The 55,504-nt window shown below is 57.9% G+C and carries 48 protein-coding genes, 4 tRNA genes, 4 pseudogenes and 1 riboswitch; of the genes and pseudogenes, 22 read left to right on the top strand and 34 right to left on the bottom strand.

Annotated elements, in window-relative coordinates; translation table 11 throughout:
* The 5 genes and pseudogenes from GHN86_RS17515 to GHN86_RS17495 all read left to right on the top strand — a co-directional run.
* Positions 1-1,758, top strand: a pseudogene (locus GHN86_RS17515) (RHS repeat domain-containing protein); the annotation flags it as partial.
* Positions 1,758-2,069 (top strand): hypothetical protein, encoded by a 312-nt coding sequence (locus GHN86_RS17510; RefSeq protein WP_153383243.1) that lies wholly within the window; start codon positions 1,758-1,760, stop codon positions 2,067-2,069. The pseudogene GHN86_RS17515 and the gene GHN86_RS17510, both read left to right, overlap by 1 nt.
* Before the next feature lie 205 nt (positions 2,070-2,274).
* On the top strand, positions 2,275-2,469 hold the full coding sequence (locus GHN86_RS17505) for a hypothetical protein (protein ID WP_153383245.1): 195 nt from the start codon (positions 2,275-2,277) through the stop codon (positions 2,467-2,469).
* Positions 2,462-2,701, top strand: coding sequence for a DUF2247 family protein (locus GHN86_RS24105; RefSeq protein WP_397462672.1), 240 nt, complete (start codon positions 2,462-2,464; stop codon positions 2,699-2,701). Before GHN86_RS17505 ends, GHN86_RS24105 begins: the two co-directional genes overlap by 8 nt.
* A gap of 325 nt (positions 2,702-3,026) precedes the next feature.
* Positions 3,027-4,105, top strand: a pseudogene (locus GHN86_RS17495) (hypothetical protein); the annotation flags it as partial.
* A gap of 125 nt (positions 4,106-4,230) precedes the next feature.
* Here GHN86_RS17495 and GHN86_RS17490 read toward each other — a convergent pair.
* Both GHN86_RS17490 and GHN86_RS17485 read right to left on the bottom strand, forming a co-directional pair.
* A complete protein-coding gene (locus GHN86_RS17490; RefSeq protein WP_153387021.1) occupies positions 4,231-5,574 on the bottom strand; it encodes an MFS transporter in 1,344 nt (447 codons plus the stop codon).
* 21 nt (positions 5,575-5,595) lie between these two features.
* Positions 5,596-6,837, bottom strand: coding sequence for a glutamine synthetase family protein (locus tag GHN86_RS17485; protein ID WP_194286297.1), 1,242 nt, complete (start codon positions 6,835-6,837; stop codon positions 5,596-5,598).
* A 328-nt stretch (positions 6,838-7,165) separates the two neighbouring features.
* On the opposite strand from GHN86_RS17485, the gene GHN86_RS17480 reads away from it, so the two are divergent.
* Complete coding sequence (locus tag GHN86_RS17480) at positions 7,166-8,464, top strand: histidine-type phosphatase (protein ID WP_153382923.1); 1,299 nt, start codon at positions 7,166-7,168, stop codon at positions 8,462-8,464.
* Positions 8,465-8,549: 85 nt separating this feature from the next.
* Complete coding sequence (locus GHN86_RS17475; RefSeq protein WP_323369591.1) at positions 8,550-8,801, top strand: hypothetical protein; 252 nt, start codon at positions 8,550-8,552, stop codon at positions 8,799-8,801.
* Positions 8,802-8,866: 65 nt separating this feature from the next.
* Here the strand turns inward: GHN86_RS17475 and GHN86_RS17470 are convergent, their stop codons facing one another.
* The 3 genes from GHN86_RS17470 to GHN86_RS17460 form a co-directional block, all read right to left on the bottom strand.
* On the bottom strand, positions 8,867-9,442 hold the full coding sequence (locus tag GHN86_RS17470; RefSeq protein ID WP_153382921.1) for a histidine phosphatase family protein: 576 nt from the start codon (positions 9,440-9,442) through the stop codon (positions 8,867-8,869).
* Between the two features lie 53 nt (positions 9,443-9,495).
* Positions 9,496-10,767, bottom strand: coding sequence for an MFS transporter (locus tag GHN86_RS17465; protein WP_153382919.1), 1,272 nt, complete (start codon positions 10,765-10,767; stop codon positions 9,496-9,498).
* A 100-nt stretch (positions 10,768-10,867) separates the two neighbouring features.
* Positions 10,868-11,824, bottom strand: a complete 957-nt coding sequence (locus GHN86_RS17460) for a LysR family transcriptional regulator (protein WP_153382917.1) — start codon at positions 11,822-11,824, stop codon at positions 10,868-10,870.
* Between the two features lie 104 nt (positions 11,825-11,928).
* Here GHN86_RS17460 and GHN86_RS17455 point away from each other — a divergent pair, with 104 nt between their 5' ends.
* From GHN86_RS17455 to GHN86_RS17425, 7 genes are all read left to right on the top strand, one after another.
* Positions 11,929-12,669: an SDR family oxidoreductase gene (locus GHN86_RS17455; RefSeq protein ID WP_153387019.1), complete on the top strand. Its 741-nt coding sequence runs from the start codon at positions 11,929-11,931 to the stop codon at positions 12,667-12,669.
* Between the two features lie 15 nt (positions 12,670-12,684).
* A complete protein-coding gene (locus GHN86_RS17450) occupies positions 12,685-13,533 on the top strand; it encodes an ureidoglycolate lyase (protein ID WP_153382913.1) in 849 nt (282 codons plus the stop codon).
* A gap of 43 nt (positions 13,534-13,576) precedes the next feature.
* A complete protein-coding gene (gene denD, locus GHN86_RS17445; RefSeq protein WP_153382911.1) occupies positions 13,577-14,560 on the top strand; it encodes a D-erythronate dehydrogenase in 984 nt (327 codons plus the stop codon).
* Positions 14,561-14,748: 188 nt separating this feature from the next.
* Positions 14,749-16,122 (top strand): MFS transporter, encoded by a 1,374-nt coding sequence (locus GHN86_RS17440; protein WP_153382909.1) that lies wholly within the window; start codon positions 14,749-14,751, stop codon positions 16,120-16,122.
* Positions 16,119-17,003: an NAD(P)-dependent oxidoreductase gene (locus GHN86_RS17435; RefSeq protein ID WP_153387017.1), complete on the top strand. Its 885-nt coding sequence runs from the start codon at positions 16,119-16,121 to the stop codon at positions 17,001-17,003. The genes GHN86_RS17440 and GHN86_RS17435 overlap by 4 nt, the downstream gene beginning before the upstream one ends.
* A gap of 16 nt (positions 17,004-17,019) precedes the next feature.
* A complete protein-coding gene (locus GHN86_RS17430) occupies positions 17,020-18,804 on the top strand; it encodes an IlvD/Edd family dehydratase (protein ID WP_153383257.1) in 1,785 nt (594 codons plus the stop codon).
* A 95-nt stretch (positions 18,805-18,899) separates the two neighbouring features.
* Complete coding sequence (locus GHN86_RS17425) at positions 18,900-20,081, top strand: fumarylacetoacetate hydrolase family protein (protein ID WP_153387015.1); 1,182 nt, start codon at positions 18,900-18,902, stop codon at positions 20,079-20,081.
* A gap of 180 nt (positions 20,082-20,261) precedes the next feature.
* On the opposite strand, the gene GHN86_RS17420 is transcribed toward GHN86_RS17425, so the two are convergent.
* The 12 genes and pseudogenes from GHN86_RS17420 to GHN86_RS24100 all read right to left on the bottom strand — a co-directional run bounded on the left by GHN86_RS17420 (position 20,262) and on the right by GHN86_RS24100 (position 31,605).
* A complete protein-coding gene (locus tag GHN86_RS17420; RefSeq protein WP_153383231.1) occupies positions 20,262-20,564 on the bottom strand; it encodes a hypothetical protein in 303 nt (100 codons plus the stop codon).
* 207 nt (positions 20,565-20,771) lie between these two features.
* On the bottom strand, positions 20,772-22,421 hold the full coding sequence (locus GHN86_RS17415; RefSeq protein ID WP_153387013.1) for a dipeptide ABC transporter ATP-binding protein: 1,650 nt from the start codon (positions 22,419-22,421) through the stop codon (positions 20,772-20,774).
* Positions 22,418-23,311, bottom strand: a complete 894-nt coding sequence (locus tag GHN86_RS17410; RefSeq protein ID WP_153387011.1) for an ABC transporter permease — start codon at positions 23,309-23,311, stop codon at positions 22,418-22,420. The genes GHN86_RS17415 and GHN86_RS17410 overlap by 4 nt, the downstream gene beginning before the upstream one ends.
* A gap of 24 nt (positions 23,312-23,335) precedes the next feature.
* Positions 23,336-24,577, bottom strand: a complete 1,242-nt coding sequence (locus GHN86_RS17405; RefSeq protein ID WP_153387009.1) for an acyl-CoA dehydrogenase family protein — start codon at positions 24,575-24,577, stop codon at positions 23,336-23,338.
* Between the two features lie 25 nt (positions 24,578-24,602).
* Positions 24,603-25,535, bottom strand: a complete 933-nt coding sequence (locus GHN86_RS17400; protein ID WP_153382855.1) for an ABC transporter permease — start codon at positions 25,533-25,535, stop codon at positions 24,603-24,605.
* Positions 25,532-27,229 (bottom strand): ABC transporter substrate-binding protein, encoded by a 1,698-nt coding sequence (locus GHN86_RS17395; protein WP_153387007.1) that lies wholly within the window; start codon positions 27,227-27,229, stop codon positions 25,532-25,534. The genes GHN86_RS17400 and GHN86_RS17395 overlap by 4 nt, the downstream gene beginning before the upstream one ends.
* 48 nt (positions 27,230-27,277) lie before the next feature.
* Positions 27,278-29,416 (bottom strand): TonB-dependent receptor family protein, encoded by a 2,139-nt coding sequence (locus GHN86_RS17390; protein ID WP_228385461.1) that lies wholly within the window; start codon positions 29,414-29,416, stop codon positions 27,278-27,280.
* A gap of 230 nt (positions 29,417-29,646) precedes the next feature.
* Positions 29,647-29,847: pseudogene (locus GHN86_RS17385) on the bottom strand (hypothetical protein); the annotation flags it as partial.
* 5 nt (positions 29,848-29,852) lie between these two features.
* A complete protein-coding gene (locus GHN86_RS17380; protein WP_153382851.1) occupies positions 29,853-30,641 on the bottom strand; it encodes a carboxymuconolactone decarboxylase family protein in 789 nt (262 codons plus the stop codon).
* Positions 30,638-31,117 carry a cupin domain-containing protein gene (locus tag GHN86_RS17375; protein WP_153382849.1) on the bottom strand — a complete coding sequence of 160 codons (480 nt, stop codon included), beginning with the start codon at positions 31,115-31,117 and terminating at the stop codon, positions 30,638-30,640. The genes GHN86_RS17380 and GHN86_RS17375 overlap by 4 nt, the downstream gene beginning before the upstream one ends.
* A 24-nt stretch (positions 31,118-31,141) precedes the next feature.
* Positions 31,142-31,423 (bottom strand): annotated as a pseudogene (locus tag GHN86_RS17370) (aldo/keto reductase); the annotation flags it as partial.
* Positions 31,387-31,605, bottom strand: coding sequence for an aldo/keto reductase (locus GHN86_RS24100; protein ID WP_397462656.1), 219 nt, complete (start codon positions 31,603-31,605; stop codon positions 31,387-31,389). The gene GHN86_RS24100 and the pseudogene GHN86_RS17370, both read right to left, overlap by 37 nt.
* 224 nt (positions 31,606-31,829) lie before the next feature.
* On the opposite strand from GHN86_RS24100, the gene GHN86_RS17365 reads away from it, so the two are divergent.
* The 3 genes from GHN86_RS17365 (at position 31,830) to GHN86_RS17355 (ending at position 35,016) form a co-directional block, all read left to right on the top strand.
* Complete coding sequence (locus GHN86_RS17365) at positions 31,830-32,732, top strand: LysR family transcriptional regulator (RefSeq protein WP_153382847.1); 903 nt, start codon at positions 31,830-31,832, stop codon at positions 32,730-32,732.
* A gap of 104 nt (positions 32,733-32,836) precedes the next feature.
* Complete coding sequence (locus tag GHN86_RS17360) at positions 32,837-33,826, top strand: zinc-dependent alcohol dehydrogenase family protein (protein WP_153387005.1); 990 nt, start codon at positions 32,837-32,839, stop codon at positions 33,824-33,826.
* Positions 33,827-34,020: 194 nt separating this feature from the next.
* Positions 34,021-35,016: an aldo/keto reductase gene (locus GHN86_RS17355; protein ID WP_153382843.1), complete on the top strand. Its 996-nt coding sequence runs from the start codon at positions 34,021-34,023 to the stop codon at positions 35,014-35,016.
* Positions 35,017-35,307: 291 nt separating this feature from the next.
* Here GHN86_RS17355 and GHN86_RS17350 read toward each other — a convergent pair.
* Positions 35,308-35,384: transfer RNA gene (locus tag GHN86_RS17350), tRNA-Arg, on the bottom strand.
* A 321-nt stretch (positions 35,385-35,705) separates the two neighbouring features.
* On the opposite strand from GHN86_RS17350, the gene GHN86_RS17345 reads away from it, so the two are divergent.
* Together GHN86_RS17345 and GHN86_RS23435 are read left to right on the top strand one after the other, a co-directional pair.
* The gene (locus tag GHN86_RS17345) at positions 35,706-35,945 is read left to right on the top strand and encodes a hypothetical protein (protein WP_153387003.1); all 240 of its coding nucleotides are present in this window, start codon (positions 35,706-35,708) and stop codon (positions 35,943-35,945) included.
* A 17-nt stretch (positions 35,946-35,962) separates the two neighbouring features.
* Positions 35,963-36,139 (top strand): PA3371 family protein, encoded by a 177-nt coding sequence (locus GHN86_RS23435; RefSeq protein ID WP_194286291.1) that lies wholly within the window; start codon positions 35,963-35,965, stop codon positions 36,137-36,139.
* On the opposite strand, the gene phnN is transcribed toward GHN86_RS23435, so the two are convergent.
* Positions 36,131-36,703: a phosphonate metabolism protein/1,5-bisphosphokinase (PRPP-forming) PhnN gene (phnN, locus tag GHN86_RS17340; RefSeq protein ID WP_153382839.1), complete on the bottom strand. Its 573-nt coding sequence runs from the start codon at positions 36,701-36,703 to the stop codon at positions 36,131-36,133. The genes GHN86_RS23435 and phnN overlap by 9 nt on opposite strands.
* Positions 36,704-37,069: 366 nt before the next feature.
* Here phnN and GHN86_RS17335 point away from each other — a divergent pair, with 366 nt between their 5' ends.
* The gene (locus GHN86_RS17335) at positions 37,070-37,396 is read left to right on the top strand and encodes an Arc family DNA-binding protein (protein WP_153387001.1); all 327 of its coding nucleotides are present in this window, start codon (positions 37,070-37,072) and stop codon (positions 37,394-37,396) included.
* 68 nt (positions 37,397-37,464) lie between these two features.
* Here GHN86_RS17335 and mgtE read toward each other — a convergent pair whose 3' ends face one another.
* From mgtE to ltaE, 8 genes are all read right to left on the bottom strand, one after another.
* Complete coding sequence (mgtE, locus tag GHN86_RS17330; RefSeq protein ID WP_153382835.1) at positions 37,465-38,907, bottom strand: magnesium transporter; 1,443 nt, start codon at positions 38,905-38,907, stop codon at positions 37,465-37,467.
* 405 nt (positions 38,908-39,312) lie between these two features.
* Positions 39,313-39,389, bottom strand: a tRNA-Arg gene (locus GHN86_RS17325).
* 70 nt (positions 39,390-39,459) lie between these two features.
* Positions 39,460-39,536 (bottom strand) — tRNA-Arg (locus tag GHN86_RS17320).
* Positions 39,537-39,644: 108 nt separating this feature from the next.
* A tRNA-Ser gene (locus GHN86_RS17315) sits at positions 39,645-39,735 on the bottom strand.
* 61 nt (positions 39,736-39,796) lie between these two features.
* Positions 39,797-39,985: a carbon storage regulator CsrA gene (csrA, locus tag GHN86_RS17310; protein WP_003175645.1), complete on the bottom strand. Its 189-nt coding sequence runs from the start codon at positions 39,983-39,985 to the stop codon at positions 39,797-39,799.
* A 174-nt stretch (positions 39,986-40,159) separates the two neighbouring features.
* The gene (locus tag GHN86_RS17305) at positions 40,160-41,395 is read right to left on the bottom strand and encodes an aspartate kinase (RefSeq protein WP_153378451.1); all 1,236 of its coding nucleotides are present in this window, start codon (positions 41,393-41,395) and stop codon (positions 40,160-40,162) included.
* A gap of 83 nt (positions 41,396-41,478) precedes the next feature.
* Positions 41,479-44,097: an alanine--tRNA ligase gene (gene alaS / locus GHN86_RS17300; RefSeq protein WP_153378450.1), complete on the bottom strand. Its 2,619-nt coding sequence runs from the start codon at positions 44,095-44,097 to the stop codon at positions 41,479-41,481.
* A 146-nt stretch (positions 44,098-44,243) separates the two neighbouring features.
* Positions 44,244-45,248 (bottom strand): low-specificity L-threonine aldolase, encoded by a 1,005-nt coding sequence (gene ltaE, locus GHN86_RS17295; protein ID WP_153386999.1) that lies wholly within the window; start codon positions 45,246-45,248, stop codon positions 44,244-44,246.
* A 216-nt stretch (positions 45,249-45,464) separates the two neighbouring features.
* Positions 45,465-45,635, top strand: a riboswitch (FMN riboswitch).
* 129 nt (positions 45,636-45,764) lie between these two features.
* Here ltaE and GHN86_RS17290 point away from each other — a divergent pair.
* Positions 45,765-46,259, top strand: coding sequence for a 6,7-dimethyl-8-ribityllumazine synthase (locus tag GHN86_RS17290; protein ID WP_153378448.1), 495 nt, complete (start codon positions 45,765-45,767; stop codon positions 46,257-46,259).
* Positions 46,260-46,310: 51 nt separating this feature from the next.
* Here GHN86_RS17290 and astE read toward each other — a convergent pair whose 3' ends face one another.
* From astE to GHN86_RS17255, 7 genes are all read right to left on the bottom strand, one after another.
* Positions 46,311-47,315: a succinylglutamate desuccinylase gene (astE, locus tag GHN86_RS17285; RefSeq protein ID WP_153378447.1), complete on the bottom strand. Its 1,005-nt coding sequence runs from the start codon at positions 47,313-47,315 to the stop codon at positions 46,311-46,313.
* A 13-nt stretch (positions 47,316-47,328) separates the two neighbouring features.
* Positions 47,329-47,616, bottom strand: coding sequence for a topoisomerase II (locus GHN86_RS17280; RefSeq protein WP_153378446.1), 288 nt, complete (start codon positions 47,614-47,616; stop codon positions 47,329-47,331).
* Positions 47,617-47,679: 63 nt separating this feature from the next.
* Complete coding sequence (gene astB / locus GHN86_RS17275; protein ID WP_153378445.1) at positions 47,680-49,026, bottom strand: N-succinylarginine dihydrolase; 1,347 nt, start codon at positions 49,024-49,026, stop codon at positions 47,680-47,682.
* 152 nt (positions 49,027-49,178) lie between these two features.
* Positions 49,179-50,648 carry a succinylglutamate-semialdehyde dehydrogenase gene (gene astD / locus GHN86_RS17270; RefSeq protein ID WP_323369256.1) on the bottom strand — a complete coding sequence of 490 codons (1,470 nt, stop codon included), beginning with the start codon at positions 50,646-50,648 and terminating at the stop codon, positions 49,179-49,181.
* Positions 50,645-51,682: an arginine N-succinyltransferase gene (gene astA, locus GHN86_RS17265; protein ID WP_153378443.1), complete on the bottom strand. Its 1,038-nt coding sequence runs from the start codon at positions 51,680-51,682 to the stop codon at positions 50,645-50,647. The genes astD and astA overlap by 4 nt, the downstream gene beginning before the upstream one ends.
* Positions 51,683-51,737: 55 nt before the next feature.
* Positions 51,738-52,757 (bottom strand): arginine/ornithine succinyltransferase subunit alpha, encoded by a 1,020-nt coding sequence (gene aruF, locus GHN86_RS17260; protein ID WP_153378442.1) that lies wholly within the window; start codon positions 52,755-52,757, stop codon positions 51,738-51,740.
* Between the two features lie 121 nt (positions 52,758-52,878).
* A complete protein-coding gene (locus tag GHN86_RS17255) occupies positions 52,879-54,099 on the bottom strand; it encodes an aspartate aminotransferase family protein (protein WP_153378441.1) in 1,221 nt (406 codons plus the stop codon).
* Between the two features lie 468 nt (positions 54,100-54,567).
* On the opposite strand from GHN86_RS17255, the gene GHN86_RS17250 reads away from it, so the two are divergent.
* Positions 54,568-55,458, top strand: a complete 891-nt coding sequence (locus GHN86_RS17250) for a dermonecrotic toxin domain-containing protein (protein WP_153386997.1) — start codon at positions 54,568-54,570, stop codon at positions 55,456-55,458.
* The last annotated feature ends 46 nt before the right edge of the window (positions 55,459-55,504 follow it).

Raw genomic sequence — 55,504 nt, 5'->3', positions numbered from 1 at the left:
TACGAATACGACCTGCAAGACCGCCTCATCACCGAGCATCAGGGCTGGGCCACCCTGCGCTACCGCTACGACGCCCTCGGCCAGCTCAGCCACTGCAAACTGCCCGACGGCAACCGCCTGCACTACCTCTACCACCCCGGCGGCGTGCTCAAAGCCATCCACCTCAACGGCCAGCGCCTCACCGGCCACCGCTTTGAACACGGGCGCGAAATCATGCGTCAGCAAGGCGCGGTGCTCAGCGAATACCACTACGACGAACAACACCGCCTCAAGGAACACCGCGTCCACCCGCTCGACCACAACGGCGAAGTCACCGGCCACTACCACTACCGGCGCAGCTACCAATACGACGCCAACAGCAACCTGCGCTTGCTCACCGACAGCCGCAAAGGTCAAAACAGCTACGCCTACGACCCCCTCGACCGCCTCACCGAAGTCATCGGCTTCATCAACCACGTCGAACACTTCGCCCACGACCCGGCGGGCAACCTGCTCAGCCAAAGCTACAACGGCCAGGGCCGCAGCCACGGCAAAATCAAAGGCAACCGCCTGCTGATGCAAGGTGATTGCCACTTCGACTAAGACGCCTACGGCAACCTCATCCGCGAACGACGCGGCGCCGGCCAACGACTGGTGCGCCATTACCGCTACGACAGCCAACACCGCCTGATCGGCATCACCCTGCCCGACGGCAGCGACGTCGCCTACCGCTACGACGCCTTTGGCCGACGCATCGCCAAAGACATGGACGGCAAAACCACCCAATTTCTCTGGCAAGGCGACCGGCTGATTGCCGAGAACATCTACCAAAAAGGCGTCTACGGCTGGCCGCTGTACCGCAGCTACGTGTACGAACCCGGCACCTTCAAACCGATGGCTTTACTCAAAGGCCACGGCACAACCCACGAGGTCTACTACTACCAGCTCGACCATTTGGGCACCCCGCAAGAACTGACCGACCCAGGCGGCAAAATCGTCTGGTCGGCGCATTACCGGGCCTACGGCAACGTCATCAAATTCGACATCAATGAAATCAGCAACCCTCTGCGTTTTCAGGGCCAGTATTACGACGAAGAAAGCGGACTACACTACAACCGCCATCGCTACTACAATCCCAACACCGGCCGCTACCTGACCCCCGACCCGATCAAACTGGCGGGCGGACTCAACAGCTACCAGTACGTGCCCAACCCCACGGGGTGGGTGGATCCGTTGGGGTTGATGAGTGTTGAGGGGGATTGTCCGGGAACAGAGTCTAAAACTTCTTCTATTGAACCCGGGATACCCCAAGCCAGCCCGGATTTTTATGTGGGACCGTCAGGGCCTGATTCGACATTGCCCGGGACTGGCTATAGATATATGAGATACCTGAATGACGATGGAACCATTAATGAGTATGCGGAAAAGGTTCTAACCAAGTATAAAGCTCCAGTGACCTATGCAGGATTTGAAGAGTTTTTCTCCGGAAAAAAAGCTCGCGATGCGTTCCAAATTAAAGGCCCTGAAGTGGGTCCAGATATGAACGGCCCCAAATCATGGAGCGACTCAAGGATTCGTGCACGATTTGATACATTACAGTTATATAAAAAAGGAACACCCGAAGTACGGATACCATTCAGTAAGGGAGACACCGAAAAAACAACTTTAGAACCATTCACAAATGCCTACCCACAATACGGGACCGGTGGAGCACAACAAATACATTTGGATGGGCGCAACGTAGAATTTACAAAAATAGATATCCTTCCGGAGGAATAATGGACAGTTTTTATACAGTAGCAAAAGTAGATTTGGAGCCTGAGTATCCACACAGTACAGACTGGCCAAAAGTTATTGCCTATTCTTATAAAAAAAACTCATTTCTATTAACTGAGGGGAAAGGGTATGGGTTTAAGGGGGTGGTAATCACAGAATTAGAGGCGAGAGACCCCACTTGGAATCATTTATTTTCTGAATTGAACGCACATTGGATCTTAGATAGGCTCAGTAGCTCCCCTTTCATCAATGAAGATGACTGCGTGCAATCTATAACGTCTAAACATGGTAGCTTAGATATTTTAAAATCTTAGGCGCGTAATGACTTTTAATAAATATCATAAGCTCAGACTGACGAGATTTTTATCCCCTGCTAAATATCGACTGGGCCAACCAACGCTTACTGACTCTAAAGCATGAGAAGCGCTTAAAAAATAATTCACAGTCATACATATATAAATGATTGTGAATTCGAATAGCTTGAAAAACTGCTCAATTATTTTAAAAAGGATTAATGTAATGCTTCCTTTACTTGACGGAATATATACTCACCACAAAGCGCAAAACTTAAGCTGGAAAGAGCTTCAATACGGACTAAGCAAACTCCATACAAATGAAAGCGGGGTTTCACAGTACGCATCAGAAGCATTGGCATTAGACCCATGTAACAAGCAAGTAGAGCTAGCATCATTAAGCACTCAAGAGCATATTTAATGCGCACGAATTACTTCGCTCTCTCACCCAGAACACTAATACTGAAAAAGACCCCTCAAAAGTCTGGATCTACACATTGCTATCTTGGCTTTTCGAGAATAAACACCACTACAACGACCCTTTTGAAACAATCGATGAGATTTACGCTGATTTTGGATATCCAGAAGAAGTATCAACTCTTATTAGATATATACCCACCCAGAGGACTCAGCAACTTCAGAAGACCAGTTAGTACACAACTGGGCAGATTTTCTTAGTAGTTACGAACAAAAACTAAGAAATACCGTTTAGGGAGATCTCCGTAAGCTCATTGCACCTGCAGGCTCACACCTCGTATATAAATGCTCTTTAAAACATTCAATATAGACATATTAGCAATCTGGCATTCGGCTTCGCTATTTCCAATGCAGAGCCAACATGGGTGGGAAACTCACCCACTACAAATGGGACGCCGCAGGACGCCTGAGCCAAATATCCCTGCACTGCGGCTTTACAACTTTTACGGCTAAGACACCGCCGAACGTAAGCGCATCACCCGCTACGAATAAGCCTACCACCTGCTGGAAAAAACCGAATACTCCGACACCCAACCGCTGAAAAACGCCTACCAGCGCGACAGTGCCGGACGCCTGCTGATCAAAACCCTGCCCGACGGCAGTGAAATCACCTACACCTACGACAGCCTCGGCCGCCTCACCGCCGTCGACGACGGCCAATGGCCGCTGGCCTACGAATACGACCTGCAAGACCGCCTCATCACCGAGCATCAGGGCTGGGCCACCCTGCGCTACCGCTACGACGCCCTTGGCCAGCTCAGCCACTGCAAACTGCCCGACGGCAACCGCCTGCACTACCTCTACCACCCCGGCGGCGTGCTCAAAGCCATCCACCTCAACGGCCAGCGCCTCACCGGCCACCGCTTTGAACACGGGCGCGAAATCATGCGCCAACAAGGCGCGGTGCTCAGCGAATACCACTACGACGAACAACACCGCCTCAAGGAACACCGCGTCCACCCGCTCGACCACAACGGCGAAGTCACCGGCCACTACCACTACCGGCGCAGCTACCAATACGACGCCAACAGCAACCTGCGCCTGCTCACCGACAGCCGCAAAGGTCAAAACAGCTACGCCTACGACCCCCTCGACCGCCTCACCGAAGTCGTCGGCTTCATCAACCACGTCGAACACTTCGCCCACGACCCGGCGGGCAACCTGCTCAGCCAAAGCTACAACGGCCAGGGCCGCAGCCACGGCAAAATCAAAGGCAACCGCCTGCTGATGCAAGGCGACTGCCACTTCGACTACGACGCCTACGGCAACCTCATCCGCGAACGACGCGGCGCCGGCCAACGACTGGTGCGCCACTACCGCTACGACAGCCAACACCGCCTCATCGGCATTACCCTGCCCGACGGCAGCGACGTCGCCTACCGCTACGACACCTTTGGCCGACGCATCGCCAAAGACATGGACGTCAAGATCACTCAATTTCTCTGGGAACGCGACGGTCTAACCCCGAAAAAATCTACCAAGAAGGTGTCCAAGTCTGGACTCTTTAAAGCAGCGATGTGTACGAACCCGGCACCTTCAAACCCATGGCCTTGCTCAAAGGTCATGGCACTATAAAGGCGAAGAATATCTCCACCGAAATCAAACTCCAGACGGACTCAACAGTTACCACTGTGCACCCATGCCATGTCAGACGCCCTTCCCCAGCAGTCCAAAGCGCCTTAAAGGTGCTTCAAACCCATGACTGTCACTCCTTACGCTCAGTCTCTTGGGTAACGTCTTGCGGGTGAACTTCAGGCTGTGGCTCCGATTCACCTTGCGGCTCCACGTTATCCACCATCTGATCCTGCACCACTTGCTCATCGACCCGCGGGTCAAGCGCAGCCACCAGAGGAGAGCTGGACATGCTGTCCGGCATGGCGACGTGTTGCAGCGGGGCGTCGTCGACCTGGTGCAGGTTGGTCACGTCATTCGGGCGGATGCGCCACACCAGCAGCAATCCCGCCACGCTGAAGAAGGCGTAGAGCATTTGGCTGCCCATGATTTTCATCAGTACACCCGCCAGCAGCGGGCCGATGCTGGCACCGATGCCGTAGGTCACCAGCAGCATGGCGGTCAAGGACACGCGCCGCTCCGGTTCGATGTGGTCATTGGCAAAGGCAACGGCCAGCGGGTAGATGCAGAACTGCAACAACGCGCTGAGAAAGCCTGCGGCAAACAGGACTTCAACGGGTACCGACGGCAAGAGCGCCAGTGGCAATGAGGCCAGGGCCAGCAAGAACGCGAGGATGCGGATCAGCAACGGTCGGTCATAGCGATCCGACAACCAGCCCAACGGCCATTGCACCAGCAGGCCTGCGAAGATGCAGCAGCCCATGTACAAACCGACCAGTTCGGTGGACAGCCCTTGTTGGGAGGCGTACAGCGGCGCCAAGCCGTAGAACGAACCCACCAGTGAGCCCGCGCCCAGTACGGCGATCAAGGATTGAGGTACCCGCTGTATAAAGAATTTCGGGTCCATCGGTGCCGGGTGCAAGGGCGCCGGGTGAATTCGTCGGGTCATGGCCACAGGCACCAGGCACAGGGCAAAACACATGGCCACAAGCATCAGCAACTCAAGGCCCAGTTGCGGGTGGATGACGAGTATCAGTTGCCCCAGTACCAGCCCCAGGTAGGAGGCGATCATGTACAGGCTAAAGACCACGCCCCGCTGTTTGGCGTCGGCCTGCTCGTTGAGCCAGCTTTCGATGACCATGTATTGGCACATCATGCCCAAACCGACAATCACCCGTAGCAGCAGCCACATCGGCAGCCAGTCGGTCAGACCGTGACAGAGCACCGCCGCGCCGACGATGCCGGCACAGGTGGCGTAGGCGCGGATATGCCCCACTCGGGCAATCAACCGGTGGCCAATTTTGCCCCCCAGTACCAGACCAAAATAGTTGGCGGCCATCAAGGCGCCGATCCATAAACCGTCGACATTGTCGGCGGCCAGACGCAGCGCCAGGTAGGTGCTTAACAGGCCCGAGCCAATCAACATCATCAGCGAAGCAAAATACAACGCGCGAAAGGATTTCCAGATTTGATGCATGGCGTTCCGTGCGACTCCTGCTTAAGCCTGAGCCGCCAATACACGGCGCTCCCAGGGAGTGATTTCATCGTAGAAGCTGGTGAGCTCCAGAGTCTTGGACGCGATGTAGCCTTCGATGAACTCAGTGCCGAACAGTTCAATCGCTAAACGGCTGCGCTTAAGTCGCTCTAGCGCGGCATGCAAGGTACAGGGCAGTAACAAGGCATCCGGGACCTCGAATTGGCCCTGAATGGCAGGCGTCGGTTCCAGCTTTTGTTCGATGCCATGCAAGCCGGCGGCCAAACTGGCGGCAATGGCCAGATAAGGGTTGGCGTCTGCACCCGGCAAGCGGTTTTCGACGCGCCGGGCTACCGCTGCGCTGGCCGGAATGCGCAACCCGGCGGAGCGGTTATCCAGTGACCAGCAGGCGTTGTTTGGCGATGCGTACGGGTGGCACAAGCGCTGGTATGAGTTGACGTTTGGCGCAAACAGCGCGGTGAAGTCGGCCATGCACGCTTGCTGCCCACCGATAAAGTGGCGAAACATCGCGGTGGGTTGCCCCGCCTCATCGCTGAATACATTCTGCCCGCTGCCCTGCGCCACCACGCTTTGGTGAATATGCATCGAACTGCCTGCCGTGTGCGCCAGCGGCTTGGCCATGCACACCACGGTCAGGCCGTGTTTAAGCGCGACTTCCTTGAGCAGGTGCTTGAATAAAAAAGTCTGATCGGCCAGCAGCAACGCGTCACCGTGCAGCAGGTTGATCTCAAACTGACTGACGCCCATTTCATGCATAACGGTGTCACGGGGCAGACCCAGCGCCGCCATGCTCGCATACACCTCGCTGAAGAATGGCCGCAGGCCGTTGTTGGAACTGATGCTGAACGCAGCACTGCCGTCTTCGCGTCGACCGTCCAGGCCAACGGGCGGGCGAAAGGCTTGAGTCGGGTCGGGATTGGGCGCAAAGACAAAAAACTCCAGCTCGGTCGCCACCACCGGCGCCAGCCCATGCGCAGCGTAACGGGCAATCACAGCCTTGAGCTGGCCACGGGTCGAGAGGGCTGAGGGACCACCCGAGAGTTCATTGGCATCACAAATGGCCAATGCCCGTGGCGGTGTACTCCAGGGCAGACGATGAATGTGGGTCGGGTCTGGCACCAGCGCCAGATCACCGTCTTCACCGCCATAAAAACAGGCTTCAGGGTAGCCGCCCATGATGCATTGCAGCAGGACGCCACGGGCCATTTGCAGGCGCCGTCCTTCAAGGAAACCCGCCCCCGTCATCACTTTGCCGCGCGGCACGCCGTTAAGGTCGGGGGTCACGCATTCAATTTCGTCAATGCCAGCCAATGCCTGCATGAGTGGAGCCTGACACGGGGTGGTCATGACGCTTTCCTTGTTGAGCACGCCGCGAGGGGCAATTCACACAAAATACGCAGCACTGACTGGGGATTTCAAGCAATCGCCGCAGGATTCTGGCAATTGGCCCTTGCGCCCTCGTGGACTGATCGAAAACGAAGGTTCAAAGGCTGCACAGGTTTTGCGGTACGTGGTCGGTTTGCCGTCTAGACTCTGCGCGCAATGGTGTCCTGGATGACCAAAAGGAAAATCGATGAAAACGTGGCTCCCTCTCTGCACAGGCCTGTTGCTGGCCAGTACCATCAGCCCCGCAGCCTTTGCTCAGACCCCGACCAGTGATGGCTATGTGCTGGATAAAGTCGTCCAAGTCAGCCGTCACGGCGTTCGCCCGCCCACCGCCTCCAATGAAAAATTGCTGACCAAGGTCACAGAGCGCCACTGGCCCGTGTGGCTGGTGCCTTTTGGCAATCTGACCGGCCACGGCTATACCGGCGCGGTTGAAATGGGCCGCTACCGTGGCGAGGTGTTGCGCAGTGCCGGACTAATCCCCAAGGGCTGTCCGCAGGCCAATCAATTGCTGGTGCACGCAAGCCCCTTGCAACGCACCAAAGCCACTGCACAAGCCCTGCTCGACGGGATGTTTCCCGGCTGCGGTTTTCAACCCACCTACGTCAGCGGCAATCTGGACCCGTTGTTTCAGGCCAATCAAATGCCTTTTGCTGCCCTCGACCCCGAGAAAGCCCGGGCGCAGATCCTGCAAGCGCTGGGCGGCAGTGTTGAAGCCGCGCAAGCCCGCTACGCACCTTACGAAGAACAGCTCAAGGAAGTCGCCTGCCTGCCCGGTGCCGACTGCCCCTACGGCAAGGAAAAGTGGACACTGGTACAAAACGCCAAAGGCCGCTTCTCGATCAAGGGCCTGAGTGCCGGGGCCAACATGGGTGAAGTATTCCGCCTGGAATACAGCCAGGGACTGCCGCTGGATAAAGTAGCTTTTGGCCATGCCCGCACCGCCGCTGAAGTCTCCAGCCTGATGGTGCTGACCAAAGCCAAATATGATTTTCTCAATGACATTCCGTACATCGCCAGTCGCGGCGCCTCCGAGCTGATGAACCAGATTTCTCTGGAACTCAAGCAAGGCACCTCACTGGCCGGCAAAGCCGACCCAAGCACGCCGCCTGACGTTCCGCTGATGCTGCTGGTGGCCCACGACACGAATATTTCCTACCTGCGCACCATGCTCGGCTTTGGCTGGAAGCTCGGTGACTACATTGAAAACAACATCCCGCCCGTGGGCACGTTGCAGTTTGAACGCTACAAGGAAGCCAAAACCGGCGAGTACTTTCTGCGTATAGCCTTTGAAGCGCAGTCAATGGATCAAATTCGCAGACTGGCTCCATTGTCCGGAACCGAAAAACCCCTCAAGGCCGATTTCGAAAGCGCCAAAGACTGCCGCAAAACCAGTGTCGGCCTGCTTTGCCCGCTCAAGGAAGCCATGAGTAAAGTCGACCAGAACATCGACCCGACGGCGCTGACGCCTTATACCTTTCAATAAAGCCCTGTTCACTGTGTGTTGGCGGCTCCCGATGAACGTGCGCTACATTGGGGGCCACCACCAATAACAACACACAGGGTGAACCGTGAATTCACATCAAAAACACAGAACCTTCGACCGTATCCGCACTGCCGTGTTACCCGAATATCGTGAGCGCGTGGCTGAATACCTGGTGCTTTACGAAGAAGTTCTGAATGACGACAACGCCAGCCCGGAGGGCATCCGGGCCACCGCCAATCAGCTCAGGGGCTACCTGCGCGGCCTGAACACTACGCGGGTCGTGGGCATGGCGGACCTCGAAGATCTGGACAACCACATCATTGAAACGTGGCTTTAGGTGTTCCGAGCTACCCTCACCCCAACCCTCTCCCAGAGGGAAAGGGGGCTGGATTGGGTTTGCTCTTAATCCCCTCTCCCTCCGGGAGAGGGTTGGGGTGAGGGCGCTACCCGCATCCGCCATTTCCCGTTGCAGCGCAAATCGATCATCGACAAGGGTTCAATATCAATCGAATGAAACGCCGACGGCGGGCATTGCAATACGTTCATCAGTGCCGCACGCATGACCAACGGATGAGTCACCGCCACAATATGGCCAGTCCCCGTCAGCGCTGCCATCCACTCCCGCACGCGCTGACACAGTTGCTCCACAGACTCGCCCCCGTGCGGGTTCGCCTGCCAGTCAGCCATCCATAGCCCCAACTGCTCAGGCTCAATATCATCCAGCAAACATCCTTTCCAGCGCCCAAAATCACAATCGCGCAGACTCTGCTCTATCCGGACATCCGCTGAAAACAACGCCGCTGTTTCCCTCGCCCGCGCTTCCGGGCCACACAGGTAACGCGTCGTCCGGGATGAAAATTGAGAGCGCGAATTGGCCTGTGCCTGCCAGTCCATTTCCACGGATTCCTCGGCCGCAAAACGCGCTTTTTTCTGTGCACGCGTTCGGGCATGAGCGACCAACGTCAAACGTAAAGCCATTAAGTGATTCCTGATCCTGGCGGGCTGACTGGCTATGTTACAAGGGAAACCACCTAGACCACCGCAGGCACCGCCTCCAGTCGCATTACCGGGGCTGCCGGTTCTTTGAGCAGCGCAAAATAAGCAAACGCCGAGCACGCAGCCACCACCGCACTGATCACAAACGCCGAGGAGAACGAGCCGCTCTGCTGAACGCTGAAGCCAGTCAGGATCGGCGCAATGGAACCCGCCAGATAGCCGCCAAAATTCTGGATCGAGCCAAACGAGGCGACCCGCTCCGACGGCACGATGGTGTTGACGATCATCCACGCCGTGGCGCTGGAGATGTTGATAAAGAACATGGTCAGGCACAGCAGCACCACACACGCCACGACGTTGGTGGTAAAGGCCACGATCAAGGTAAACAGCGCCCCGCCGAGCAGCCCCAGAATGACCATCAACTTGCGGCTGGCCAGTACCCGCATACCCCGCGCCACCAGTCGGTCGCAGCACTTACCGGCGACGATGGTGCCCAGAGCGCCAAACAGATACGCCAGTGACACCACCCACGCCGTGCGATACAGATCAAGGCCGTGCTCGCGCTCAAAGTAGCCGGGCAGCCAGGTGAGGTTGAGCCAGATCATGTAGATCACGCCCATAAACCCGAGAAACGCGCCCCAGGTGTTGCGGTCTTTGAACAGCGAGGTCCAGCGAACCTTCGGCGCTTTCGCCTGCTGCACCGGCACCGGTTCAGCGCGGCCGGTTTCGGCCATGTATTGCGCTTTGCTTTTGTAGAACTTGAACCAGCACACCGCCAGCAACAGCCCTAAAACGCCGGTCAGGATAAACATCCCGCGCCAGCCCAAATGCACCATGAAGACGGTCAATAACGGTGGGGCCAAGCACGGGCCGATACAGGTCGATGACCACACCCAGCCGGTGGCGGTGCCACGCTCCTGGGTGTCGAACCACTCCGACAAGGCCTTGGCCGCCGAGGGGAATACCGGCGCTTCGCCAATTCCCAGCAGTACTCGCAAACCCACCAGATGACCGTAGCTGCTGAACAGTCCGAAGGCGGCTTGCGCCACCGACCACACCACCAACGAACCGCCCAGTGCCAGTTTGCTGCCCAGTTTGTCGATCAAGGCGCCGAGGGGAAGTTGCGAGAAGGCATAAGCAATGGAAAAGGCCGACAGCATCACGCCCATTTGCATCGGGCTGATGGCCAGGTCTGCTTGAATCGTGGTGTTGGCGATGGACAGCGCACTGCGGTCCAGGTAGTTGACCACGCCAATCAGGAACAGAAAGAAGATGGTCAGCGTTTTGTAGTTTTTTATTGTTTTCATGCGCGCCTCTGGTGAGCGGTTTTTTTAATCCTCTTCTTTATAGTTGCCCCCGTACCCAGTGCCCAATCACAAGATTCCATCGGTTGATAACCGCGCGTTATCAAGACGTCTGCGCAGTACCCCGCAAGGCATCGGGCCCCGTCAACAGCGCGTCGATAAAGGCTTCAGCCGACCATTGAGGCGACTCGTTGCGACGGGTGATCACCCCGTAGTCGGCCAGCACCAGCGGGAACGGCAAGGCCAGTCGCACCAGCCGCCCGGCCTGAATTTCCGGCTCGACCATCGATTCGGCCAGCATCGCCACCACCGGCGTGGTTTGCAGCAGTTGCATGGTGGTTTGCAGCGAGACGGTTTCGACGGTGTTTTCCGGGGTCTGCATGCCCGCCTCGACAAAGGCCTTTTCGACCCGTGCGCGCATCGGTGTGCCAGTCGGGTAGATCACCCACGGCCAACTGCCCAGCTCGCTCAGCGGCACTTCACTGGCCCCGGCCAAAGGGTGCTGGCTGCCCGTGACCAGACACAGCGGCTCCGGCGCCAACGCTTGAAAGTCGAACAATTCGCGGTGACGGTCGAGGGTAAAACGGGCGACCACCAGATCCAGTTCTTTATGCTCCAGCAGGGTCAGCATGTTGGCGCTGGTGCCTTCCAGCACTTGCACCGTGAGCAACGGCCAGTCCTGTTTGACCCGCACAATCGCCGCTGGCACCGCCACCGCCGTGGCGGCGTAGATGGTGCCGACTTTGAGCAAGCCATGACCGCCCTGACGCAGGTGGTTGATCTGGCCGACAAACTGCTGGGTATCGTTCAAGGCGATCTGGGCGAAGCGCGCCACATGGCTGCCCAAATCGGTGAGGGTCATGCTGCGCGGCAAACGGGCGAACACTTCAAAGCCCAGTTGGTGCTCAATCTCGCGCAGCATCTTGCTCACGGCCGGTTGGCTGATGCTCATTTCCTGTGCGGTGGCGTGCATATTTTGCGTGCGCGCCAACGTGTTGATCAGCACCAAATGGCGAAACCGCAGCCAGTTGCACAGTTGATTGAACGCGACATCGGCCATTCGATAACCTCCGGTTATTAAGGCTTGAGAATAACTCATTAGCGCTTATCGCCAAGCCCCATTAGGGTGAGTTCATTGAGCCCAATAAAAATAAGGGACTGCCCATGAACCTCGCCAACAAACGCGTTCTGATCACTGCCGCGGCCCAAGGCATTGGTCGCGCTTCGGTACTGGCCCTGCGCGATGCCGGTGCCCGGGTGATCGCCACCGACCTGCACATCGCAGCCCTGCACGACATCCCCGGTATTCAAGCCCTGCCACTGGACGTGACCCGTTCAGCCGACATTGACGCCCTGAGCCAGCAGGTGGGCGCCATCGACGTGCTGTTCAAATGCGCAGGCTACGTGCACAGCGGCGCCTTGCTGGAGTGCGACGAACACGCCTGGCAGTTCTCCTTCGACCTTAATGTCACCGCCATGTACCGGATGATCCGCGCCTTTCTGCCGGGCATGCTGGCGGCGGGCGGTGGCAGCATCATCAACATGGCCTCGGTGGCTTCCAGCGTCAAAGGCGTGCCCAACCGCTTTGCCTACACCGCCAGCAAAGCCGCCGTCATCGGCCTGACCAAATCCGTGGCCGCCGACTATGTGCGTCAGGGCATTCGCTGCAACGCCATCTGCCCCGGCACCGTGGACTCGCCGTCGCTGCGCCAGCGCATCGCCGAACAGGCCCGAGATCAGGGCCGCAGCGAAGCCGAGGTGTATCAAGCCTTTGTTGATCGTCAACCGATGGGCCGCATTGGCACACCCGAAGAAATCGCCGGGCTGGTGCTGTATCTGGCCAGCGACGCCAGCGCCTACACCACCGGCACCACCCACGTCATCGATGGCGGAATGAGTAACTGATTTAAAGGAGCTTTTATGAAACTGCTGCGCTATGGCGAAAAAGGTCAGGAAAAACCCGGACTGCTGGATGCTCAAGGCAATATTCGCGACTTGTCCTCACTCATCGCGGACGTTGCGGGCAGCGCCCTCGACGCTGCCAGCCTCGACACCCTGAGCCACATCGACCCCGCCAGTCTGCCCTTGGTCAGCGGTTCGCCGCGTCTTGGCGCCTGCGTCGGGCAAGTAGGCAAATTTATTTGCATCGGCCTCAACTACGCCGACCATGCCGCCGAATCGGGCATGGCGGTACCGACCGAGCCGGTGCTGTTCAACAAATGGACCAGCGCCATCTGCGGCCCCAACGACGACGTGGAAATCCCCCGGCATTCGACCAAAACCGACTGGGAAGTCGAGCTGGGCGTGGTGATCGGCAAGGGCGGCCGCTATATCGATGAATGCAACGCCATGGAGCACGTGGCCGGTTATTGCGTAATCAACGACGTGTCCGAGCGCGAATGGCAACTGGAACGTGGCGGCACCTGGGACAAAGGCAAAGGCTTCGACACCTTCGGCCCGCTCGGCCCGTGGCTGGTCACTCGCGATGAAATCCCTGACCCGCACCAACTCAACCTGTGGCTGGAGGTGGATGGGCATCGCTACCAAAACGGCAACACGCGCACCATGGTGTTTCAGATTCCGGCTTTAATTGCCTACCTGAGCCGCTGCATGTCACTGCAACCGGGCGACGTCATTTCCACCGGCACACCACCGGGCGTGGGTCTGGGCATCAAGCCTGAGCCCGTGTTCCTGCGTGCTGGCCAAGTCATGCGTCTGGGCATTGAAGGCCTGGGTGAGCAGCGCCAACGTACGGTGCAGGCTGACTGAAGCAACACCGCAACCCCATAACGATAAGAAACAGGAGCACCTCATGCGCATTCTGATCACAGGCGGCACCGGCTTTATCGGCAAGCAACTGGCCCAGCGCCTGCTGGACGAGAACACCCTGACCTTCGAGGGGCAGGCACCCCGCCCGATTGAACGCATCGTGCTGTTCGACACCTTTGCCGGGGAAGACCTGCCCAGCGATCCGCGCATTGAGCTGGTCACCGGCGATGTGGCTGACCCTGACGTCATTGCCCGGGTCACCGATGGTGTGGACGTGGTCTGGCATCTGGCAGCGGTGGTCAGTTCGGCCGCCGAAGCGGATTTTGATCTAGGCATGCAGGTCAACCTGCACGGCCTGATGCTCTTGCTCGAAACCCTGCGCAAACAAGGCAATGCGCCGCGTTTTGTCTACGCCAGCGGCTTTGCCGTGTTTGGCGGCACATTGCCGGATGTGGTCAACGACGACACCGCCCTCACCCCGCAATCGTCATACGGCATGCAAAAAGCCGTGGGCGAATTGCTGGTCGCAGACTATGCGCGTAAAGGGTTTGTCGACGGTCGCGTGCTGCGTCTGCCAACGGTAGCAGTACGCCCCGGCAAGCCGAACAAAGCGGCGTCGACCTTCTTCAGCTCGATCATCCGCGAACCGCTGGTGGGCTTGCCGGCTGTGTGCCCGGTGCGCCCGGACACGCAGGTGTACCTCACCTCACCGCGACGCATCATTGAATCGATGTTGCTGGGCATGACCCTGTCACCGCAGACCTTGGGCAATCAGCGCATCCTGCCGCTGCCGGGGGTAACCACCACCGTGGCCGACATGGTCTCGGCGCTGCAACGGGTGGCGGGTGATGAGGCGGTCAAGTTGATTCGCTGGGAGCCGGACGCAACCATCCAGCGCATCGTTGAGAGCTGGCCGAGCCGCGTTGAAGCACCCCGCGCCCGCGCGCTGGGTTTCACCGCCGACCCGGATTTCGACGCCATCGTGCGCGCCCATATTGAGGACACCGCCCCGACCCGTAGCAGCTGAGGAGCGCAGCGAGGCTGCGTCCGGTTGCGAAGCGGCCGTAGATTGCAGGAACCCGGTTTTACTGACACTCGGCAGGTGAATGGTTTAGCGACTGCTTCGCAGTCGGACGCAGCCTCGCTGCGCTCCTCAGCTGCTACGAGCAGTATTTGAAGCGATTACACAACAATAAAAAACTGAGGTCGTGCGACATGACTATCCCGCTCACGGATGTCTCGGACATCGAACAACAAACCATCAAGCGTGTGACTAAACGCCTGATCCCCTTTCTGGTCTTGCTGTTCGTCGTCGCTTTTCTGGACCGTAACAACGTCGGGTTCGCCGCCCTGCGCATGAACGCTGACATCGGCATCAGCCAGACCATTTATGGCCTGGGTGCCGGGATTTTCTTCCTCGGCTATTTCATGTTCGAGGTGCCCAGCAACATTCTGCTGCACCGCTACGGCGCCCGCGTGTGGATCGCCCGAATCATGGTGACCTGGGGCATCATCGCCGGCGCGATGGGCTTTTTGCAGACGCCGGTGCATTTCATCTCACTGCGCGTGCTGCTGGGCATCGCCGAAGCCGGGTTCTTTCCGGGGGTCATCTACCTGTTGTCGCTGTGGTTCCCGAGCCGCTACCGCGCGCGCATGATCGCGTCCTTTTACCTCGGCGTGCCCATCGCTCAAATCGTCGGTGCGCCATTGTCGGTGGGCCTGATGGAGCTGGGCGACGCGTGGGGCTTTGTCGGCTGGCGCCTGATGTACATCGTCGAAGCCGTGCCTGCGGTGATTCTCGGTGTGGTTTGCTACTTCTACCTCACTGACCGCCCCGCCGATGCGCACTGGCTGACCGATGAACAACGCAATTGGCTGATTAACACCCTCGAACAGGAAGAACGCAGCAAGCCGCTGGTGGTGGGCGTGCAGCCGACCAAAGGGCAGATGATCCGCAAAGCACTGTCCAACCGGCAGGTGTGGATGCTGGCGCTGGTGTATTTCGGCATCACCTCCGGCTCCAACGCGATGAACTTCTTTATGCCCACCGTGCTGGCGTCGTTCCGTGAGTCGTTCGGGCTGGAAATCGGCCTGATGCAAAACGGTCTGATCACCGCCGTGCCTTACGCGGTGGCCGCCGTGGCGATGATTTGGTGGAGCCGTCGCTCTGATCGCCTGCAAGAACGTCACTGGCACGCGGGCGGCGCCGCCATGCTGGCCGCAGTCGCCATTGCGCTGGCACTGTTGATCAACCAGCCGTGGATCATCGTGCTCGGTTTTATCTTTCTGGCGATGGGTGTTTACAGCGCCATCAACGTGTTTTGGGCCGTACCCGGCCAAGTGCTGACCGGCGTTGGCGCAGCGGTGGGGATTGGCCTGATCAACTCCATCGGCAACCTCAGCGGATTTGTAGGCCCGTACCTGACCGGTTTCCTGTTCAACGTCACTGGCAGCTACACACCGGGCTTTCTGGTGATTGCGGCACTGGTCGGCATGGGCGGGTTAGGCATGGTGCTGATGCCTCGCAATAAAGTCTCACTGATTGACCCCTCACTTACCCCTATTGTTGCCGCAGGAGGCAAAGCATGACCCTGCCCACCATCGCCTTTATCGGCACCGGAATCATGGGCTTGCCCATGGCCCGCAACCTGTTGAATGCCGGTTTTCCGGTGCGGGCGTGGAACCGTTCAACGTCCAAAGCCCAGGCACTCTCAGCCCACGGCGCCGACATCGCGAGCAGCCCAGTGCAGGCCGCAGACGGCGCTCAGGTGCTGATCTGTATGCTCAGCGACGGCCCCACCTGTGACGCCGTGTTGTTTGGCGAAGACGGCGCCACCCGTGCACTGGCGCCGGGTGCGCTAGTGATCGTGATGAGTTCAATCCCCGTCGAGACCGCCGTTGAACAGGCGCGCTTGTGCGCCGAGCGCGGCCTGCGCTACCTCGACGCCCCGGTGTCGGGGGGCGAACGCGGGGCGCGGGAAGCGACGCTGGCGATCATGGTCGGCGGTGAAACCGCAGCCTTCGAGCAAGGCCGCGAGGTGCTCAGTGCCTTGGGCCGACCGGTGCATGTCGGACCGGCGGGCACTGGCGAACTGGCCAAGCTGGTCAACCAACTGATTGTCGCCAGCACCATCGCCACCGTCGCTGAAGGTCTGCTGTTGGCCGAGCGTGGCGGCGCCGACCCGTCAAAAGTCCACGAAGCGTTGCTGGGTGGCTTTGTCGATTCGCCGATCTGGCGCCAGCACGGCCAACGCATGCTCAACAACGACTTCACCCCCGGCGGCCCGGCCAAGTGGCAGCTCAAGGACACCCGCACCGCCCTCGCCCATGCGCAGACGCTTGGCCTGTCGCTGCCGGTGGGCAGTCTGGTCGACAGCCTGTTTGCCGCAATGGTCGAGGCCGGTGACGGCGAACTCGATCACGCGGGGCTGATCCGTCAACTGCGCCGCAACAACCCATTACCCGAATAATCTGCTGGAGCCTGCCATGACCGATTCAACCCCACGCCGCCTGCGCAGCCAGCTGTGGTTTGACGACCCGAGCCACGCCGACCTCACCGCGCTGTACGTGGAGCGCTACATGAATCAGGGCCTGACCCGCGCCGAACTGCAATCCGGACGGCCGATTATCGGTATCGCCCAAACCGGAAGCGACCTGACGCCCTGCAACCGCCATCACATCGAGCTGGCCAAACGGGTCAAGGACGGCATTCGCGACGCGGGCGGCATCCCGATGGAATTTCCGGTGCACCCGATTGCCGAGCAATCGCGTCGCCCCACTGCGGCGCTGGACCGCAACCTCGCCTACCTGGGGCTGGTGGAAGTGCTGCACGGTTACCCGCTGGACGGCGTGGTGCTGACCACCGGCTGCGACAAAACCACCCCGGCCTGTTTGATGGCAGCGGCCACCACCGATTTGCCGTCCATCGTGCTGTCCGGCGGGCCGATGCTCGACGGTTGGCACAAAGGTCAACGCATCGGCTCCGGCACCGTGCTGTGGCATGCACGCAACCTGCTCAGCGCTGGCGAAATCGATTACGAAGGGTTTATGACCCTGACCACCGCATCCTCGCCGTCAGTGGGTCACTGCAACACCATGGGCACCGCGCTGTCGATGAACGCGCTGGCCGAAGCGCTGGGCATGTCGCTGCCCGGCTGCGCCAGCATCCCGGCGCCGTACCGCGAGCGCGGGCAAATGGCCTACGCCACCGGCATGCGGATTGTCGATCTGGTGCGCGAAGACGTACGCCCCTCGCAGATCATGACCCACGCCGCGTTTGAAAACGCTATTGCCGTGGCCTCGGCGTTGGGCGCTTCAACCAACTGCCCGCCACACCTGATCGCCATTGCCCGGCACAGCGGCATCGACCTGTCGCTGGAAGATTGGCAGCGCGTTGGTGAAGACGTGCCCTTGCTGGTCAACTGCATGCCAGCCGGGGAATACCTGGGCGAAAGCTTTCACCGTGCAGGCGGCGTACCTGCCGTTATGCACGAGCTGGACAAAGTCGGCCTGCTGCACCGCGACTGCCGCACCGTGAGTGGTCGCAGCATCGGTGAGGTGGTGGCCGACTGCGTGACCGGCGACCGCGACGTGATCCGTCCATTTGAAGACCCGCTGATGCACCGCGCCGGGTTTATCGTGCTCAGCGGCAACTTCTTCGACAGTGCCATCATGAAAATGTCGGTGGTGGGCGAAGCCTTCCGCAGCACCTACCTCAGCGACCCGCTGCAACCCAACAGCTTCGAAGCGCGGGCGATTGTGTTTGAAGGGCCGGAGGATTATCAGGCGCGCATTAACGACCCGGCACTGGACATCGACGAGCGCTGCATTCTGGTGATTCGTGGCTGCGGCACGGTGGGTTTCCCCGGCAGCGGTGAAGTGGTCAACATGACCCCGCCTTCGACGATGATCAAAGCCGGCATCGACTCGCTGCCGTGCATGGGCGACGGTCGCCAAAGCGGTACCTCGGCCAGTCCGTCGATCCTCAACATGTCCCCGGAATCGGCCGTGGGCGGCGGGCTGTCCTTGCTGCGCACCGGCGACCGCCTGCGGGTGGACCTCAATGCGCGCAGCGTCAACTTGCTGGTGGATGACAGCGTGCTCAATGAACGCCGGCAGGAACCGCTGCCGCCGTTGGCGCCGTCGCAAACTCCGTGGCAGGAACTGTATCGCCAACTGGTGGGGCAATTGTCCACCGGCGGCTGCCTGGAACCGGCGACCCTGTACTGGCGCGTGATCCCGGAAAACGGCCCGCCCCGGCATTCTCACTAAGCCATTGAGGCGCCGCTGGCCGGGGCCGCTTCGCCGCCCATCGCAGCCTCGTACCTCGTCAGCGGCTACACGTGAATAGATATAAGGATGGCTCTATGCAAACGCTGAACCTGAATGCTGAAAACTCCCTGCCCCACGACTGGCAACGCGCCACGCTGGTGGGCCGCGTCTGGCTGCCGGGTGCGCGTGGCGGCCCGGCCGTGGTGGTGATTCGTGACGCCGAGGTGATTGATTGCACCGCCCAATTCGCCACCCTCAGCCTGTTGCTCGACAGCGACAACCCGCTGCAAGCCGTGCGTGAAATCCGCGGCACTTCACTGGGTTCAATTCATGCCCTGCTGGCCAACAGTGGCGAACAGCGCGACCTCAGCCAACCTTATCTGCTGGCCCCCGCCGACCTGCACGTCATCAAGGCCGCGGGCGTGACCTTTGCCGCCAGCATGATCGAACGGGTCATTGAAGAAAAAGCGGGCGGCGATGCCCTGCGCGCGCAGGAAATACGCGCACTGGTGCAGGACGTGATTGGCGACAACCTGCGCGATCTACGCCCAGGCTCGCCCGAAGCCATGCGCCTCAAACAGGTGCTGATCGAACAGAATATGTGGTCGCAATACCTCGAAGTCGGCATTGGCCCCGACGCGGAGATCTTCACCAAAGCACCGATCCTCGCCGCCGTGGGCAGCGGCAACGCGATTGGCGTTCACCCCGGCTCAAGCTGGAACAACCCCGAGCCTGAAGTGGTATTGGCGGTGGACAGCCAAGGGCGCATCCACGGCGCGACGCTGGGCAATGACGTCAACCTGCGCGACTTCGAAGGGCGCAGCGCCCTGCTGCTGAGCAAAGCCAAGGACAACAACGCGTCCTGCGCGCTGGGGCCGTTTATTCGCCTGTTCGATGAACACTTCAGCCTCGACCATGTGCGTGAATGCGAAGTGACCTTACGGGTCGAGGGCGTGGATGGCTATGTACTGAACGGCAAAAGCTCGATGAACCAGATCAGCCGCGACCCGGCGGACCTGGCGCAGCAGACCCTCAATGAAAATCACCAGTACCCGGATGGGTTTGTGCTGTTTCTTGGCACCCTGTTTGCTCCCACTGAAGACCGTGACCAGCCGGGCCAAGGGTTCACTCACAAAGCTGATGATATGGTGAGTATTTCATCGCCGACATTGGGCGCCCTGCACAACCGCGTGACGGGCAGCGATCAGGCGCCGCCATGGGCGTTTGGGGTGGGGGCGTTGATGAAGAATCTGGCGATGCGCGGGGTGCTGGTTTAGCGCCCAAAAAGTGGGCTGGCGCAGGGCTTTTATCATTGGCAGGTTAAATAAACGATCGACGAACTTATGGGCCTTGCAATTCGCCAGTTATCAGGACGGTCTATTTATTATTTTTATATATAGATTTGAAACTGACCTAAATAACCCCGGCCGGAGCCGGGGTTATTTTTCTCTCACACTTTACTTCTTGCCCGTATGACTTTTGTCATCGGTCTTTTTCCCGGTATCGTGCGCCTTGTCTTTATCGTGGGCACCGTGGGTGGTTTTTTTATCGTCCGAATGGGCGCCTTTTTTATCCGTGGCTTTATCCGAAGAATGGTCTGATTTATTACCGCTAGTCGTCATTTCGTATACCTTCCTGTGGTTAACGTTCACGAACTCCAGGGCTCGTATTAATCCGATACTTGGCTGTTCAGAAAGTTTTAAAGTGTATTTTTTATCGGACGAATGGGTGAACGCATGTTTAATGCCGACAATGAACAAGCCCCCTCTCCCCTCACCTATATGGGATAAGTTCACACTCTAAATAGGGAGAGGGTTGGGGTGAGGGAAAGGTTCGATTTGGACTGTGTATATATCCATTCGATGGATTACGACTTTGTAAAGGTTTCGCTGTACAGCAAGTAATTTTTGGCAAACAGCCGAATGTCGAAACACCCAAAAGTCACCAAAAAGCCAGGCGAAGCGGTATTAGATCGCCAATTTGAGAAAATCAAAGGCCATCCGCCGTCCACTTTCCAGATGCGGAATCGCTTCCAGCAATGCCATCGTGTATGGATGTTGCGGATGGTCAAACACCTCCCGCACGGCACCACTCTCCACCGCCACGCCGTCTTTCATCACCAACACTTCATCACTCACATGGTTGACCACGCCCAGATCGTGGGATATGAATAAACACGCCAGCCCCAGCCGCCGTTTGAGGTCGTCCAGCAGTTCCAGTATTTGCGCTTGCACCGACACGTCCAGCGCCGACACCGGCTCGTCGCACACCAGTATCTGCGGCCCCGCCGCCAATGCGCGGGCTATCGCAATACGCTGGCGCTGGCCGCCCGACAGCTCGATGGGACGGCGCTCCAGCAGGTCAGCACTGAGGTGCACCAGACGCAGCAGTTCTTCTGCCCGGTGTTGCCATTCGCGGCGTTTTTGCCCGGCGACCTGTAACGCTTCAAACAACACCCGGCGCACGCTGTAGCGCGGGTCGAAGGAGCTGAGCGGGTCCTGAAAGACAACTTGGATGCTGCGCCGTAATTGCCGTTTCTCAGCGTCTGACAGGCTCAGCCATGACTGGCCCTTGATCTGGATGTCGCCGCTGTCGGGGGTTTCCAGGCCCAGAATCATGCGGGTCAAGGTGGTCTTGCCCGAGCCGGATTCGCCAACAATGCCCAAGGTCTTGCCACGGCGCAGTTGCAATGAAACCTGATTGACCACGGTGCGCAGTTGCCCGTCCGGGCCTTTGAAGGTTTTGCTGAGTTTGCTCACGCTCAGCAACGGCGGCTCTTGCTGCGCCGCTACGATCGCCAACGGAGCACGCGCCTTGCCCGGTGTGCGGCGAAAGTGCACCGCCCGGCCCGCGCTCAATAGATATTGGGTGTAGGGATGCTGCGGGTCGTGTAGCACTTGGTCGACGCTGCCTTGCTCGACTATGACGCCGTTGTGCATGACCGCCACGCGATTGGCCAAGCGCGAGACCACGGCCAAATCATGACTGACGATCAGCATCGCGGTGCGGTCGCCGCGCAGGGATTCAAGCAAGGCTAGCACTTGCGCTTGCACGGTGGTGTCGAGGGCGGTGGTCGGTTCGTCGGCAATCAGCAAGCGCGGGTTGCAGGCAATCGCTGAGGCAATCAACGCCCGTTGACGCAAGCCACCCGAGAGTTGATGCGGGTACTGACGGGCCCGCAGTTCGGGTTCGGGAACCCCCACCGCACGCAACAGTTCAATCACTTTGGTCTCTCGCTGCGCCCGGTTCAGGTGGGTGTGCAGGTGCAGCGGCTCGGCTATTTCCTTGCCCACCGGGCGTAGCGGATCAAGCGAGCCCAGCGCGTCTTGCATCACGAAGCCAATCTGCGCGCCGCGCACGCTGCGCCAGGTGCGTTCGTCGAAGTGGCGCAGGTCGTGGCCGGCAAATTCAAGCCTGCGGGCCTGCACCACGGCGCGGGCACCGGTCAGCCCGGCGAGGGTGCGCGAGGTGACGCTTTTGCCAGAGCCGGACTCGCCCACCAGCGCCAGGCATTCACCTTGATATAGCTGAAAGCTGATGCCTTTGAGGGTCGGCACGGCATGGGCGCCGAAGCGGACGTGCAGGTCTTGTACGTCGATCAGGGGGGCGTTGTTCATGGATGTTTTCCTTCGCTGCGGCGCAGCAATTCGCGGCCGATGACGCTGATTGAAACCACGGTCAGGGTGATTGCCAACGCAGGCCACGCCACCAGCCACCACGCATTGGCCAGATAGTTGCGGCCCATGGCGAGCATCCCGCCCCACTCCGGCGCGGGCGGCGGCGCGCCAAAACCCAGAAAGCTCAACGCGGCGCCGTTGACGATGTTGCCGCCAATGCCGATGGTGGCCAGGATCAGGATCGGTTTGATCGCATTGGGCAGGATGTGCCGCACGATCACGGCGGGCCGACTCAGGCCCAGCGTCGTCGCCGCTTCGACATAACCGGCACCGCGCACCACCAGGGTTTGCGCACGCACCAACCGGGCGTAGCGCGGCACACTGGCGATGCCCACGGCGAGGATGAGGTTGAGCTGGCCCTGACCGAAAAAGGTGATGATCACCAGCGCCAGCAGCAGGTCAGGAAAAGCCAGCAAGACGTCGACCACACGCATCACCGCGCCGTCCAGCCAGCGCGGCCCCAGCCCCGCCGCCAGACCGAACAGGGTGCCAATCAACAGGCCGATGGCCGTGGCGGACACGCCCATCATCAATGACGGGCGCACGGCGTACACCAGCCGGGTGAGGATGTCGCGACCGTTTTCATCCGTGCCCAGCCAATACACGCTGTCCGGCGCACGAAAGGCCTGACGGGCGCTGGCCTCCAGCGGATCAGCGCTTACCAGCCAACCCGGCTGGAATGCGGCAATCACCAGCAGCAACACGAACAGCCCGGCCAGCAGCAACCCCGGGCGCACTGACCAACGCCGCAAATGCAGCCTGCGGGCGGCGAACAGCGGTTGGGCTTCGATCAGGCCCGGCTGGGCCGTTGGATGGACGGACTGACTCATGTCAGTGGCTCCTGTTGAAGGGGGTCAAACCGCACTGGCTTCGTCGCGGGTGGCACCATCGGCGCCAGCCTGTTCGTGCAGAGCACGCCACGCAGCACCGGGGCTGATTCCGTTGAGGTAGTAATTGCCCAGCGCCCGCTCGCGGTAGATCGCCGGGTTGTGCGAGGCCAGGGTGCGCGCGTTGCGCCAGTGCCGATCAAGGCGCCGCGCCTGACTGGTGGCCGAGGCGCCGCCCACTTCAAACAGCAGCGTGGTGGCTTCGAGCACCTGTTCAAGCACCACTTGCTGAGCCTGAAACGTGCGGATGTCAGCGTCGACGTAATCAGCGTCTTCGGCGCTGTCCGTCAGCTCGGCCTGATGCACGCGTTCAAGCACGTGGGCGGTGGCCAGCACCAGGGTTTCGCTGGCGTAGGCCAAGCTCGACAGGCGACCGATCACCCGTTGCACCAGCGGGTCATCCTTGGGGCTGGACTGCCCCGGCACACCGAAGGCGCGGGTGCGCCCCTGCACAAAGGCGGTGGCATCGCGCAAGGCCGCGCGGGCGATACCGGCCAGCGTGGCGAGGTGAAACAGTTGGTAGAAGGAGGAAAGGTACGACTCGGCGCGCAGCTCGCCCGGTTTGAAACGGCGCAGTACGTGGGTGGGCGGCACTTCTACGTTGTCAAAACGGGTGGTGCCGCTGCCGCTCAGGCGCTGGCCGAAACCGTCCCAGTCGTCTTCGCGGGTCACACCGGGGGCGTCTACCGCGACCACCACACTGACAAAATCACTGTCGTGCATGGCCACGGCAGCGACCCAGTCGGCGTAGATCGTGCCGGTGCAGTAATACTTTTCGCCGTTCAAGCGCCAGCCGTTTTCAGCCGTGTGCAGGCTGACCGAGTTGGTGCTGCTGTCGCTGCGTTCGGCCATGGCCGCGCCCCACAATTGCCCGGCCGCCACTTTGGCGAACCAGTAATCCTGTGAAGCCGCATCGCGACTGGACAAGCGCCCTTCGACAAAACCGAAATGCGCCCGCAGGATCTGCGGCAGGTTGGAATCGGCTTCGGCCAGGTCGATCAACAGGGCAAACAGCACCGGCAGGCTGATGCCCGCGCCGCCGTGGAGCTGGGGCACACGCAGCGCGCTGAAACCGGCGCCACGCAATAAGTTGACGGCCTCGAACGCCAGTTCGCGGTGCTGTTCACGCTCGACGGCGCCGGCGCCGATCTGCTCGAACAGTGGTTGGAAACGCGCCTGCAGCGCGCGATAGGAAGTGGCTTGAGTCATGGCAGGTCCTTGCTTGGGAATGGCCTCACACGGCGTTGGTACGCGGGTCCACCCAGTGATTGATCAGGTCGACGAGAAAGTTCACGACCACGTAAATGGCTGCCGCCAGCAAGGTAATCCCCAGCAGCAGCGGTACATCCTTGGATACGGCGGAGTCGAGCATCAGGCGGCCGATGCCTTGCCGGGAAAACAACAACTCGATCACCACGGCCCCGCCCAGCAAGCTGGCAAACACAAACCCGGACAGCGTCACCAACGGCACCAGCGCATGACGCAAGGCGTGTTTGAGGCGCACCCCGGTTTCGGACAGGCCACGGGCGCGGGCCATGGCGATAAAGGGCTGTTCGAGGGTGTCTTCAAGGGTCTGGCGCAACACTTGGCTAAGCACCGCCGCCACCGGCAAGGCCAGCGCCACGCTGGGCAAAATCAACGCCTGCCAGCCTTTCGAGCCGGACGGCGGCAACAGGTGCCAGCCGAAGGCAAACACCAACAACAGGCCCAGCCCGATCACGAACGAGGGCGCCGAAGACAGCACCAGCTCGATGCCCGACACCAGCGAGCGAATCCACGGCGCGCGATTGGCGCTGAGCACCGCCACCAGCAAGGCGAGCAGCACCGCCAGTGCTGCGGCGCTGAGGGACAACTGCAACGTGGCGCCCAGTTGACCGGCGATCACCTTGCCGACCGGAACCCCGAGCCGATATGAGTCGCCCAGATCGCCTTGAGCCAGTCGCCCCAGGTAATGGCCGTATTGCACGATCAAAGGTTGGTCCAGGCCGTATTCAGCGCGTACCCTGGCGATCAGTTCTGTGGTGGGCAGCGCACCGGGCCCGCCGAGTATGGCCAGTGCCGGGTCGCCCGCGCTGAGGTTGATGGCCAGAAAGGTCAGGGTCGCTGCGCCCCACAGCACACCGATGCCCGACAACAGGCGACGCAGTATCAAGCGCAAAGGATTCATTGGGCCTCCTGATCGAGCCAGACGGTGGTGAACACCGGGGTGTTGTGCGAGGTGTCGTAGATCAAACCCTTGACCGCATTGCGGTAGGCCACCAGCACATAGCTCTCGAACACCGGCACCGCCGGGACGTTGTTCACCAGTTGCTGTTGGGCGATGCGGTACAGGCGGGTCAGCTCCACCGGATCGGTGGATTGACGCGCCGCCGTTAACGCCTCATCCAGCGTGGCGTCACGAAAACCACCGACGTTCTGGCCGATAAAGGTCGGCGTGCTGATCGCGTGGCTGTGATAAAGGATGTACAGCCCGTCCGGGGTGTTGGTGTGCCAATAACCACCGCCCAACAACTGGAAGTTACCGGCGTAACGCCGTTCGGTGAGTTGCGCCAGCGGCAGCATGTCGATGCTCAGTTCAAAGCCGACTTTTTTCAGATCAGCTTGAATCGCCACGGCCACGCTGCTGGGGTACGCCCCGGATTCATAGGTCGCCAGTTGCGCCGCCAGTCGCTGGCCGTCCTTGACCCGATAGCCCTGGGCGTCACGTTGCTGCCAACCGGCGCTGTCGAGCAAGCGGTTGGCCTCGGCCACGTCATAAGCGAGTACGTCCTTGAACTGCGGGTCGTAGTAACGGGTGTTGGCGGCCAGAAAATCGCCCTTGGGCTGGTACTCGCCAAAGCCGGTGATCCACGCCAGCCCGTCGCGATCAATGGCCTTGGCCACCGCGCGGCGCACCACCACGTCCTGAAACGGAAATTTATCGACGTTGTAGGTCAGGCTGCGAAACGGATTGCCCTTGCGAATACGCGTGTGCAACTGCAAATTCGGGTTGCTGCGCATGGCCTGAGCGTTTTGCGTCGGTGCGTCGACGGTGAAATCCGACTGCCCCGATTCCAGCGCGCTGAAGCGAATCATCGGCTCGGGAATGATGCTCACCTCCAGACGGTCGAGGTAGGCTTCACCCTGATGCCGGGTGACCGCCGGCGCCCAGTGATAGCCCTTGCGTTTGACGAAGGTGAGGCCCTGATCGCGGGTGTAGCTTTCCAGTACAAACGGCCCCGTACCGATGGCGTGTTCGGCGATGGATTTGGGCGCATGGAGAATCTGGCGCGGCGACAGCATGCTCAGATACGACTGCGCCAGCACGTCCAGAAACGGTGAATAGGGTTCGCGCAGGTGCGCTTCAAAGGTGTACTCATCGACGATCCGGCCGTCCACATACGGCGCGATGTAGGCCGCCGCCAACGGCGATTTGGTCGCCGGGTCGCGCATGTGTTCAAGGTTGACCTGCACGGCGTGGGCGTTGAATTTTTCACCGTCGCTGAAGGTCACGTCGTCGCGCAAATGGAAGGTATAGGTCTTGCCGTCCGCCGAGATGTCCCAGGACTTGGCCAGCCAGGGCGAGAGAGTGCCCTGCTCGTCCTGATACACCAGACAGTCAAACAGAATGCGCCCCAGCCATTGGCTGTTGCCGTGTGAAATCGAGTGCAGGTCCAGGGTGGTGGTGTCGGACGAGGTCGAGACCCGCAACGTTCCGCCCGGTTTGCCGGGGCTGAGTTCGCGATAATCGTCGGGCGCGTCGCTGCTGCTTTGGGCGTTGGCCACGCGGGCATGGGGCGCCTCGGGGGCCGGTTTGCAGGCGCCCAGCCCCAGAGCGCAGACGAATACGGCGAGACGAGCGATCCGTGTGATCAAGGTCATGTGCGTCCTCCGCTCGCGCCGCTGCATGGCGACGCGGGCTGCATGGGCCTAGAAGTTGTAGGTGATGCCGGTAAACGCCCCAAACCCGTCACCCGGATACAACGCGGCAACGTCCTTGCCCTGCGCGTTGTAGACCGGCGACACGGCGGTGACGTAGTCCTTGTCGGTGAGGTTTTTCAGGTCCAGGTACACCTGCCAGGTTTTGCCCGGATCGTCGTAACCCAGCCGCGCACCCCACAAGGTGTAAGACGGGGCGTAGAAGGTGTTGGCGTAATCGACAGCCGTGCTCGACACCGAGCGCACGTTGACCCCGGCGTACAAGCCGCTGGCGAACTGGTATTGCAACTCGCCCTGATACACGTGCTTGGGCAAGCCGGGCAGTTCGTTCTTGTTGAACAGCGGGTCGTTCTCGTAATGGAAGTCGTTGAGGGTGTACGCCTGACGCCAGGTCAGGGTGTCGCCGTTGCTGCCCTCCCACAGTCGCGTGCTCAAACCGGCTTCGATGCCCTGATGGATGGTCGGCGTGGCGTTGGAGGTGGAGACCACCGCCGCTGAAGTGGTCGTGGCCGGTAGCACTTCGACGCTCAGCAGTTCGTTTTTGATCCACGATTTATAAAAGGCCAGACTGCCGTCGAAGATGCCCGACTTGCCTTTGATGCCGAACTCCACGGTGTTGGCCGCTTGCGGCACCAGCGGCTTGGCGTAGTTGCTGGTGATCCCGGAACCGGAGATGGACCATGAGCTTGGCGGATCGATGGAGCGGCTGACGTTGCCGAACAGTTGCACGTCCGGGGCGATGTAGTAGCGCAGGCCAATGCGCGGCGCGAGCTTCCATTCGTCATAGTCGTAGTGGTTCGGCAAACCGCTGGTGTTGGCGCGGTCGCTGAAGGTCACGTTGACATCGCGCTTGATCTGAATCGCCGAAACGCCAGTGGCCAGGTACAGGTTGTCGGTCAGGCCCAGGTCGTTGCCGAGGCTGAACACGTGGTCAAACGAGCCGTCGTACTTGACCTGTTTTTGCAGGATGTCGAGGTCTTTGCTGCCCTGATAAGTGCGCACCCCGGCGCGCACATGCTCGGTGCTGCTCCAGCCCGCCGTGCTGGTGCTGGACAGGCCAAACAGCTCATCCTTGCGGGTGTATTTGAGCGAGTAGTTGATGTCGCGCCAATCCCAGTAGTTGGGGTTGACCGTGCTTTTGCGGCTAAGGATCTGCGGGTAGTTGTGGTACACCAGCCCGGCTTCCAGCGTGGCGTCGTCATCAAAGGTGTAGGTGGTTTTGCTGCCCACCCACGTCGAACCGGGTTTGGTCGAGTCGCCACGGGTGTCGCGGGTGGCGATGTTGGTCTGGCGGGAGTCCTTCTTCAACTGTGCCAGGGTCAGCAGACCGGCGTTCTCGTGATATTCCTCGCGGTAGCGAATGATCAGACGGGTTTCCAGTTTGGGGTTGAAGCGATAGCCGAAGTTACCGACCACGCCTTGGGCTTTGGCCAAGGTGAAGTCCTGATAACCGTCGCGACGTGAGTTATCGACGCTGACGAAGTAGTCACCGTCGCCGACTACCCCGCCGGTGCTCAAGGTCTGCTTCTGCCAGCCAAAGCTGCCGCCTTCGAGCTTGACCCGATTGCCCGGCGCAGTAAGCCCGGATTGGGTGACAAAGTTGATCGCCCCACCCAGCGACAACGCGCCGTATTCAAAGGCATTGGCCCCGCGCAACACTTCGGTGTAATTGAGCCCTTGGGTGTCCAGCAGTTCATAAGGGGTGCCACCCGCGCCGGTCAGGGCGAGGCCGTCGAACAGGAACTTGGTGCCTTCACGAAAATAACCGGGCGAGGTGTTAGCGCCGGAGCCGCGAATGGAAATCTTGATCGCGTCGTTGCCGCCCGCCGCTTGGGCGTAGACACCCGGCTGATAGGCCAAAGTATCTTCAAGGGTGGCCGAACGGCCTTTTTCCACTTCGGCCTGAGTCACCAGGCTGGTGCCGCCAGCGACTTCATCGAGCTTGGCTTGGGCGGCCTGCACCTCGGTCTGTTTGGCCGCCTGTACGGTGACGGTGCTCAGGCGTTTGTCGCCCGTTGGGCTCAGATCATCCGCCGACACCCAGGGGGCCAAGGTTAATAAAGCGCTGCTGACAGCGAATAAGGATGAATGTCGGAATACTGCTGAAGTAGCCAATGGCGCGCGGTTCAAGGTCTTGCTCCCCACCTGAATTAAGAAATAGGCGAGTTTCTATGGGCATAGTCAATCTCACGATGACTGAGCCATTGCAGCGAGCGTGCCAAGTGGCCATGTGCCTTGTTTACGGGGGATACAGCGCAAAGTGTCTGTGGCGCGACTGTTGCAAAAGCCAACGACTGTCAGGCAACTGTTGCCTGAGGAACAGTTAGCGCAACGCAAAAGGCGCCGCGCAGGAGCCATGATCAGGACGTTGTCGGCGCAGGATCAAGGCGCTGACTGATAGCGCAACGCCTCAACCACAGCGCCGAGCCGTGGCCACGCCGATTGGAGTAATAGAGGTGGTACCCATCAAAAGGCTGGCACCAGTCTTCCAGTACCCGCAGCAGGCTGCCATCCACCAGCTCGCGGGCCACCATGTCTTGCGGCACAAACGCCAGACCGCAGGTCTTCATTGAGCGGCTGAAAGGGCTTGTGCCAGCGCCTCGCTCGCCCGTTTAGCGACGGATTCATCGGCGCGCTCAGTGAGCACCTGCGTCACTTGGCGCAGTTGCGCCGGGGTCAAACCGACTCGCAGGCTGGCCAGCATGTGCGAGCGCAGTTGCGGCTCAGCGCCCGGTGTTGCGGCCAATGCGCCAACGGTGGCCAGCTCACGGCTTTGCCAGTCCAGCGTGTCGCGCTCGAAAATGTCGCCGAACAGGTGGGTTTGCAGGTACTGATTGATCACCGGCGCAAATTCGAACACCGGCCCTTTGACGGGGCCACCGGAGATGCGCGTCTGGTTGGCAATGCCCGCCTCACGCAAGGCTTCGCCGGTGGGAATTTCACGGCTGGGCTCATGCCCCGGCGCATCTTCGATACCGCGCTGCTTGCGCGCCTCAACCACCGTCAACAGTTCGCCCAGTGCATTGAGGCTGCGCGGAAAACCGGTGTAGGCGTAAAGCTGCACCAGCACTTCCTTGGCTTCGTTGATGGTGAGGCACGCGTCCAGCCCTTGGTTCAAGGCCTCATTCAAGCGCGGCATATCGCTGGAAGCCATGAACGCGGCGATCAGGACGATGGCCTGCTGCTTGCTCGACAAGCTGTCGGCCGCAGGTGGGGTATTCGCGGCAGTGGGCGCCGAGCCTTTTTCATCAGCATTGGCGCCAGTGACGCCGCCCAGGCCAAGGCACACAGCCACTATCGCCGCCAGCGAGTGGGAGGTCCGATACCAGACAGAACCTAAATTGAAAGTACTCATTGCACGCCCCCCGCATATTGGTCATCAGACACTTGCTCGGCCCATGTCACCGTGCTGCCATCCAGCGCTTCGGCCAAAGCGATGTGGGTCATGCCCGTAGTGGCCGTGGCGCCATGCCAATGGCGCACGTTGGGTGCGATCCATACCGTGTCGCCGGGGCGAATTTCCTGACGGGGCTGGCCTTCCTGCTGCACATAGCCGACACCAGCGATGACGATCAACATTTGCCCCAGCGGATGAGTGCGCCAGGCCGTGCGCGCACCCGGCTCGAAGGTGACAGTGCCGCCTCCCACGCGGGCCGGTGCATCGGTCTGAAACAGACCGTCAACCCGTGCGCGGCCCGTGAAATACTCGGCAGCGCCCTGCACAGAAGGCTGGGAACCCACCCGGGTGACACGCACGCCTTTGTTCTCATCCGCAGACGCTTGACCCGCCATCAGCGACAGCGCTACCAATGGTGCAATTAGCGGTTTCATCGACATCACTCCTGTAGGTCAGTCTCAGAGCCCAGTCATCTTCAACACGGCTTGTGGCAAACGCTCGCCCTGCACCTGAATCCGCGACACCTGCTGCTCAATTTAGCTCAGGTCATCGCCGGTCAACAGCAGCTCTACCGCGCCGATATTTTCGTCGAGCCGGTGTAGTTTCGTGGTGCCGGGAATGGGCACAATCCACGGTTTCTGCGCCAGCAACCACGCCAGCGCCACCTGCGCAGGGGTGGCGTTTTTACGCTGAGCCACGGCCTTCACCACCTCGACCAATGCCATGTTGACTTTGCGTGCTTAATGTTGTAACCGAATTTGGTGGCGATGACCACGTGATCACGGATGGGCTGCAGCGCCTCGCCCAACAACTCTTCGTTACTGAATGGCCCATACGCCTCGGCGGTGTCGAAGAACGTTAGGCCAAGAAGCTGAGAGAGAGTAGACGGGGAAAACGGCAAGGGCTTATGAGATTTGCTCATTAATGCGGGATGCCTTGTCACTCGCGATAGCGAAGTGTCTTAGCCATCAGCGCAAAAGCGGATCATGACTGCTGCCGGTGGAGGTCGTGAAAGTGATACCTCGGAGTTCGTTGCCCCGCCAGATGATTGAAATTGCTTATTGCGCACTTACAATACGGGCTCTGACGACCTTGTCACGGCTAGATCAATGTGGACCTGGTCGCCTATTTTCGTGGGTGTATCTGATGGACATCTTTCACTCGATGCAGGTTTTTGTCAGCGTCGTCGAAACCGGCAGCTTCACCAAAGCTGCGCAAGCGCTACATCTGCACCGCCCCGCCGTATCCAAAACGATTCAGCTCCTCGAGCAACAACTGGGCGCGCGGTTGCTCAACCGGACAACGCGTCAGATCAATTTAACGCCTGAGGGTGAAGCGTTTTATGAGCGCTGCAAAACGATCCTTGCAGATGTTTCGCAGACCATGTCTTCTTTAGGTAATCGCCCTGCCCGCCTTATCGGAAAGCTGCGCGTAGACATGCCCGTCAGCCTTGCAAAACTATTGATTATTCCTGCACTGATGGACTTTCAAAGTCAGTACCCAGGGATTGAGCTCACCATCGGAGCGAGTGACAAACCCATCGATATGCTCAGTGAAGGTGTTGATTGCGTGGTCAGGATGGGGGAGCTCGAAGACTCCAGTTTGATCGCCAGCAGTATCGGCTATTTACCCATGCTGACATGCGCGGCGCCCTCCTATCTTGAGCGCTTTGGCTCTCCTCGGACCCTCGCAGACCTGGTAGTACACCGCGCCGTCAATTACTTTTCAGGCAACAACCCGCGCCCTGTCGAGTGGCTGTTTACGGTGGAGGGGCAAGTGAAAAGAATGCGGTTGGCGTCCGGGATCAGCGTCAATGACACAGAGGCATTTGTGGCTTCGGCGTTGGCTGGCTTTGGCTTGCTTCAGGGGCTGGAAATTTCTGTTCGCAGCCATTTGCAGGATGGTTCGCTTGTCCAAGTGCTCGACGAGCTTGAGGTTCCAGCAAAACGGGTTTCGATCCTGTATCCGCATCGCGAACTTTTGCCCCCCAAAGTAGACGTCTTTATTGAATGGTTGAAGGCGCTGATGGCTGCCCATCATCTGGCGTAATTCCCATTGGTATTTTCTGGATAACAGTCTGTGTCCGCAGGCGGTCTTCCTCAATCTGCTACGAGTGATTAGTTTTGAGCTTTTCCATATCGCAGGAATTGCCAATGTCTAAAGTTATTCGTTTCCACCGCATGGGCGGCCCTGAAGTCCTACAAATTGATGACGTGGATGTGAGAGCACCTGCCTCCGGCGAAGTCCGCATCAAGGTAAAAGCACTCGGGTTGAATCGTGCCGAGGCCATGTACAGATTAGGCCAGTACACGTTCACCCCGCAGATGCCAGCGATCCTCGGATACGAAGCAGCGGGCACCGTTGAATCGGTGGGTGAAGGCGTCTCGGAATATGCTGTAGGTGACGAGGTGAACGTCATACCCGCGTTTTCTTTTGCGGATTACGGCATGTATGGAGAGCTCGTCCTTGCTCCGGTTCATGCGCTGGTAAAGCAGCCAGCAGGACTTACATCCATTCAGGCGGCCGCGACATGGATGAAGTACGTAACGGCCTATGGCGCGTTGGTCGACATCGGCAACTTGCAAAAAGGCGAGACCGTATTGATACGTGCGGCATCGAGCAGCGTTGGGTTGGCGGCCATCCAAATCGCAAATCTGTTGGGCGCCGTTCCCGTGGCGTTGACCCGTACCAGTGAAAAACGCGAGGCACTTATGGATGCCGGCGCAACGCACGTCATTGCAACTCAGGAGCAGGATCTGGTTGCCGAAGTGAATCGTATAACTGAGGGTAAAGGCGCCCGAATGGCGTTCGATCCAGTTGGCGGCCCTGAGGTCGCGAACATCCTCAGGGCCCTTTCGTACCTAGGTATCTTTTTCCAATACGGAGCGCTTGAAACTGCCGACCTGAGTGTTCCTGTCATGGAGTTGCTGGGCAAAGATCTGACCATTCGCGGCTATCAACTGTTTGAGATTACCCAAGATCCTGAACGTTTGAACCGCGCCAAGGACTTCATCACCAAAGGGCTTGAGAGTGGCGCCCTGCAGCCGGTGATTTCAAAAACGTTCCCGCTCAGCGAGATTGTTGAAGCGCACCAGTACATGGAATCCAATGCGCAGATCGGAAAGATTGTGATCGAACTGTAAACCTCCACCGAAAAAAAGGCGGCCAGCGCACCTTCTGCATCAAAGCACCTGCGACCTCGACTTAAATAAACGCGCGGCTGAAAACAGTTCTGCGTTACTTAAGCGCAGGGTCGCTGTGATTTGCGCTAGCGTAAGGGCAAGCAGCATTCGGCCAGATCGGGTGACTGACCAATTAACGATCTGATGGAGAATGTATGAAGTACGTGAAACTTGGCAGTACGGGCCTGGATATCTCGAGACTGTGCCTTGGGTGCATGACCTTTGGTGAGCCTGATGCAGGCACGCATCCATGGACATTAGGCGAAGAGGCCAGTCGGCCCATCATCAAGCATGCAGTGGAGCAAGGGATCAACTTTTTCGACACGGCGAACAGCTACTCCGCCGGAACGTCGGAAATCATCGTTGGCAAATTGCTGAAGGAGTTCACACGTCGAGAAGAAACCGTGATCGCCACGAAGGTATTTTTCCCAGCGAACATGTGGGAAGGATCAACAAAACCAAATGAAAAAGGGCTTTCTCGTAAGGCAATCATGACCAGTATCGATGCGAGTTTGAGCCGTCTGGGCACCGACTACATTGACCTGTATCAGATTCACCGCTGGGACTACGACACCCCTATCGAAGAAACGATGGAAGCCCTGCATGACATCGTCAAGGCGGGGAAAGTCAGATACATCGGCGCGTCCTCCATGTATGCATGGCAATTCGCTAAAGCCCAGCAGATTGCCGTGGCCAACGGATGGAGCAGGTTCGTGTCCATGCAGAACTATTTGAATTTGGTGTACCGAGAAGAGGAGCGGGAAATGATTCCCCTCTGCCTCGACCAGGGAGTTGGGTTGATGCCCTGGAGTCCGATGGCACGCGGAAGGTTGACCAGACCCCATGGCCAGCAGACTGAACGTACCAAAACTGATATCAGCGGGCAGTCGTTTTACCAGGCGACGGAGATTGAAGACGGTCGGGTGATTGATGTCGTAGAGCAGGTCGCAGGTGAGCGAGGCCTACCGATGGCGCAAGTGGCGTTGGCATGGGTGCTGGCCAAGCGTGGGGTATCAGCCCCCATCGTCGGAGCCTCCAAGGCATCTCAACTGGACGACGCAATCGCGGCGCTGGAGCTGGTGCTGACCGATGATGAAATCAAACGCCTGGAGACTCCATACGTACCTCATGCGGTCACTGGCTTCTCCTGAGCGAGCAAACGGCAGCTTTTTTTTCAGCCACTTGATTGATCGTCTGGATTGGGAATTCATCGGGATGTTGCCTGCAATCCTTGCGCATTACAGGCTGTGCCTTAACGCTAGCTGCGGGTGCAGTTTCAGCGAAGGAGAGGGATAAGGGGATAGACGAACTGGGCGGGAAGTATGGCCAAACCACACATCCAAACTATTTTCGTGCTAAGCGTGGCTAAACTCTCAGGCTTGTAAGCTGCTGGCACGAGATGAGCGACCACCGGATTGATGGTCGCACAGGCTTTGAAAACTTGGTGTCCCAGGCGGGGTTCGAACCTGCAACCTTCCCCTTAGGAGGGGGATGCTCTATCCAATTGAGCTACTGAGACAAATAACGGCGTGCATGGTAACGGGCACGCCTTTGTTTGTCATGTCGTCCCTGAGCTTTTTAACTGTGGGCCTTAGCATGACAAGTCTAAGCCAGGCTTGTACCTCGCGCAGGCCCTCCTCTTCTGACCTCTGCCCAATCCCGAAATCACGAGGTCGTGCATTTTGCACTACGGCTGTTTGCCATCATTGCAATTTGCAATCAATCATCACCTAAAACATACTGTAACTAGCTGTATTTTAAGGCTTTATCGCACTTCAAGAGTTGGCACGAAGACTGCTCTAACAACAGTCTTCCGTCCATGCACTCAGAGATGACAGCCATGAACAGCACCCTGATTCTGTTGAATGCCTTGGCACTGGCCGTTTTGGTGATTTTTCACTTCCAACCGGTGTCGCCTGCTGGCATGCAAAACACCGATGTGGCGGTCACTTACGACAAACCAGCCCGACCTGCTGGGCAATTGGCCGTTATGTCAGACACGTCTCGCGTTACGCCTCAGCGGGTCACTGAAGCACCTGCTGCGCCTCAGAACCCTTCCGGTGAACGCTGGGCATTTTAAAGAGAGCTTGAAAATTCATGTCAAAAATTGCTTTGGGATTATTGATGATGGCGTTGCTGAGCCTGGCCCTGGATGTATTCACTCAAGGTGAGTTGGGCGATGCACCATTGGTTGCGGCAGGAATATTTTTTGCGGGCTGGCTGGTAGCACAAATTATTGGGCGCAGGATCAAATTCGATCCGCAATTACGTTGAGGCCGCCACACCTTCATCAATGATCGCCAGCAGTTTTTGCACGGCGCTGGACAGCGACGTTGAGTTATCGAGCAAATGCACACGCTCGCCACGCAGCGAATGGGTTGATTCAAGGAACGCATGATTGCGCTCCAGACGCGCGAGAATTTCTTCCTGAGTCTCTCGGCCACGGGCCATCAGTCGCTTATACAGCACTGGCGTATCGACTCGCAGCAGGATAGGCAGCACATCCGGATAACGCTCTCGCGCACGCTTTAGATACCCGCGTGAGCCGTTGACCAGCACATGGCGCCCAGCCCCTAGCCATTCGTCGAGTTGTGCAGGAATACCGTACTCAAGGCCATTGGCCTGCCAATGCAAGGCAAACGCCCCTTCTTGTTTGAGCGCCTCAAAGGCTTCGGGCGAAACGCTTAACGCATCCTCCCCCACCGCCTCCGGGGAACGAGTGATGACCCGTCGAATGACCTCACATCCGCGTTGCGCCAGATAAGGCCGTGCTGCGTCAATCAGGCTGTCCTTGCCTGAGCCCGAAGGGCCCATCAAATAAATCAGTTTGCCTGACATGCTTTGGATCTCCGGGGCTTGACCGCCCGCATAACTGCGCCCAACCTCACTGATGTCTACAGGTAAGGGGCCGATTACTGACTTTCAAGCACATGTTTCGTGCAAATCTATCCGAACGGATATTTTTTAAAGAAATATGTGGCGGTATGCCTCAATTCAGCGCACATTTTGATACTGGCTACTGGCATAAAGCCTGTATCCGGTTCAATATTTGTCACAGAATTGACGCCAGGGAAGTGGCGGATTTGAGGCATGATGCGCGCCTCTTAACAATTCAGGTTGAACATTTGGTCGAAAGGACGGTCATAAGTGCCATCCTGCGGCCAATTCCGAGAACCGCTCCCCTGAACTAACCGGTTAACTATAATGCGCCCATTGAAACAGGCAATTTACTCAAGCCGTACGGCTGACAAGTTCGTCGTAAGCCTGCCAGACGGTATGCGCGAGCGTATTGCCGAAGTGGCTCGCGAACATCACCGCAGCATGAACTCAGAAATCATTGCTCGCCTGGAGCAAAGTCTTATTCAGGAAGGATCCCTGGGTGATGATCTGAGCATGCGCCTGGACAGCCCTGAGCTTTCCCTGCATGAACGCGAATTGCTGCAACGCTTTCGCCAGCTTTCACATCGTCAACAAAATGCGCTGGTCTCTCTGATCGCTCACGATGCTGAAGCAGCCTCAAAAGCGTCCTGATAGCCCAGCCATAAAAAAAGCCAGCTCAGCTGGCTTTTTTTATGGGCGTGATTTGCGCCTGTGATGAATTAAAGCAGGAAGATTGTGGCCAACCCCAGGAAGATAAAGAATCCACCACTGTCCGTCATGGCGGTAATCATGACACTGGCGCCCATTGCCGGGTCACGACCCATTTTGGCCAGCGTCATGGGGATTAGTACACCCATCAGCGCGGCCAGCAACAAGTTGAGGGTCATTGCCGCTGTCATCACCACCCCCAGCGACCAACTGCCGTAGAGCATATAGGCCACTACGCCAATCACACCGCCCCACACCAGACCGTTAATCAAGCCCACGGCCAGCTCTTTGCGCATCAGACGCGAAGTGCTGCCAGTGTTGACCTGATCAAGCGCCATGGCCCGCACGATCATGGTGATGGTCTGGTTACCGGAGTTGCCGCCAATTCCCGCAACAATGGGCATCAGCGCAGCCAGTGCCACCAGTTTTTCAATGGAACCTTCAAACAGCCCGATCACACGCGAAGCGATAAACGCCGTCACCAGGTTGACCGCCAACCAGGCCCAACGGTTACGCAGGGACTTCCAGACTGACGCGAAAATGTCTTCTTCTTCGCGCAAACCCGCCATATTGAGGACTTCGCTTTCGCTTTCCTCACGAATCAGATCGACCATTTCATCGATGGTCAGACGACCAATCAGCTTGCCGTTCTTGTCGACCACGGGCGCCGAGATCAAGTCATAACGCTCGAAGGCTTGCGCAGCGTCGTAGGCGTCTTCATCGGGCTGGAAACTGACCGGGTCGCTGGCCATCACATCGACCACTTGCTTCTCCGGGTCATTGACCAGCAAACGTTTGATCGGCAGCACGCCCTTGAGCACGCCGTCATAATCGACCACAAACAGTTTATCGGTATGCCCCGGCAACTCTTTGAGCCGACGCAGGTAGCGCAACACCACTTCAAGGCTGACATCCTCGCGGATGGTCACCATCTCGAAGTCCATCAAGGCGCCGACCTGGTTCTCGTTATACGACAGTGCGGAGCGAACACGCTCACGCTGCTGCGCATCGAGGGTCTCCATCAGCTCATGGACAACGTCTCGCGGCAGCTCGGGGGCCAGGTCAGCGAGTTCGTCAGCGTCCATCTCCTTGGCAGCAGCCAGGAGCTCGTGATCGTCCATGTCGGCGATCAGGGTTTCACGCACGGAGTCAGAGACTTCAAGCAGGATGTCGCCATCACGGTCAGCCTTGACCAGCTGCCAGACCGTTAAACGGTCGTCCAGCGGCAAAGCTTCCAGGATGTAGGCAACGTCCGCGGAGTGCAGGTCTTCCAGCTTGCGCTGGAGTTCAACAAGATTTTGCCGATGGACCAGGTTTTCAACCCGGTCATGGTGATGGCCTTCCTGACGATGAGTCAGGTCTTCGACCACACGCTGGCGATTGAGCAGCTCAATTACTTGAGCAAGACGGCTTTGCAGGCTGTCTTGGGTTTTCTTTACTTCAACTTCGGTCATAGGCGAGCTCCACTCCCAGCAGCAGGGCACGCCGGAAGGATCAATCAGTCAATTCATGATTGGAAAAACAGGATGCTGAGTAACTACTGGGTAAGTCCATGGAGGTATTCCACAAGCCCCGGCGGGGCTGACGGGCGCAATCATACACGGCTTAAAAATTAAAGACGCTAAAAATCTCGGCGATAACAGATGCTTGCGGGGTGTTTTTAGTGTTTACCTTGAAAGCTCACTCTGCGACGAACGTTCAGCCCGGGAGAGCACATCCCAAGGTCTCGCCAGCGCTCAAGGCTGAGCGCTCTATCCGACATCGCCCTGCCGGGTTAATTCACGAGCAAACGCTGCTTGCGATATTTCTCAAATCGCAGACAGCAAAAAACCCGCACAATGTGCAGGCTTTTTGGTGTTTGGTGCACTCGACAGGATTCGAACCTGTGACCGCTCGGTTCGTAGCCGAGTACTCTATCCAGCTGAGCTACGAGTGCAAGTTGTGTTTGTTAGACCAGACCACCCTGGTTGAAGCAAAGTTAACTACCGAAGCAACTAACTCTTAAATGGTGCACTCGACAGGATTCGAACCTGTGACCGCTCGGTTCGTAGCCGAGTACTCTATCCAGCTGAGCTACGAGTGCATTTGAAGCTGCGTATTATAGACCGTTGAATCTCTCTGCCAAGCTTTTTTTTCAATAATTTCAACAACTTACTGAAACCGGCTAGATTCGAACGTGCTACATGAATAATGGCGGAGAAGGGGGGATTCGAACCCCCGACACCCTTTTGAGATGTACTCCCTTAGCAGGGGAGCGCCTTCGGCCACTCGGCCACCTCTCCGCAACACGGGGCGTATAATAACCAGCCTTTTCCCCGTATGCAACTAAAAACTTAAATAAAATTAAAGACTTGGTTCTTCGTCCTTTTCCTTCTTGATCCTCAGGTAGATTTCCTCACGGTGTACAGCCACTTCCTTGGGGGCATTCACACCAATACGCACTTGGTTTCCTTTGACGCCAAGCACGGTCACCGTAATCTCACCATCGCCTATGATCAGGCTTTCCGCGCACCGGCGAGTCAAAATCAGCATACGTTTCTCCTCACGCTATTCATTCAGGGACATCAGTCTGCAAAAAAAAAGGGCTTCGGACTACTAGCTAAAGAGCTATAGACCGCCGCGCCTTAGTATTGTCCAGCATGACGGGGTGCGTTCATGCAGATCAAAAAAACAAAGGGCGTGGATCAACCACGCCCTTGGTAACACTTACTCGCCCTGACGGGCCGGTGCATCCAGTTCAAAAGCGGTGTGCAGGGAACGCACGGCCAGCTCGAGGTACTTTTCTTCGATCACCACCGACACTTTGATCTCGGACGTGGAGATCATCAGGATGTTGATGTTCTCTTTAGCCAGCGATTCAAACATGCGGCTGGCAACACCCGCGTGAGAGCGCATGCCCACACCGACAATCGACACCTTGGCAATGTTGGTGTCACCCACCACTTCACGCGCGCCAATTTCTTTAGAGGTGTTTTCAAGCACCTGAAAAGCCGCCTGGTAGTCATTGCGGTGCACAGTAAAGGTGAAGTCGGTGGTGTTATCGTGCGCAACGTTCTGCACGATCATGTCGACTTCAATGTTCGCCGCGCTGATAGGCCCCAGAATCTTGAACGCCACGCCCGGGGTATCCGGCACGCCACGGATGGTCAGCTTGGCTTCGTCGCGGTTGAAAGCGATGCCAGAAATGATCGGCTGCTCCATGGATTCCTCTTCATCAATAGTAATGAGGGTGCCCGGCCCCTCTTTGAAGCTGTGCAATACGCGCAGCGGAACGTTGTACTTGCCTGCGAACTCGACAGCGCGAATCTGCAACACCTTGGAGCCAAGGCTGGCCATTTCGAGCATTTCTTCGAAAGTGATCTTTTCCAGACGCTGAGCCTTGGCCACAACCCGCGGGTCCGTGGTGTAGACGCCATCAACATCGGTGTAAATCTGGCACTCGTCAGCTTTCAAGGCTGCCGCCAAGGCCACACCGGTGGTGTCAGAGCCGCCACGACCCAGGGTCGTGATGCTGCCGTGCTCGTCGACACCCTGGAAGCCAGCCACCACCACCACGCGACCGGCCTTGAGGTCGGTGCGGATCTTTTCATCGTCAATCTTCAGGATGCGGGCTTTGGTGTGCGAACTGTCGGTGAGAATACGCACCTGGCTGCCGGTGTAAGACACCGCTGGCACGCCACGCTTGTTCAACGCCATCGCCAGCAAGCCAATCGTCACCTGCTCGCCCGTGGACACAATCACATCCAGTTCACGGGGCATCGGCTGATCGCTGATCTGTTTGGCCAGTTCGATCAGGCGATTGGTCTCACCACTCATCGCAGAGAGCACAATCACCAGATCATTGCCGGCTTCGCGAAACTTCTTAACTTTATCGGCGACCTGCTCGATTCTCTCGACAGTGCCGACCGAGGTGCCTCCAAATTTTTGTACGATCAAAGCCATTTCAAAGCAGCCTCAGCCCATAAAGGGCGCCCATTTATCATTCAAACGACGCGCAGCCACTAGACGACCGCGCGTACTGGACCTCAGATACCCTGTTCGACAAATGGCGCAGTCAGGGCCAGCGCGGCATCCAGAGCAGTGGCATCAACACCACCGCCCTGCGCCATGTCAGGACGACCACCGCCCTTCCCGCCCACTGCCGCAGCGGCCTGTTTCATCAAATCACCGGCTTTGAGTTGGCCAGTCAGGTCTTTGGTTACGCCTGCAACCAGTACAACCTTGTCTTCATGAACACTGCCCAGCAGGATCACTGCACGGCCGAGTTTGTTCTTCAGTTGGTCAACCAGCGCCAACAGCGCCTTGCCGTCTTGACCGTCCAGGCGGGCAGCCAACACTTTTACGCCTTTTACATCTACCGCAGACGATGACAGGTCATCGCCGGCCGCGCTTGCGGCCTTGGCCTGCAATTGTTCGAGTTGCTTTTCCAGCTGGCGATTACGCTCAAGCACGGCCGACAACTTATCGATCAAGTTCTCGCGCGAACCTTTGATCAGGCTGGCGGCTTCCTTGAGCTGCTCTTCAGCGGCATTCAGATACGCCAGTGCTGCGGCGCCGGTCACCGCCTCAATACGACGAATACCCGAGGCTACACCGCTTTCGCTGGTGATTTTGAACAAGCCGATATCGCCGGTGCGGCTGGCATGAATACCGCCGCACAACTCAACCGAGAAATCCCCGCCCATGCTGAGTACGCGAACGCTGTCGCCGTACTTCTCGCCAAACAGTGCCATGGCACCTTTTTGTTTGGCAGTTTCGATGTCGGTTTCTTCCATCTGTACCGGTGTGTTCTTGCGAATCTCGGTATTGACGATGTCTTCCAGCGCCTTGATTTGCTCAGGCTTGATGGACTCGAAGTGACTGAAGTCGAAACGCAGGCGCTGGCTATCAACCAGCGAACCTTTCTGCTGAACGTGCTCACCCAGCACTTGGCGCAAGGCCGCGTGCAGCAAGTGAGTGGCTGAGTGGTTCAACGCCGTGGCGTGACGCACATCAGCATCGACCTGAGTTTCAACGGTTTCACCGACCTTCAGGGCACCCGCTACGACAGCGCCGTGATGCAGAAATGCGCCACCGGTTTTAGTGGTGTCGCGCACATCAAAACGTGCCGCGCCAGCTTGCAGGTAACCGCAATCACCCACCTGACCGCCCGACTCGGCATAGAACGGGGTTTGATCGAGAACAACAACGCCTTCGTCGCCTTCATTAAGGAAGTCGACCGATTTGCCTTCTTTATAGAGAGCAATCACTTTGGCCGAGCCTTGTGTGGCGGTGTAACCGATGAACTCGGTAGGCACATCCACTTTGACCAAGGTGTTGTAGTCCAGACCGAACGAGCTGGCCGAACGCGCACGTACGCGTTGAGCTTCCATCTCACGCTCAAAACCGGCCTCATCGACGGTCAGGTTACGTTCACGGGCGATGTCAGCCGTCAGGTCCATCGGGAAACCGTAGGTGTCGTACAGCTTGAACACTACGTCGCCCGGCACAACCGTGCCCTTCAGTTCGGCCAGATCCTGCTCTAGGATTTTCAGGCCCTGCTCCAGGGTCTTGGAGAATTGCTCTTCTTCGGCTTTAAGCACGCGCTCGATGTTGGCCTGCTCGCGGACCAGCTCCGGGAAGCTGGCGCCCATCTCGGTCACCAGCGCCGCAACGATCTTGTAGAAGAAGTTGCCAGTAGCGCCCAATTTGTTGCCATGACGACAAGCACGACGAATGATGCGACGCAGCACATAGCCGCGACCTTCGTTGGACGGCAACACGCCATCTGCGATCAGGAAGCTGCAGGAGCGGATATGGTCGGCCACGACTTTGAGCGAGGCCTGGCCTTCGTTGGCGCAACCAATGGCTTCAGCCGAGGCTTTCAACAGGCTCTGGAACAGATCGATGTCGTAGTTGGAGTTAACGTGCTGCATCACCGCACTGATCCGCTCCAGGCCCATGCCGGTGTCGACCGACGGCGCTGGCAACGGATGCAACACGCCATCGGCGGTGCGGTTGAACTGCATGAAGACGTTGTTCCAGATTTCGATGTAACGGTCGCCGTCTTCGTCTGGCGAGCCCGGTGGGCCACCCCAGATTTCCGGGCCGTGATCGTAGAAAATCTCGGTGCATGGGCCGCATGGGCCGGTATCACCCATGGTCCAGAAGTTATCGGACGCGTACGGAGCGCCCTTGTTGTCGCCGATACGGATCATGCGCTCAGGCGGCACGCCCACATCTTTGGTCCAGATGTCATAGGCTTCGTCATCGCTGGCGTAGACCGTCACCCAGAGTTTGTCTTTAGGCAGCTTCAAAACGCCGGTCAGAAAGGTCCAGGCGAAGTTGATCGCGTCTTTCTTGAAATAGTCGCCAAAGCTGAAGTTGCCGAGCATTTCGAAAAAAGTGTGGTGACGTGCGGTGTAACCGACGTTTTCCAGGTCGCTGTTCTTGCCACCGGCACGCACGCACTTCTGGCTGCTGGTTGCACGGGTGTACGCACGTTTTTCCTGACCCAGGAAACAGTCCTTGAACTGGTTCATCCCCGCGTTAGTGAACAGCAGGGTTGGATCGTTATTCGGCACCAAGGAGCTGGAAGGGACACGGGTGTGACCTTGCTCCTCGAAGAAGCGAAGGAAGGCTTCACGGATTTCTGCGCTTTTCATAGGTTCTTCCACGGAGGCTGCGGCCAGAGGCAAGTCAATCATGTCCAACGACAATGCGACTCGCAAAGGGCCGCATTATATCGGCCCTTCGCCTTGGGTACAGCGTGTTTATACGATAGGCGCAAGCAATTGGACGGCCTGCGCACTCATTGACGGTTAAATTCAGTGAAAACGTCGATCACTCGCTCAATTTGTCCGCGACTGACATCCCTGTGCGTCACCATACGCAAGCGTGGCGCGGCCGTCAGCTTGATGCTGTGTTCGCTAGCCACGGCCTTCAAGGCTTGCGACCGGTCGCCCATCTGAACGTAGACCATATTGGTCTGTACCGGCTCAACCTCATAGCCTGCAGCAAGCAAGCCTTCGGCCAGCAACTGCGCATTTTCATGGTCGTGCGCCAGACCTTCGACCTGGTTGTCCAGCGCATACAGCCCCGCCGCGGCTAACTGGCCAGCTTGACGCCAGCCACCGCCAACCATTTTGCGCAACCGTCGTGCTTTGCCGATCAATTCTTCAGTGCCGCACAACACCGTCCCCACCGGCGCACCCAGGCCTTTGGACAGGCACACCGAGACCGAATCGAAATGGCGGGTGATATCGGCGGCATTGACGCCCAGTTTAATAGCCGCGTTGTACAACCGCGCGCCATCCAGATGCAGCGCAAGGCCATGTTCACGGGTCACACGGCTGGCGGCGGCCAGATACTCAATGGGCAACACCTTGCCCTGCATGGTGTTTTCTAGCGCCAGCAGGCGCGTACGGGCGAAGTGAAAGTCGTCGGGTTTGATGACCGCCGCCACTTGATTCAGATCCAGACTGCCATCCGCCTGGTTCTCCAGCGGCTGAGGCTGGATTGAGCCCAGTACCGCCGCCCCACCGCCTTCATATTTATAGGTATGAGCCAGCTGCCCCACGATGTACTCGTCGCCCCGCCCACAATGGGCCATCAGCGCCAACAAGTTGCTCATGGTCCCCGTTGGCACAAACAACGCGCTGGCAAATCCCAGTCGCGAAGCCAGTTCGGCTTCAAGCCTGTTCACCGTTGGGTCTTCGCCATACACATCATCCCCCAGCGGGGCACTCGCCATGGCGTCGCGCATGCCGGCACTGGGTTGGGTCACGGTGTCACTACGAAGATCGATAACAGTCATTGAACAAGCCTCGGCAAAGTGAGATCAGCACAGGATGCCAATCGAGAATTCCATTTCGGACAGGGGTACCACGGACACAATTACGCGCACTCAAGCACTCATATTAGGAAAAGCCCGATAAAACAATCAGGAATTTTGATGGCTATTAGCAAAAAGCATCAATGCATCCTTGAAACAGATGTGATACAAAATGTCCGCCGCCAGAAAGGCTGGCGGCAACGTTCTCAGGGCGGGGTGCAACTCCCCACCGGCGGTAATTGCGCGCAATGCGCATAGCCCGCGAGCGCTTGGCAGATCCGATAGCTCTGGCTACGGGAAGGTCAAGGTCAGCAGACCCGGTGTGATCCCGGGGCCGACGGTCATAGTCCGGATGAAGAGAGAACGGGATTGGCGCCAAAGGGCCGTCAATCAGGCGGGCTGCCACAACGCTGATGGCTGAGTGCAACCCGTCTGAACGTACCCTTTAATCCCATTCGATTCATATGCCCTGTTTTTCACACAAACAGGAATCTGAACATGCAACCCACAGCAATTCACCACAACGAGCGCGTCGCGTTTATCCAGGCTTCCTGGCACAAAGAGATTGTCGACCAGAGCCGTAAAGGCTTTCTGGCTGAAATGCTGGTGCAGGGCTATCAGGAAAGTGACATCGATTTCTTTGAAGTCGGCGGCGCGTTTGAAATTCCACTGCACGCCAAACTATTGGCCAAGACCGGTCGTTACGCCGGGATTGTCGGCGCTGCTCTGGTTGTTGACGGCGGCATCTATCGCCACGATTTCGTTGCCCAGTCCGTCGTCAGTGGCCTGATGCAAGTGCAGCTGGAAACCGAAGTGCCGGTGTTTTCGGTCAGCCTGACCCCGCACCACTTCCACGCAGGCGAAGAGCATCAGAAGTTTTTCTTTGACCATTTCGTGCACAAGGGTCAGGAAGCCGCGAAAACCTGCGTAGATACCCTGCAAAAAATCCGTGCCATCAAGCGCATGGACACTCAGCAAAAACGCGCCGTTTAAAAGCGCTGTAAAAAAGGCCAGAGCGAATCTGGCCTTTTTTCATTAAGCCTGTCAGACAAGCACGGGCGCACGCTCAGGTTCGATAATGATGCCTGCACGCAAACCATTCTTCACTTTGGGGTTCGGGAAAATAATTCGAGCCTGCGCTTCTTCAATCACCCAACGTGGATGGCCCGGGTCTTCAGCTAAGACATAGCCTTTGGGCAATTCAGCAAAATTTTCGACATGAAGCGGCAAATGCAGAATAAATCTGTCGCTGTGCTTGATCACTTCACGGGCTACGCGAAACAGCTCCAGACCATCAATCGAATCTTCAGGCTGTTCGCAGCCTTCAATAATGTGTGTTAAGCGCCGCTCAAGAGACTGCAAGTTCAGCCCCTCATTTTGACCAAAGGGTCTCGCCTTACCCAGCTCGAGGGTGAACGCCTCAACGTCCAGCTGTTCATAGGTAAACGCACTGAAGACAATGGAGGGCTTGTTTTGCAGCAACACCGCCTGCATGCCAGCCGCTCGTAAACGCCCAAGTTCGCGCAGAGAATGCGTTCGCCCTTGTTTATAAGGATAAAGCGCGAATTGCTCGATTTTCGAACCACGGATGGCGGTGTGCAGGTCGTAATGAAGACGGGTACGTTGCGGCACACTGAAAAAGGTCGTGGCCAAGCGCTCCAGCTCATGAGCGCGCATGGCCTCGTAGCCACTGCTGCTTTCATGGCGACCGTTAAACAGTCGGTTGAGGTCTTCTTCGACAAAGCGACCGCCCGTTCGCATGGCTGCCGGGTTGCCAAACAAAAATAGAATACGGGCGCGGGGTTTTACAACGCCCCGTGCGATGTCATGCAACAGACGATCGAGCAATTCGATCGGCGCTGTTTCGTTACCGTGAATGCCGGCCGACAACAGTAAATCCATACCGTTGTCGCGCACCTCTGGAGGGCGTACTTCAAGGGCCCCCTCGGCCAGCCAGCGCATCCGCACGCCATCGACAGTCAGTTGAGTTTTCTCAGCCGGTTCACGTCCGGCCAGGGTCAGATCAAGCAGCTTGCCGAGAGCGAGCATAGAGCACCTTTAATCAGTGATTGCAGTCTGGGCCATGTACATGACCGTCTTCGTCATCGCCCGGATCAGCCGGTTCCATTTCAAGTTGCAGGCTGACCAGGTTAGTGGCCAATGGGCGCAGCAGCAGGTTGGCGTATTCAGCATCACCTTCTTCTACGTCAACGCCGATCAGCAACTGGCCACGGCCGTCTTGTTGAATCCAGACTTCCTTGCCCTGCCAGATGATCGCCACGCGCGTGCATGAGGTTTCAAGCTGTGTGCCGTCAGTGTCTTCAAGAATCAGTTGCAGGGAATCGCTCATAATTTCGCTCTCATCTTTAGTAAAGTCGCATGCCTGCGGCTTAAGCCGCGAGCACGCGTTTGATCAATTAATTTGAAAAGGATAAACCGAGCCCAGTTTAAGGATGTTCGTTAATTCATCCAGTGCCGTACGGCATTCGATCAACAACTGCGGGTCGGCCAAATCGTTTTCGCGCAAGGCGTCACGGTAATGCTTGCTCACCCACTGAGTCAGTGTTTCATACAGCGCTGGCGTCATGATAACGCCCGGATTGACAGCCGCCAGTTCCTTTTCATTTAACGCCACCCGCAGACGCAGGCAGGCTGGGCCTCCGCCGTTCTGCATGCTCTGCTTGAGGTCAAACACCTTGACCTCAGCAATCGGCCCGGCCGACGCGATCAATCCTTGCAGATACTGCCAGACACGCGGGTTGGCACGGCACTCTTCGGGAACAATCAGTAACATTGAGCCGTTGGCACGGGTCAGTAGCTGACTGTTGAACAAATAAGAACGCACCGCATCCTCAACCGCGACCTGATCACGAGGCACGCTGATTGACTGGAAGTTCGCGCCACGTGCCGCCAATTTACCGTGCAGTTCAGCAAGCGTTTGCTCGGTATTCAAAAAGGCATCCTGGTGATGAAACAACAACTCACCGTTGCCCACCGCGATCACGTCGTTATGAAACACGCCCTGGTCGATCACCGCCGGGTTTTGCTGAGCAAATACGACGCCCTCTTCACTCAGGCCATGCAGCCGGGCCACGGCTTGAGACGCTTCCAGTGTCTGACGAGCCGGATACTTCTGTGGCGCCGGGTAGCGGCTGTCAAACGCGCTGCGGCCGTACACAAAAAACTCAACGCCTGCCTCACCATAATCACGACAAAAACGCGTGTGGTTGGCAGCCCCCTCATCGCCAAATTGAGCCACCGCTGGCAACGCTGCGTGGTGGGCAAAATGATCGTGGTCGGCAAACATCGCGCCGAGCACACGGCTGGTAGTCGGGTGCTCGATGCTGCGGTGAAACTTGCAGTTCAAGTTGGCCGCCGTGAAATGCACACGACCATCGGCCGTGTCTGCGCTCGGGCTCACCGTCGCCGCATTGGCCACCCACATGCTGGATGCCGAGCAACTGGCCACCAGCAAGGGCATGGCCTCTTTGGCCGCCCGCTCAATCACTTGAGCATCAGAACCACCAAAACCCAATCGACGCAAAGCCGCCACATCCGGTCTTTCTTGCGGTGCCAATACACCCTGGACAAACCCCATGTCCATCAGCGCTTTCATCTTTTCCAGACCTTGCAGCGCGGCTTCCCTGGGGTTCGAAGCCTGCTGACTGTTGCTCTGGGAAGCGACGTTGCCAAACGACAAGCCGCCATAGTTATGGGTCGGCCCCACTAAACCGTCAAAATTGACTTCAAAGGACTTCATCAGCGAGGCTCCGGCAAACTGTTGTAATAAAAGACGCTACAAGACTGTTTTTGTAGCCGCCGCCGAAGGCTGCGAAGGGTTGCGAAGCAATCCGTTTTAGCGCCTCGCAGACCTATTCGCAGCCTGCGGCAGCGGCGGCTACAGGGTTGTTGTCAGGACAAATGCACGCCGGGCGTCAACGCCGCGGGTAGTGCCAGTGTCGCGGTTTCAAGCGACGCCACCGGGTATGCGCAATAGTCAGCCGCGTAATACGCGCTCGCGCGGTGATTACCCGACGCGCCGATGCCACCAAAGGGTGCACTGCTGGCCGCCCCCGTCAGTTGCTTGTTCCAGTTGACGATGCCTGCCCGGCTTTCCAGCCAGAATCGCTGATAGCGTGCTTCTGAGTCGGATAACAGACCTGCCGCCAAACCAAAGGCCGTGTTGTTGGCCTCGGCAATCGCTGCATCAAAGTCAGCGTAACGAATGACCTGCAACAACGGGCCGAACAGTTCTTCGTCAGAACGTTCACTGACTTCGGTCACATCGATGATGCCGGGGGTCAACAAGGCTGAGGTGTGGGTGGGTTGCGTCATGCGCAGCAGAACCTTGGCGCCACTGTCGATCAACAGCGTCTGCGCGGACATCAAGTCACGCGCCGCTGAAAGGGAAATGACCGAGCCCATAAACGGTGCAGGTTGCTGGTCAAAAGCACCGACCTCGATACTTTTGCTGACTTCAACCAGACGTACCAACAGGCTGTCACCCCATGCGCCTTGAGGCACGAGCAATCGACGCGCACAGGTACAACGCTGCCCCGCCGAGATAAAAGCGGACTGAATGATGGTGTAAACGGCAGCTTCCAGATCAGCCACCTGATCGACCACCAGCGGGTTGTTACCGCCCATTTCCAGCGCCAGGATTTTGTCCGGGCGACCGGCAAATTGCTGGTGCAGGCTGTTGCCGGTGCTGCTGGAGCCGGTAAAGAACAGCCCGTCGATCCCTGCGTGAGCCGCCAACGCCACACCGGTCTTGCGCGCACCTTGCAGCAGGTTCAACACCCCGGCTGGCAGTCCGGCTTCGACCCAGCATTTGACCGTCAGTTGAGCGACTTTCGGGGTCAGTTCACTCGGTTTAAATACCACGCAGTTGCCTGCCAACAACGCCGGCACAATGTGCCCGTTGGGCAAATGACCCGGAAAGTTATAAGGCCCGAAGACTGCAACCACACCGTGCGGCTTGTGCCGCAAAACGGCCGTGGCATCGCCCAGCGGGGTGCTTTTTTCACCTGTGCGCTCGCGGTAGCTTTGTACTGAAATCCCCACCTTGTTGATCATGCTGGTGACTTCAGTGGCCGACTCCCACAACGGTTTACCGGTTTCTTCGCCAATGCAATGAGCCAGCTCATCGGCATGGCTTTTCAGGCTCGCGGCGAAGGCTTCAAGGACCGTCAGGCGCTCTTCAAACGTTCGCTTGGCCCAGGCCGGAAAAGCCTCGCGGGCCGCCTTGACCGCTTCACTGACTTGTTCGGCATTGGCACTATTGCCCGTCCATACCACCTGCTGAGTCACCGGGTTCAGCGATTCAACAACCTCGCCCAGACCGTTCTGCCAAGCGCCTGCAATATACAACGTGCTCATTATTTCGACTCCCGTGGGGCTACTGCCTGTGCCGACAACGCCACAGCGCGCACTTGATCGCCCGCAGTCAATTGAAGGCGCTTGGCCGTCTGCGGATCAACCACCAGCGTGCCTGCCGCCAAGCGTGCCGGGGCAGCCGTAATCCGGCAATCTTCACGCTTGCGGTTGTGAATCAGATAAGGCGTGGCATCGTCACCCGGTGTGCCTATAGCCAGCACCAACGCTTCGCTGTCACGCACTGCGCGGATTTTGCCGGTTTCACACTCCACCGCCGGGCCGGCATCAAAAATATCGACGTAACCCTGATAGCTAAAGCCTTCGCTTTTAAGCATGTTCAAGGCGGGCTCTGTGTCGGTGTGCACCTTGCCGATGACCGCACGGGCATCTTCTGACAGGAAGCACGTATACACCGGGAACTTAGGCATCAACTCGGCGATAAACGCCTTGTTGCCGACACCTGTGAGGTAGTCCGCCTGGCTGAACTCCATCTTGAAGAAATGCCGCCCCAGACTTTCCCAGAATGGTGAACGACCGGCGGCGTCGGACATGCCGCGCATCTCGGCAATGATCTTGTTGCCGAACAGTTCCGGGAACTCGGCAATAAACAGCATCCGAGCCTTGGCCAACAAGCGACCATTAAGGCCTGTTCGGTAGTCTGCACTGAGGAACAACGAGCACAGCTCCGAGTTGCCGGTCAGGTCATTGGCCAGAAACAGTGTTGGGATTTCGCGGTAAATGTTCAGTTCCTGAGAGGCGCTGACGGTCAGGCCCACGCGGAAGTTGTACCACGGCTCACGCAGGCCGACGGCACCGGCGATGGCGGAAATACCAACCACCTTGCCTTCATCGTTTTCAAGCACAAACAGGTAGTCGGCGTCGCCGCGCGAGGCTTCACCACGAAAGGTTTTCTCTGCCCAGGTCACCCGGTGCAGCAAACGCTCTTCGTTGGCAGGCAGCGTCGTCAAGCCAGTGCCGGTGCTGCGGGCCAGTTCAATCAAGGCCGGTAAATCGCTGTTGCGTACAGGACGAACGATCATGCTATCTCCTTAAACAGGCCGCGCTGGCGCGCCCTGCGAAACTCGCTCAAACGCGTTAAACCGCCACCACTCGTACGCTGGCGCCTTCGCCAACACCGAGCGCATCGGCCGCTTCCAGATCCAGCGTGACCGGCTTGCCGGGTGCCCAATCGAGGTCAAGCAAGACCGCGCGATAATCCTGCAACTGGGCATTGGCCACCAGGTATTGACGACCGCCGCCAGTGCTCTGCGCACCGATCTTGACGGGCACCACGCGGCTTTGCGCAATGGAGCGAATGCCTGAAACCCGTGCATGCAGGGTTGGCCCGCCGTCGAAAATATCGATGTAATGATCGGTCTCGAAGCCTTCACGCATCAGGATGTCAAAGGTGATCTGCGCACGCGGATGAACCTGGCCCATTGCCTCTTGGGCAGAGTCCGGCAGCAACGGCACATAGATCGGATAGTGCGGCATCAGCTCCGCAAGGAACGTGCGGCTTTTCAGCCCGCACAAGCGCTCGGCAGCTGCGTAATTCAAATCGAAGAAGTTACGACCAATCGCATCCCAGAACGGCGAGTCACCGTTCTCATCGCTGTAACCGACAATTTCAGTCACCACCGAATCGGCAAAGCGTTCCGGATGATTAGCGACAAACAGCAGTCGGCCGCGGGAGTTAAGTTCAGCCCACGCAGAACCCACCAATTGAGGCACGACATAAAAACTGGTCAACAGGCTATTGCCTGTCAGGTCGTGGCATTGGGACAAGACATGAATCTTGTTGTGGATTTTCAGCTCACGGGAGGCGTGCACGAAGGTTTCGTTACGGAAGCTGTAGAACGGCTCCGAATAACCCGCCGACGCGACGATGGCCGAACACCCCACCAGCTTTCCCGTGGCGCTGTCCTCAAGCACAAAAAAATAACTCTCCTCGCCGTTAAAGCTGACTTCAGCGGCAAAAGAAGTTTCGGACGCTGCAATCTTGTCGCGCAAGCGACCCACATCGTCGGGCAAGGAAGTGACACCAATCGGGCTGTCCGCAGCCAGACGCTGTACCTCGTCCAGGTCAGCCATTTGCGCGGGGCGCATCACCAGCATGGTGTCACTCCTTAATCAAAAAATAAAAGGGGGGGGAAGTTGAGCCTGCGCATGTACAGCATGGCGCACAGGCTCGCACATAAAAAATTGACGCCTGATGTCTCAAGCGTCGAGGTCACTCTCAGACTTGAGTGAGTGTTTTCACCGCGCGCTCGAAGCGGTTCAAGCCTTCTTCTATATCAGCCTCTTCAACCACCAGACTTGGCGCGAAGCGCACCACATCCGGGCCAGCCTGCAGAATCATCAGATTTTCTTTTTCGCAGGCATTGAAAATGTCCTTCGCTTTACCTTTCCAGGTATCGCTCAATACACAGCCGATCAATAAGCCCATGCCACGCACTTCAGTAAACACACCGTATTGCTGGCCGATGGCTTCAAGGCGAGTTTTGAACTGGTTGTGCCTGGCTTTAACGCCATTGAGTACCTCAGGCGTGTTGACCACATCGATCACTGCATTGCCTACCGCGCACGCCAGCGGGTTACCGCCGTACGTGGTGCCGTGTGTGCCCACAACTAAATGCTTGGCCAACGCTTCAGTGGTCAACATGGCGGCGATCGGGAAACCACCGCCCAGACTTTTAGCGCTGGTCAGAATGTCCGGCGTGACGCCGTAGTACTGGTAAGCAAACAGGTGGCCAGTACGGCCCATGCCGGTTTGCACTTCGTCAAATACCAGCAGCGCATCGTGCTGGTTGCACAGATCGCGAGCGCCTTGCAGGTAAGAAAGCTCAGCCGGCAGCACGCCGCCTTCACCCTGGATCGGCTCAAGAACCACCGCGCAGGTCTTGTCCGAGATTGCCGCTTTCAAAGCGTCAAGGTCGTTGAACGGGACGTGGGTAATACCGGTGATTTTCGGACCGAAACCGTCAGAGTATTTCGACTGCCCGCCCACGTTCACCGTAAACAGCGTGCGGCCGTGAAAGCTGTTGAGTGCAGCAATGATTTCGTACTTCTCTTCACCAAAGCGATCGAATGCAACACGACGGGCCAGCTTGAAAGCGGCCTCGTTGGCTTCAGCACCCGAGTTACAAAAGAACACACGCTCGGCGAAGGTCGAGTCCACCAGCTTTTTAGCCAGACGCAAAGCCGGCTCGTTGGTGAACACGTTCGACACGTGCCACAAGGTATTAGCCTGCTCAGTCAACGCACCGACCAAAGCCGGGTGTGCGTGGCCCAGCACGTTTACGGCAATCCCGCCTGCGAAGTCGATCAGTTCTCGGCCCGCTTGGTCCCACACGCGCGAACCGGCACCACGAACGGGAATAAAGGCCGCAGGTGCGTAGTTGGGAACCATGACCTGATCGAAATCGGCGCGTTGCACCGGGGCTTGCTCAACGGACATCGGAGTCTCCTGAGAAGAACGCCTGCCTAAACTGGCAAGCGATGGGGGGATTGTAGGGACACATCTAGGGCAAGCCTTGCCGCCAAGCGACAACTTCTTATAGCGCTCAACCCATTTTTTCCAAGGCTTTCGACAATGCGACATATTCCGTCACAAAGGCGCAGTTTAAACGCTGCGCCTCCCGTTCGGCACTGTAAAACCAAATTGATTTCTCCTAGCGCTAGCCGCTACTGCCCTTGCGCGCTCGTCATTGAGGTTGCCCTGGCGCGCCCAATGTCTTGGCTTACGGTCAACTGCACTCGCAAGAGAGCGTCTAAGTTAGCCCGACTTGACCCATCGACTGGCATAAACCATGAGTATATTTAACCAATTAAACTATATATGTATATAAATACAACTACACATTCAACGTTTCAAAACAGACCTCTACACTAAAATGAGAAAACCTTATCTCTAAAGAAAACCCTCATGAGCATGCTATCCACTATCACGCCTTACCCCAACCGCCCCACTCCAAAACTTGCGCATTTAAACCCTATTAAAAATGCCCTCCCCTCATGGGCGCTGTCATTACCGCCACACACTTTAACCGCTTTAAAAAACACCAACCCAACACTTCACGCCTCATTGAAAAATATCACCTCCACACAAAATAGCGTCTTCAAAAACTTGCTTTACCAGCGCCAGGTTGCCCATCAGAACCTCGAAACAGAACTGGCAAACAGCCTGGACGTGCTAGCGTTCGCCGAGCCTTTACTCAAGCAATACATCAACACTCACTACCTAATTGATTTAGATGTGAATGATATTTATATCAATCTGTACGCGCCCTCCACCCTGCCCATCGTTGGATTCCCTGACGGCGGCTCCCGAACGTGGCGAGTCACGTTACTTCAAGCGGCCCTGCACAATTTCGAACTCGCTGAAAGCTTGCCCAATGCCTACCTGCCTGAATCAGGATTTATCAGCCGTCCGGATGAGCTCGGACGCTTTGAAGCACGCGATGATATAACTCAAAAAATGCCCATCGCAGGGTTTATCCACTTATGCCGCACACTCGACCTAGGGAAGCGTTACAAGGCCTATCTCAAAGAACTATTAGGGCTTAATGATCGAGGTAAACAAATACGACTTAAAGAAAAAATACGCGATAGCCATATTGCAAACCTGAAAACAGATCTGGCTCATGGCTTTCTAACGCAACACACAGCGCTTGATATTAACGAATCGCTAACGGCTTATATTTCAAACCTCAACCAAGACTGGCAAACCTTCAGCTTTTCCTTATTTTCAATGGCCGTAGACGGGGTGCTTATTTTTATACCCAAGGCGGCGGCAAAAACTGAGTGCAACACCTGACCTTTCCGGTACGGTGCTGCCCTATGTCTTATTCCGAACTCAGCGT

The organism is Pseudomonas helleri, from assembly GCF_009600315.1.
GTDB lineage: Bacteria > Pseudomonadota > Gammaproteobacteria > Pseudomonadales > Pseudomonadaceae > Aquipseudomonas > Aquipseudomonas helleri_A.
This window is presented reverse-complemented; position numbering and strand designations above follow the sequence as displayed.

Coding starts and splice junctions, on each gene's coding strand:
- GHN86_RS17490 (WP_153387021.1), bottom strand. CDS start 5,574: ATGCATCAAATCTGGAAATCCTTTCGCGCGTTGTATTTTGCTTCGCTG.
- GHN86_RS17305 (WP_153378451.1), bottom strand. CDS start 41,395: ATGGCTTTGATCGTACAAAAATTTGGAGGCACCTCGGTCGGCACTGTC.
- GHN86_RS17395 (WP_153387007.1), bottom strand. CDS start 27,229: ATGACCTTGATCACACGGATCGCTCGTCTCGCCGTATTCGTCTGCGCT.
- GHN86_RS17360 (WP_153387005.1), top strand. CDS start 32,837: ATGTCTAAAGTTATTCGTTTCCACCGCATGGGCGGCCCTGAAGTCCTA.
- denD (WP_153382911.1), top strand. CDS start 13,577: ATGCGCATTCTGATCACAGGCGGCACCGGCTTTATCGGCAAGCAACTG.
- GHN86_RS17415 (WP_153387013.1), bottom strand. CDS start 22,421: ATGAACAACGCCCCCCTGATCGACGTACAAGACCTGCACGTCCGCTTC.
- GHN86_RS17435 (WP_153387017.1), top strand. CDS start 16,119: ATGACCCTGCCCACCATCGCCTTTATCGGCACCGGAATCATGGGCTTG.
- GHN86_RS23435 (WP_194286291.1), top strand. CDS start 35,963: ATGTCAAAAATTGCTTTGGGATTATTGATGATGGCGTTGCTGAGCCTG.
- GHN86_RS17355 (WP_153382843.1), top strand. CDS start 34,021: ATGAAGTACGTGAAACTTGGCAGTACGGGCCTGGATATCTCGAGACTG.
- astB (WP_153378445.1), bottom strand. CDS start 49,026: ATGAAGTCCTTTGAAGTCAATTTTGACGGTTTAGTGGGGCCGACCCAT.
- GHN86_RS17335 (WP_153387001.1), top strand. CDS start 37,070: ATGCGCCCATTGAAACAGGCAATTTACTCAAGCCGTACGGCTGACAAG.
- GHN86_RS17455 (WP_153387019.1), top strand. CDS start 11,929: ATGAACCTCGCCAACAAACGCGTTCTGATCACTGCCGCGGCCCAAGGC.
- GHN86_RS17465 (WP_153382919.1), bottom strand. CDS start 10,767: ATGAAAACAATAAAAAACTACAAAACGCTGACCATCTTCTTTCTGTTC.
- phnN (WP_153382839.1), bottom strand. CDS start 36,703: ATGTCAGGCAAACTGATTTATTTGATGGGCCCTTCGGGCTCAGGCAAG.
- aruF (WP_153378442.1), bottom strand. CDS start 52,757: ATGCTGGTGATGCGCCCCGCGCAAATGGCTGACCTGGACGAGGTACAG.
- alaS (WP_153378450.1), bottom strand. CDS start 44,097: ATGAAAAGCGCAGAAATCCGTGAAGCCTTCCTTCGCTTCTTCGAGGAG.
- GHN86_RS24100 (WP_397462656.1), bottom strand. CDS start 31,605: ATGAGCAAATCTCATAAGCCCTTGCCGTTTTCCCCGTCTACTCTCTCT.
- GHN86_RS17510 (WP_153383243.1), top strand. CDS start 1,758: ATGGACAGTTTTTATACAGTAGCAAAAGTAGATTTGGAGCCTGAGTAT.
- astA (WP_153378443.1), bottom strand. CDS start 51,682: ATGATCGTTCGTCCTGTACGCAACAGCGATTTACCGGCCTTGATTGAA.
- astE (WP_153378447.1), bottom strand. CDS start 47,315: ATGCTCGCTCTCGGCAAGCTGCTTGATCTGACCCTGGCCGGACGTGAA.
- mgtE (WP_153382835.1), bottom strand. CDS start 38,907: ATGACCGAAGTTGAAGTAAAGAAAACCCAAGACAGCCTGCAAAGCCGT.
- GHN86_RS17280 (WP_153378446.1), bottom strand. CDS start 47,616: ATGAGCGATTCCCTGCAACTGATTCTTGAAGACACTGACGGCACACAG.
- GHN86_RS17440 (WP_153382909.1), top strand. CDS start 14,749: ATGACTATCCCGCTCACGGATGTCTCGGACATCGAACAACAAACCATC.
- GHN86_RS17410 (WP_153387011.1), bottom strand. CDS start 23,311: ATGAGTCAGTCCGTCCATCCAACGGCCCAGCCGGGCCTGATCGAAGCC.
- GHN86_RS17405 (WP_153387009.1), bottom strand. CDS start 24,577: ATGACTCAAGCCACTTCCTATCGCGCGCTGCAGGCGCGTTTCCAACCA.
- GHN86_RS17470 (WP_153382921.1), bottom strand. CDS start 9,442: ATGGCTTTACGTTTGACGTTGGTCGCTCATGCCCGAACGCGTGCACAG.
- GHN86_RS17255 (WP_153378441.1), bottom strand. CDS start 54,099: ATGTCCGTTGAGCAAGCCCCGGTGCAACGCGCCGATTTCGATCAGGTC.
- GHN86_RS17345 (WP_153387003.1), top strand. CDS start 35,706: ATGAACAGCACCCTGATTCTGTTGAATGCCTTGGCACTGGCCGTTTTG.
- ltaE (WP_153386999.1), bottom strand. CDS start 45,248: ATGACTGTTATCGATCTTCGTAGTGACACCGTGACCCAACCCAGTGCC.
- GHN86_RS17505 (WP_153383245.1), top strand. CDS start 2,275: ATGCTTCCTTTACTTGACGGAATATATACTCACCACAAAGCGCAAAAC.
- GHN86_RS17400 (WP_153382855.1), bottom strand. CDS start 25,535: ATGAATCCTTTGCGCTTGATACTGCGTCGCCTGTTGTCGGGCATCGGT.
- GHN86_RS17380 (WP_153382851.1), bottom strand. CDS start 30,641: ATGAGTACTTTCAATTTAGGTTCTGTCTGGTATCGGACCTCCCACTCG.
- GHN86_RS17485 (WP_194286297.1), bottom strand. CDS start 6,837: ATGACGGGGGCGGGTTTCCTTGAAGGACGGCGCCTGCAAATGGCCCGT.
- csrA (WP_003175645.1), bottom strand. CDS start 39,985: ATGCTGATTTTGACTCGCCGGTGCGCGGAAAGCCTGATCATAGGCGAT.
- GHN86_RS17375 (WP_153382849.1), bottom strand. CDS start 31,117: ATGAAACCGCTAATTGCACCATTGGTAGCGCTGTCGCTGATGGCGGGT.
- GHN86_RS17460 (WP_153382917.1), bottom strand. CDS start 11,824: ATGGCCGATGTCGCGTTCAATCAACTGTGCAACTGGCTGCGGTTTCGC.
- GHN86_RS17290 (WP_153378448.1), top strand. CDS start 45,765: ATGCAACCCACAGCAATTCACCACAACGAGCGCGTCGCGTTTATCCAG.
- GHN86_RS17450 (WP_153382913.1), top strand. CDS start 12,685: ATGAAACTGCTGCGCTATGGCGAAAAAGGTCAGGAAAAACCCGGACTG.
- GHN86_RS17425 (WP_153387015.1), top strand. CDS start 18,900: ATGCAAACGCTGAACCTGAATGCTGAAAACTCCCTGCCCCACGACTGG.
- GHN86_RS17365 (WP_153382847.1), top strand. CDS start 31,830: ATGGACATCTTTCACTCGATGCAGGTTTTTGTCAGCGTCGTCGAAACC.
- GHN86_RS17430 (WP_153383257.1), top strand. CDS start 17,020: ATGACCGATTCAACCCCACGCCGCCTGCGCAGCCAGCTGTGGTTTGAC.
- GHN86_RS17250 (WP_153386997.1), top strand. CDS start 54,568: ATGAGCATGCTATCCACTATCACGCCTTACCCCAACCGCCCCACTCCA.
- GHN86_RS17480 (WP_153382923.1), top strand. CDS start 7,166: ATGAAAACGTGGCTCCCTCTCTGCACAGGCCTGTTGCTGGCCAGTACC.